Origin of the sequence: Acidovorax sp. FG27, assembly GCF_040365715.1 — a bacterium.
In the GTDB taxonomy this organism is placed as follows: Bacteria; Pseudomonadota; Gammaproteobacteria; order Burkholderiales; family Burkholderiaceae_C; genus Paracidovorax.
The window spans coordinates 108,434-165,586 of the sequence record NZ_BAABVY010000007.1; the positions used below are offsets into that span (position 1 = coordinate 108,434).

Genomic DNA, 57,153 nt, shown 5'->3' on the forward strand with positions numbered 1-57,153 from the left:
CTTGGGCGACTGCCAGGTGCGCTTGGCCTGTGCATCCAGCCAACCGTGCGAATGCGAATCCTCGGGGAGGTTGCTGACCCGTGCTGAGACGGCGGGCATGGCAGTAGGCATGGCAGTTCTCAGTAGTTTCCACGGGTGTCGCAACCGTTCCATTCTAGGACGGAGCGATTCAAGGCGGATTTTTCACGAGCAAGCACCATCCAGGCACCGCTTCGAATCCATCAACCCTCTAGTGGAGCCTCCCATGAAACCTTCGACACTCTCCCGCCACCTGGCCGTCATCGCAGGTCTTTTAGGCCTTTTCGGGTTCTCCATGTCCGTCCAGGCTGAAACCGTCGAGAAGCACAAGCTTTCCATTGCGTTTACCGGCGACATGCCTGGCACCGGCTACCAGGACGGCAAGATGATCGGCTACGACGGAGAGATCCTGCAGCGTGTGGCCGACGCTTTGAAACTGCAGGTCAAGCCGACGCTGATGGAATGGTCGGGCACGATCGCCTCCGTCCAGGCCAGGCGAGTGGACGTGATGGCCGGGACCATGGGGTGGACCGAGCAGCGCTCGAAGATCATGACGCTGAGCGACCCGATCCATTACTTCAAGAACGGCATCATGCAGTCGACCAAGACCCATTGGTCGTCGCTCAAGGACTTGGAAGGCAGGAGAGTCGGAACGATCACTGGCTTTTCCTTCATCCCCGAGTTGCGCAAGATCCCAGGCCTGCAGTTGAGCCAGTACGACACTTCAGATGCCGCCGTGCGCGACATGCTGGCCGGCCGAATCGACGCCGTGATTGGAGATCCGCCGGTGGTGCAATACGCCATCTCGCGCAATCCGCAGTGGAATCTCCGATTCGACGCATTCACCGACAACAACCCCGACTTTCCTCTGCTGACCGGCCTGGGCCAGGTGGTGTTCGGCCTGAACAAAGACAATCCCGAACTCGCCAAGGCGGTGAACGCCGAGATCGCCAAGCTGTGGCAGGGTTGCGAGCTGAAGAAGATCGGAGAGCGCTACGGGCTGGTGCAGGATGTCTGGTACGTCCCCGTGGGCAAGAATTCTCGCGCCGGCGTCGATCGACCCTCGGACTGGCAGCTGCCAAGCTGCAAGTGATGTGTCAACCCGCTTGAACGCACCACCATGAATACCGCCGTTGCGCCGCTGCTTCGCGTCGACGCCCTGACCAAGTCCTTTGCCGAAGTCCAGGTGCTCAAAGGCATCTCTTTCGATCTTCGCAAAGGCGAGACACTCGCCCTGCTGGGGTCAAGCGGCTCGGGCAAGTCCACCTGCCTGCGCTGCCTCAATTTCCTCGAGAAGCCCGGCGGTGGATCCGTGACGCTCGATGGAGAACGCATCGGGCAGAAGCACGACAGGCGCGGCGCCCTTCGCTGGATGAGCGATACCGAGTTGGCGCCGCAGCGCGCCGAGATGGCCATGGTGTTTCAGGGCTTCAATCTCTGGCCGCACCTGAGCGTGCGCGACAACGTGGCGCTCGGCCCAATCCAGGCGGGCCGGATGCCTCGTGCCGAGGCACACGCACTCGCCAAAGCCATGCTGGACAAGGTGCACCTGGGCCACAAGGCGGACGCATATCCCGAGCGCCTGTCTGGCGGACAGCAACAGCGCGTGGCTATCGCGCGTGCTTTGGCGCAGCGGCCCAAGGTGATTCTTTTCGACGAGCCCACCTCTGCGCTGGATCCGGAACTCGTCGGCGAAGTGCTGGGCGTCATCAAGGAGCTGGCCGAGGAAGGCCGCTCGATGATCCTCGTGACGCACGAGATCAGCTTTGCCCGTGAAGTCGCCGATCGCGTGATCTTCATGGACGGCGGGCACATCATCGAGCAGGGTCCCCCAGCGGAAGTCATTGGCAGATCCCAGGCTGCACGCACGCGGGCCTTCCTGCGGCAGACCGGCGGTGCGGGCGAGGGGCAGGCCTGACCATGACGACGTCTGTCCTCATCATCAAAACGCTGTCGGTAGGCGCATTCATGGCGGTTCAGGTCGCGCTGGGCGCATTTGCCATCGCATCGTCGATCGGGCTGGTGCTGGCCCTGGCACGCACCTTCGTGCGCATGCACGCGGTGCAAGTCGCCATCGCGGCCTGGAGCGAATGGATGCGGAACGTGCCCGCATTGGTGCATCTGTTCCTGCTGTACTTCGGCTTGGCGTCGGTTGGCGTCCCATTGCCGCCGGTGCTGGCCGCTTGCCTGGGACTGGGTTTGGTGGGCGCCGCCGTCCTGTGCGACGTATTCACTGCGGGCCTGCGATCCCTGCACGTCGGGCAGCGCGAGGCCGCGCTCTCGGTAGGTCTGACTCCGCTGCAAGTGCTGCGTCTGGTGCTGCTGCCGCAAGCGCTGCGGGTGACCCTGCCGTCACTGGGCAACTATGCCAGTCAGTTGATGAAGGACACCTCGATCGCCTCGGCCATCGCAGTGCCGGAGATCATGTTCTACGCCCGCAATCTGGTCACGTCCACCTTTGAGACGACCGCGATCTACATCGGTGCCATGCTGGTTTACGCCAGCATCGTGATGCCGATCACCTGGACATTTGCGCGCGTCGAGCGTCGCATGGAGGCGGCCCGATGATCGAGTTCTTCACGACGTATGCGGAATATTGGGCCGACTGGGCTCCGCGGCTGCGCGCGGCGGCGGTGGTGACAGCGACGTTATCTGTGGCGGGCTTCCTGCTCGCAGCCCTGCTGGGAGCTTTGCTGACAACCGCGTTGCGCATGGGCGATGCGTGGCTGAAGTCGGTCGCTCACGCTTATGTGCAGTTCATTCGCGCCGTACCGCTGCTCGCGCTGCTGTTGGCGATCTACTTCGTGCTGCCTGAAGCAGGGTTCGTCCTGTCAGGGTTCTGGGCCGGGGTGTTGGGGCTCGGCCTGCAAGGTTCCGCCTATATCGCCGAAATCTTGCGCGGCGGCCTGGGTTCGGTGCACAAAGGTCAGCGCGAGGCTGGATTGAGCGTCGGCATGACGCCTTGGCAGATATTCCGCCACATCACCGCGCCTCAAGCAATGCGCGTCATGCTGCCGCCTTTGCTCAACGGCTATGTGTCGCTGCTCAAGGACAGCTCCCTGTGCGCCTTGATCGCCACCGACGAGCTCATGCTCACCGCGCGTGCGATCAGCAGCGAATCGTTCCTGCCGATGCACATCTTCCTGCTCGTGGGCATTTTCTACTTTGCGATTGCCTTCCCGCTGTCGATGCTCTCGCGCTGGCTGGAGCAACGGCTCATGCGCGGTCGATGCGTCATGGGAAGCACCTGAAAGATCTCCGAATGACCATTCCCTTCTTCAGCGATGCCCGTATCGACGCGTTGGTGGACGTGCCTTCCTGCGCGGTGGCGCTGGACGCCGCCTTCACCGATCTGTCTGCTGGAAACGCCACCATTCAAGCCCGCCAGCGTGTCGACTGCGGTGGTGTCAAGCTCAGCACGATGGGTGCCGTGTGGGCGTCCAGGCAGATTGCCGGCGTCAAGGCTTACACCACCGTGGCTGGAAATTTCAGCTTTGTCGTCACGCTTTTCGATACCGCCACGAACCGACCCGCGGCCGTGCTGGAGGCGCAATCGCTGACGCGATTGCGCACGGCTGCACTGACTCGCCTGGTGACCCAACGAGCGCTGCGCAGCCATGCCCGCAAGCTGGCGCTTTTCGGTGCGGGCCAGCAAGGTCGTGCGCAAGTGCAGGCGCTGTGCGCGTTGCGAACATTCGACGAAGTGGCGGTTGTCGATCCGCAGGCAGACCCTGCATGGGCCCGACGACTTGCGACCCAGCACAGCTGCGAAGTGACCCTGTGCGATGCACCGGCCGCGCTGTCCGGTGCGGATCTGGTGGTCACCGCCACCCGCTCCAAGCAACCGTTGTTCGACGGCTCCTTGCTGAAGCGCGGTGCACTGGTCATCGCCATGGGGGCCAGCCTTCCAGATGGCCGCGAGCTCGATGACACCACGCTGCGGCGCGCCGCGCGCGTGCTGGTCGAGTGGAATCCCCAAAGCCTGGTGGAAGCCGGAGAAGCGGTGCTTGGAATCGCGTCCGGCGCTCTGGATCAAGACCGCATCGTGGATCTGCCGATGATCTATGCAGGAGCGTCTCCATGGCGAACCACGGACGACGAGATCATCGTCTTCAAGTCCGTCGGCATCGGCCTGGCCGACGTGGCCTGCGGATGGCTCGCGTTGCAGGCCAGCCACCGCGAGATGCCGTCTGGAGCCAGCGGCTCCACTGGCATGGAAGCGGCCTTGTCATGACAGTGCCGAGCAGTGAGCTGGCCTTTGCCAGCATGAGCAGGCTGCAAGCGCTGCTCAGCGCCGGCGAGATTTGCAGCCGCGAACTTGTCGAGTTACAGCTCTCCCGCATTGACAGGCTCGACTCGACGCTTCACGCCTATGTCGACGTGTACCGGGAACAAGCCCTCGCAGCCGCCGACGGCATGGATGCGCTTCGCCGTGCGGGCGCCGCCCTGGGGCCGCTGCATGGCATGACGGTCGCGGTGAAAGACCTGTTCGACATCGAAGGCCGGCCGACCACCGGCGGGTCCGTTGCACAACTGCCGCGCATTGCCGAGGCCACGTCCACAGCAGTGCGGCGGCTTCGGCAGGCTGGTGCCATCGTGCTGGGCAAGACCCACACCGTGGAGTTCGCGTTCGGCGGCTGGGGAACCAACGCCACCATGGGAACGCCCCGCAACCCCTGGGACATGCAAGTCCACCGTGTGCCTGGTGGCTCCAGCAGCGGCTCCGCGGTGGCCGTGGCTGCGGGCCTGGCCTGCGCCGCGATCGGCACCGACACGGGCGGCTCGGTGCGGATCCCCGCCGGTCTGTGTGGCGTGGTCGGACTCAAGACCACCCACGGCCTCATCAGCCGCCACGGCCTGATCGAGCTGTGCCCCACCCACGATACGGTGGGGCCGATCACCCGCGATGTCGCCGACTGCGCACTGTTGCTCGACGCGCTGGCCGGTCCCGATCCGCTTGACCCGGCCTCTGCGATGGCGCCGGTGCGCCGACTGGGGCCCTTGCCTGGTGGTTCTGTCGAGGGATTGCGAGCCTGGGTCTTGCCCCAGTCGGAGTACGGCAAGATCGATGCCGGGGTACTGACTGCCTATCACCGGGCGCTCGACGTGTTCCGTGCGCTGGGCGTGACCATGGTCGACAAGGACTTGCCGACCTCGCTGGCCGATGCGATGCAGATTTCAGGGCAACTGATGAGCGCTGAAGCCTACGCCCGCCTGGGCCCGCTGTTCGAACGAGACGAATTGCGCTTCGATCCTCACGTACGGCGCCGTATCTTGCTGGGGCGGGACGTGAGCGCGTCACGCTACCAGGCGCTTCTGGCGAGCCGCGCCCGCGCGCAGGCTTCGATGCAATCGGCCATGGCCGATGTAGACGTCTGCATCTTCCCCACCAACGCGGTGGGGGCGATTGCACTGGCCGACGTCGACGAGATGCAGACACCGCTGTCTCTGCTCGGGCGCTTCGTGAATCTGCTGAACCTATGCTCATTGGCGGTGCCGGCAGGCTTCGACGCCATGGGCATGCCCGCATCCGTGCAGATCATCGGCCCGAGCTTCGGCGAGGCCGTTGCAATGCAGATGGGCCACGCCTACCAGGACGCGACCCATTGGCACCTGGCGCACCCCGCAGGACTGGGTTGATACGGTGGAAGCGGGCATGCCGGTCGTCGCCATTGGCGAGTCGGGTCGATCGCGCCAAGGCGGTTGAGCATGTCCGTCGCGCCGCTGCGCGCCGCGTCAGAAGGACGCGTTCACCCCCACCCACAGCCGGCGGCCGTAGCTGGTCTTGTCGTAGGTGTCCGCATCCAGCCGCTTGTCGCCCAGGTTGTAGAGCGTGGCATTGAGCGTGATGGACGGGCTCCACTGGTAGTTCACGCCCAGGTCCACGAAGGTGTAGGCCGGCACGGTCCCGGCATTCACGGTCGAGGTGGTCTCCTTGCCGTAGTAGTGGGCCGCGCTCCACCAGTTCACGCGTTGCGAAGCCTTCCATTCGGCGCGCAGGTTGGCCGTGTGCCGGGGCGTCAGCGTCAGCGGGGCGCCCTGGTTGGCGCCGCTCTTTTGCTCCGAGTCCAGGTAGGTGTAGTTGGCCTTGAAGGCCAGCGCCCGCGTGGCCTGCCACTGGCCGTGCAGCTCCAGCCCGGCGATGCGCGCGCTGTCGATGTTCACGCGGTCCATGCGGATGAGCCCGTTCCAGCGCTCGCGGGTGGTGACCGTGGAGAGCTTGTTCTTGAAATCGTTGTAGAACACCGTGGCGCCGCCCGACAGGTTGCCGCGGTTGGACCAGAGCGCGCCGATCTCGTAGTTGGTGCTGGTCTCGGGCTTGAGATCCGGGTTGCCCAGCATGACGAACGTGTTGCGGCGCAGGTAGGCATAGCCCGGGACGACGGCGCGGATCTCCGGCGTCCTGAAGCCGCGCGAGACGCCGCCCTTGATCGTCCACTGGTCGCTCGCCTGCCAGTTGGCGTAGAGGCGCGGGCTGCTGTGGGTGCCATACTGGTCGTGGTGGTCCACGCGCAGGCCGCCCGTGAGGCGCAGCCTGTCGGTCAGCGACCATTCGTCCTCCACGAACACGGCCTTCTGCGTCACGTCGAAGGTGCGCCGCACGCGGTCGTTGAGACCCTCGTTCCAGTCCTCGAGCTGGGTGTGGTTCCACTGCACGCCGCCGGTCACGATGTGCGCGTCGCCCACGGGGGCGACCAGCTTGGCGTCGAACACGCGGTTGCTGACCTCCGGCTTGCGCTGGGCGAAGGCGTTCTGCGTGGCCGAGGTGCCGTCGCTCAGGCCCCAGCGCGAGCCCCGCTCCCAGGCCAGCGACACCTCGGACGTGGCCCAGCCCCAGCGGCCCTTGTGGGTGGCGGAGGCATGGTCGCGGTCGTTCTCCTGCTCGCGCGTGGCCCAGTTGGCGCTGGGGCCGCCGCCGTTCTCCAGGCGGGTGACACCGCCTTCCAGCAGGATGTCCTGCCGCGCCGAGGGCGTGACGGCGAGCCGCGCCGTCAGGTCGCGGTGGCGCGCGCGGGTGAAGCCTTCCGTGCGCTGCACGTCGTCGTCGGCCTGGCGGTTCAACTGCCGGCCCCAGAGCTGCAGGCCCAGCACGTCGGTCTTGAGCGGGCCGGCCACGTAGAACTGGCCCTGCGCGGCGTTGCCGAATTCGCTGTGCTGCTGCGCGGTGTAGTCGAGCCCCACCGAGCCGCCCCAGGCCTGGGGCACCTTGCGGGTGATGATGTTGATGACCCCGCCGATGGCGTCGGAGCCGTAGAGCGATGACATCGGGCCGCGCACCACCTCGATGCGCTCGATGGCCGCAGCCGGCGGGATGAAGCTCTGCTCGTAGCCCCGGTTGCCGTTCACGCGGGCGTCGCGCAGCCCCTGGCGCTTGCCGTCCACCAGGATCAGGGTGTAGTCGCCCGGCATGCCGCGAATGGAGATGTCGGTCTCGTTGCTGCTGCCGTTGACGACCACGCCCTCGACGTCGCGCAGCGCGTCGGTCAGATCGCGGAAGGAGCGCTGTCGCAGCGTATCGCCCTCGATCACGCTGATGGAGGCCGGCGCCTCCTCGACCGCCTGCTCGAAGCCGGTGGCCGTCACCACCACCGCGCCCAGCGTGGCCGGGCCGCGCTCCTGCGCCGCCGTCGGCGCCTGGCCCTGGGCCAGCCCTGCCATCGATGCCACCAACACCCCCCCGAACACCCGCTGCCCGGCCGATACCTTGCGCATGAAAAGTCCCCCCTCGTCATGGAAAATGCGAATCGTAATCATCAGCAAACACTGCTTTTGGACCGTTTGTGACAGCCGATCCCACCCCTTGCCCCGCTGGCGCGGCCTGCGCCGACAGGCCGGCCTCCGTTCGCCTCCACGTGCTGGTGGTGGACGACCATCCACGCATCCGGGAGCCCCTGGCCGCGTTCCTGCGCCGCGAGGGGCTGGAGGTGCACACCGCGGGCGACGCCCGCGCCTCGCTCGCCCTGCTGCAGTGGCACCGCTTCGACGCGGTGGTGCTGGACGTGATGCTCCCCGACGCGGACGGCAGCCTGCTGTGCCCACGACTGCAGGCCGAATACGGCGTGCCGGTGCTGCTGCTGACGGCGCGCTCGGCCATCGACGACCGGGTGCGGGGGCTGGAGCAGGGCGCGGACGACTACGTGACCAAGCCCTTCGATCCGCGCGAGCTGCTGGCGCGCATCCGCGCCGTGGTCCGCCGCCGCCAGCAGCCCGCCCGCGCCGTGCGGCCCGCCACGGGCGCGGCGGGCCGGCAGGCACCGCCCTGCTTCGCCTTCGCGGGCTGGCGCTTCGATGCGGCCCGCGGCTGCCTGCGCCCGCCGGCCGGCCCGCCCCGGCAGCTCGCCCATGCCGAGGCCCGGCTGCTGGAGGTGCTGCTGCACCACGCCAACACCGTGCTCAGCCGCGACCAGCTGCTGGACCTGACCCGCACGCAGGGCCGCCAGGGCGACGCGGCGTTCGACCGCACCATCGACCGGCAGATCAGCCGGCTGCGCGTGCGGCTGCGGGACGCCCAGGCCGAGGGCGGCCCGCTGCTGCGCACCGTGCGCGGCGGTGGCTACGCGCTGATGGCGCCGGTGGAGCGCGTCGACCCGGCAGGCGGCATGGAGCCGGCCGCGCACGAGGACGCCCCGGATGCCTGATGCGCCCACGCCGCGTGATGGCCCGGGCCTCGCCTGGCAGTTCGGCCTGCTGCTGCTCGGCGCGCTGGTGGCTTCGCACCTCATCTCCATGGCGCTGCTGCAGCGCACCGGCGCCTTGATCCACCCCGTTTCGCGCGAACAGGCCCTGGCCCTGCTGGTGGCCAGCCATGCGCTGGCGGCGGACCGGGCGCAGCAACTCGAACCACTGCAGCGGCAGCAGCCGGCCTCGCCGGCCTTGCCCGTCTGGCAGACCGACACGCCCGCCGTCGCGCCCTTCGCCATGCAGCCCGAAGAGCAGCGCCTGGCCGGCGAGCTGCGCCAGCGCCTGGCCCTGCCCCCCACGGCCGGCGTGTGGCTGCAACTGGAGCGCGCCTCCGGCGAAGACGCCCGCGCCGGGCTGTGGAGCCTGGCCGCCTGGAAGCCGCTGCACCTGCGCGCCAGCCTGGAGCTGCCGGCCACCGGCCCGGCCCCGGCAGGCTGGATGAATGCCGATCTGCGCCTGCAGGGCCGCTACGACTGGTCCTCCACCCTGCTCCACGCGCTGCCGGCCAGCGTGCTGCCGGTGCTGGCCGCCGGTTTGTGGCTGGCCTGGCGGCTGGTGCGGCCGCTGCGCGAGCTGATGGGGGCGGCGGCCCGCGTCGACTACGGACGGGCGCAGCCCCCGCTGCCGCTGCACGGCCCGCGCGAGGCGCGCGAGCTCACCCGCCAGTTCAACGCCATGCAGCAGCGCATCGCCCGCCACCGGGACGCCCGCACCCAGCTGCTGGCGGCCATCAGCCATGACCTGCGCACCCCCGTCACCGAGCTGCGCCTGCAATCCGAACTGGTGGACGACCCCGCATTGCGCGCGGGCCTGCTGGAGAGCGTCGCCGAGCTGGAAGCGCTGGTCTCGTCCACGCTGGACTTCGCCCGCGCCGACGCACGCGCCGAGCCGGCCGCGCCCACCGACATCGCGGCGCTGCTGCAGGCGCTGGCGCTGCGCTATCGGCGGCAGGGTCATGCGGTGGCGGTGCGCGCCTGCCCGCCCGGGCTGGCCTGGACCTGCCGGCCGCTCGCGCTGCGCCGTGCGCTGGTCAACCTGGTGGACAACGCACTGCGGCATGCCGGCACGCCGGTGGAGCTCGCCGCCCAGGTCGACCCGGCCCCCACCGCCAACGGCGAGGGCCGCGGCGGCACGCTGACGCTGGTGGTGGAAGACAGCGGCCCGGGCATACCGCCCGCAGCGCTCGAGCGGGTGCTGGAGCCCTTCGGGCAACTGGACGCGGCCCGGGGTCCCGGGCGCGGCGGCGTGGGCCTGGGGCTGGCGATCGCGCAGCAATGCCTGCATTCCCAGGGCGGCACGCTGGTGCTCGACAACCGGCCGGAGAGCGGCCTTCGCGCCACGCTGCGGCTTCCGCAGGGTGCGGCCCAAGCCGGGGGCTCGGCGCCTGAGCACTCGTAACCGTAAGAAACGGCCCACGGGGCGCGGTGGGCGGGGCCTACGGAGCCGCCCTCGGGGCCTACCGAGAATCCATAGCCACCCTGCCGCGTGCTCCCTCACCCCCGTGAAGCCCTGGCGCCGCGGCCCGTCGTACCGATTCAGGAGCCCCTTCATGCAGACTGCCACTTTCCTTCGAACCTCCTGCGCCGCGCTGGCCCTCGGGGCGCTTGCCGCGTGTTCATCCACGCCGCCGCCGGTGGACCAATTGGCCGTGAGCCGCTCCACCGTGAACCGCGTGGGCGCCGAAGCGAACGTTGTGGCCAACGCACCGGTCGAGCTGCAACGCGCCCGCGACAAGGTGGCCATGGCCGAAAAGGCCATGAACGACAAGAACTACGACATGGCCCGCCGCTTCGCCGCAGAAGCCGAGGCCGATGCCCGCGTGGCCGAGACCAAGGCCGATGCCGCCAACAACGCCAACACGCTGCAGCAGGTGCAGACCAGCATCCGCGGCCTCCAGACCGAGATCGACCGCCGCGCGCCCGTCGTGGCGCCGGTGCCGCCCGCTCCGGGCGCCATGGCCGCGCCTGGCGCCATGCCTGCTCCGGCAGCGCCGATGACGCCGCCCGCTCCCATGGCGGCCCCCATGGCGCCCGCCGCTCCGATGGCCCCCGTCCGCTGAGGCGTTTCGCCCCAGCCCGCCGCACGCCCTCGCTGCCTGCCCTCCACCCCCCATTCACGTAGAACACCATGCACCCTCAACTTCGCCGCACTCCCCTGCTTGCCGCCGTCCTGCTGGCCGCTGGCCTGATGGCCGGCTGCGCCACCCGCCAGCCGCTCAACTCGGTGGAAGAAGCCCGCACGGCCGTCACCCGCACCGCCAACAACGCCGACGTGGTGCGCCTGGCCCCGCTGGAACTGAAAGCCGCCACCGACACGCTGGCCCGCGCCGACCGCGTCTGGACCGACGACAATGATGCCGCCGAAGCCAACCACCTGGCCTACTTGGCGACGCAGCGCGCCGAGATCGCCAGCAACACGGCCCGCGCCCGCCAGCTCGAAGCCGACATCAAGAAAGCGGGCACCGACGCCGAACGCCTGCGTCTGACCCGCGAGGCCGACCGGGCCCGCATGCAGGCCGACGCCAACGCCCGCAGCGCCCAGGCCGCGCAGGCCCAGGCCATGAGCGCGGAGCAGCGCGCCGCCCAGAACGAAGCGCGCGTGCGCGCCCTGGAGGCCCAATTGCGTGACATCGAGGCGCAGCAGACCGAACGCGGCCTGCTGGTCACGCTGGGCGACGTGCTGTTCGCCTTCAACAAGGCCGAGCTGTCGCCCCAGGCCGGCCCGCGCCTGGACAAGCTGGCCAACTTCCTGCGCCAGTTCCCCGACCGCAAGCTCATCATCGAAGGCCACACCGACAGCGTGGGAGGCGATGCCTACAACCAGGAGCTGTCCGAGCGCCGCGCCCAGGCCGTGCAAAGCGCGCTGGTGCAGCGCGGCGTGGCGCCCGACCGCATCACCGCCCGCGGCTACGGCAAGACCTACCCGGTAGCCGAGAACGCATCGCCCGAGGGCCGTGCGATGAACCGCCGCGTGGAGATCGTCATCGCCGACGAGAAGGGCAACCTGCGCGGCCGTTGATCGCCTTCGTCCTCCCCAAAGCCCGTCCGGCCTCATGTCGGACGGGCTTTCTTTTGTTGACAACGGTTTACCACCGAACGCCGCTTTTTCCACCCCCGATGGCCACCTACTGATCTACTATCGCCGATAGTCTTCATCAAACTCAAGGGCACGCTATGACAATCAGTCTCTCGAAGGTGACGCGTCGTCATGCCGCTATCGGCATCCTGGCCATCTGCTCGTCATATGGGTTTCTGGCCTCGGCGCAAAGCCAAAACCCGGTAGTGGTCATGGACAGCATCGCTTCTTCTTTCAATGCCGCTTACCCAATCACCGATACCGAGTGGGGAGGGCCCGCATTTGCCAGCGGCCCTGTACCGACAAGGATCACGGAAATAACTTTCGGACTATCCGGCTCTAGTTCACCCGCCACTCTGCGCCTTTTCCCGTTGGACGACGCTACGGAGTTGCCCAGCGGCCCTGCTTTGGCGACTGCATCTCTGGCGGTCGTGCAAGATCCCAACAACAATACCAATTCAAGTGCCAACACTTACACGGCCGCACAGCTGGGACCGATTTCGACCGTCACCCTCCTGCCCAACAAAAAATATGCCCTCATTTTGTCCGCCGCGCCAGATGCCGTCTTCTTTGGGTTATGTGACAACAACGGCCCCGGCAATGCGTACACCTATGCGGGCGGATTTTCGGTTGCAGCCGCGGGTTACCTTCGAACAAGTAACAGCGGTGCCGACTGGCAGCCAGAGCCCCGCACCACGCCCATTCTTCGCCTGACCGTCGGCACACTGGACCAAGCTGTCACGCGCACGCCGATACCCACCCTTGGCATCTTTAGCCTGCTCACGCTCTCATCGGCAATGGCTTTATTGGGCATTCGCAGATCCCGACGCCCCACGTGATCTTCAATGACGATGGCTACCATCGTTCACATCCAACAGCCCACCTGGATTCGACGCCGACCTGGAGGGTGTGCCTATCATTGAACCTACTTTCTCAAAGCAGGCGCTCCCCATGCACTTCACAGGTTCAAACAGTCAACCCTCCGCACAAGACGTCCTGCGCTTCTGGTTCGACGAATCGACCCCGGCCCAGTGGTTCCAGAAAGACGACGCCTTCGACGCGGAGATACGCCGGCGCTTCAGCGCCCTGCTGCGTCGTGCCGCCCAGGGTGAGCTGGCCCATTGGCGCACCGGTGCGGAGGGCCGGCTGGCCGAGGTGATCGTGCTGGACCAGTTCTCGCGCAACGTGCTACGGGACGAGCCCGCCGCCTTCGCGCAGGACGGCATAGCGCTGGTGCTGGCGCAGGAAGCCATCGCCCAGGGGCTGGACGCCGCCCTGCCGCCGGAACGCCGGGCGTTTCTCTACATGCCTTTCATGCACAGCGAATCGGCGAAGGTGCAGGCGGAATCGGTGCGGCTCTTCACCGCCTTGGGCAATGCCAACAACCTGGACTTCGCCCAGCGGCACCAGGCGATCGTGGACCGTTTCGGCCGCTTTCCCCATCGCAACGCCGTGCTGGGGCGTCCCTCCACGGACGAGGAAACCGCATTCCTGCAGCAGCCCGGCAGCTCGTTCTGACGACGAGGCGGGAGGAACCGCCCTTTTTAGTGCCAAGACCGGGCCTGCCGCCCGTCCATCCAGCGCCTGCAGCTATTGATTCAATAGCAAAAGACGGCAACGGTGCAAGGGCCTTGCCCAGCAGGATCGGCGGAAACACTGTAAATTACCACAGTGCTTACCGAATCCAAACTCGCCATCCTGGCCGACGCCGCCAAATACGACGCCTCGTGCGCCTCCAGCGGCACGGCGGCCCGCAACTCCGTGGGAGGGCGGGGCATCGGCTCCACCGAGGGCGCGGGCATCTGCCACAGCTATGCGCCCGACGGGCGGTGCATCTCGCTGCTGAAGATCCTGCTCACCAACTACTGCCAGTACGACTGCCTCTACTGCGTGAACCGGGTCAGCAGCAACGTGCCCCGGGCGCGCTTTTCGGTGCAGGAGGTGGTGGACCTCACGCTCGACTTCTATCGCCGCAACTGCATCGAGGGGCTGTTCCTCTCCAGCGGCATCATCCAGACGCCCGACTACACGATGGAGCGGGTGGTGGAGGTGGCCCGCGTGCTGCGCGAGGAACACGACTTCCGTGGCTACATCCACCTGAAGACCATTCCCGACGCCTCGCCCGAGCTGCTGCTGCGCGCCGGCCGCTATGCCGACCGGCTGAGCATCAACATCGAGCTGCCCACCTCGGACGGGCTGGCGGCGCTGGCGCCCGAGAAGGACGGCGCGGCCATCCAGCGCTCGATGGGCCGGCTGGCCACGCACATCGACGACGCCCGCCAGGCCCGTGCCCAGCAGCAGCCGCGCGGCGGCGCGCCGCAGGTGGTCTCGATGCCGGGCCGCACCCGCCGCGCCGAGGCGCCCCGCTTCGCGCCCGGCGGTCAGAGCACGCAGATGATCGTGGGCGCGGACGCCGCCGACGACCGCACCATCCTCGCCACCAGCGCCCGGCTCTACGGCGGCTACGGCTTGAGGCGGGTGTACTACTCGGCCTTCAGCCCCATTCCCGACGCATCGCGCGCCCTGCCCCTGTCCGCGCCGCCGCTGGTGCGCGAGCACCGGCTCTACCAGGCCGATTGGCTGATGCGCTTCTATGGCTTCACGCACGACGAGATCGTGCCGCCCGCCGCGTCCGGCGGCGATGCCAGCGCGGGCGCCGGCATGCTGTCGCTGGAGATGGATCCGAAGCTGGCCTGGGCCGTCGCCCACCCCGAGCTCTTTCCGGTCGATCTGAACACCGCCCCGCGCGAGCGCCTGCTGCGCGTGCCCGGCCTGGGCGTGCGCACGGTGGACAAGCTGCTGTCCGCCCGCCGCGTGCGCCGCCTGCGCCATGCCGACCTGGGCCATCTGCACGTGCCGCTGGGCAAGGTGCTGCCCTTCGTCATGGTGACCGACCACCGGCCCGCCGACCGCCTGCGCGACCCGGCCCGGCTGCGCGCACATCTGGCGCCGCCGCCGGTGCAGGCCTCGCTTTTTGCCTGAGAAGGCGTAAAGGCATCCGCCATGCCGCACCGCGTCATGCTGGGCCACCCGGCCGACTGGACCGGCTTTCGGGAGGCCGCGCGCGGCTGCCTGCAGGCGGGCCTGGAACCGGGGGCCGTGCACTGGGAAGTGGCCGGCGCGGTGGAAGCCGATCTGTTCGGCGGGCAGACGGACGGCGCGGCCGATGCGGTGGATCCAGAGAGCTCGGCGCAGTCCCGCTCGCCCGCATCGGCCGGCGCCCCGCTGCGCGTTCCGCGGGCCTTCGTCACCCTGGGCGGCCAGGTGGCCCTGCACAGCGACACCGACCGCTACGCCCTGCTCTACCGCGCCCTGTGGCGGCTGGCGCACGACCCGGCGCTGCGGCACGACGCGCTCGACCCCGACCTGGCGCGCATGCAGCGCATGGCGGCGGCGGTGCGGCGCGACATGCACAAGATGCGCGCCTTCGTGCGCTTTCGGGGGGTGGACGACGGCGGGGCCGAGCCGCTGCACGTGGCCTGGTTCGAGCCCGACCACCACATCACGCAGGCCAATGCGGCTTTCTTCGTGCAGCGCTTCACGCAGATGCGCTGGGCCATCCTGACGCCGGAATGCAGCCTGCGCTGGGACGGTGGCACGCTGCAGGTGGGGCCCGGCGCCACCCGCGCCGATGCGCCGCCGCCCGACGCGGGCGAGGCGCTGTGGCTGACCTACTACCAGCACACCTTCAACCCCGCCCGCCTGAAGCTGGCGATGATGCGGCGCGAGATGCCGACGCGCTACTGGAAGAACCTGCCTGAGGCCGCGCTGATCGATTCGCTGGCCCGGGGCGCGCACGAGCGCAGCGTGCGCATGGTGGACGCCGCGGGCACGGTGCCCCAGCGGCGCATTCCGAAGGCACCCTGACGCCGCGAGGGGCGCCAGGGCCATCCGGACGGTGGCGCTTAGATCGCCATGCCGTCGGCGGTACGGATGGTCTCGCGTCCCGCCTTGTCCTTGAGGCGGCCCAGGTCGTTGTCCAGCGCGCGGGCCAGCTTGTCGATGGCGGCGGTGAAGGCTTCAGGCACCTTGCCGGCATCGGCATTCACCGCGATGGGCGGGCGGCCGGCGGCGCGCGCCTCGATGTTGCAGCGCTTGTCGGCACCATTGGAGCGGCCGGCGTCCAGGTCGGAGAAGTGGACCTCCACCCGTGTCAGGTGGTCGCGGAACCGGGCGAGACGGGAGGTGGCTTCGTCGTGGATCCAGCGGTTCATGGCCTCGCTGCCATCGATGTGGTCGTCGGTCTGTACCTGTACTTGCATGGGTGGCTCCTTGTGGTTGGAAACTCCACAGTGGGGCCGGCGGCGCGGGCTTCAATCGTGCCCGTCGCGGCTGTTGCGTTTGCTTGCGGTCCGTAGCCTTTCGCTGCACGGCCGGGCAAGGGGCGGTCGCTGTTCGGGTTGCTCAGGCGTCGACGGTGAAGGCGGTGGCGGGCACCGAGCCCGCCTGCGCCTCGGGGCCCAGGGCACGCACGTGGGCCAGGCGCGCCAGCAGGCGCTCGGCCGCCGCATCGCCCGGCACCCGGGCCAGCACCGCGTGCAGGTGGGATTCGGCGTCGTCCCAGAGGCCGGCATCCAGGCTCTGCAGGGCGGCCGCGCTCGACGCGCAGAGCGCCGCGTCGGCACAGGGCGTGGACACGCGCACGGCCTCGGCCCGCCCCCGCACGGTGATGTCGCCCAGCACCCGCAGGGGGATGTCGGGCGGCAGCTGCGCGGCCGTGGCGGCCGACAGCAGGATGCCGGTGTCGAACGCCTTGTTGGCGGCCTCCAGCCGGGCGGCCACGTTCACCGCGTCGCCCACGGCCGTGTAGGCGAAGCGCTGCTCCGACCCCACGTTGCCCACCACCGCCCGGCCCGTGTGCAGGCCGATGCTCAGCTGCACCGGCGGCAACCCCCGCGCCACCAGCCCGACCGCGAGCGCGGGCATGGCGTGCTGCAGCGCAATGGCCACGCGCACCGCCTGCTCGGCATGCCGGCCGTCCTGCAGCGGCGCACCCCAGAAGGCCATCATGGCGTCGCCGATGAACTTGTCCACGGTGCCGCCGGCCGCGTGCACGCGCGGCACCATGGCGTTGAAGCAGGCGGTGAGCACCTCCACCGTCTGCTCGGGGCTCAGTTGCTCGGACAGCGTGGTGAAGCCGGCCAGGTCGGTGAACATGAGCGTGATCTCCCGCGATTCGCCGCCCAGGCGCACCTGCCCGGGCTCTGCCGCGATCCGCGACGCCACGGCCGGCGGCACGTACTGCGCGAACCGCGCCCGCAGCAGCCGCGCGCGGCGGCGGGCCACGCCATAGGCCAGCAGCGCGGTGGCGCCCACGCTGGCCAGCACGCCCACCACCGGAAAGAGCGGCGGCCACCACAGGCCGCGCTGGAACAGCAGCCACGAGCCGCTGGCCATCGCGCCGGCCAGCAGCAGCGCGAGCGGGGCCGCGGAGGCGGGCCAGCGCCAGCCGGCCGCCAACAGCAGGGGCAGGCCGAGCATCAGCGCGAGCGGGGACCAGCCGGTGTCCACGCTGCGCAGCTGCGCGCCCGTGAGCTGGTTGTCGATCAGGGTGGCCTGCAGCTCCACCCCCGGAAAGAGGCGCTCGCCGCCCAGCACGGCGAAGGGCGCATTGAACAGGTCGGCCTGTGCGTGGCCCAGCTCGGCGGGCGCCTGGGCGGAGCGGCCGATGAGCACGATCTTGCCGCGGAAGAAACCCGGCGGCAGCACGCCGGGCAGCAGGGCCTCGTAGTACGACCGGGTCTCGAACGTGCCGCGCGGGCCCCGGTAGACCACGAACTCGGAGGGCGCGGCCAGCCGGTGCGCGCGCGCGGCCCGGGCGTCGGCCAGCGCGGCGAGCTTGCCGGCGAAGCTGTTGACATGGGCGTTGGCCCGGCGCACGACGAAGTCGTCAGCCGGCTGCACCAGCGACTCGCCCGGCACCGCGCCGGCGGCAAGGAACCGGCGCAGCGGCATCACCTCGGCCCACGACGCGGGGTCTTCCTGCGCGCCGTCCAACGGCTCCCGCGCCGAGGCCAGCACCACCGACGAGGCGGCGGCGATCGACCGGGCGAACGCCGCGTCCTCGACAGGATGGGACGGCTGGGCGAACAGCACGTCGAAGCCCACCGCCGCCGCGCCGTCGGCCTGCAGCCGGTCGAGCAGGCGCGCATGCAGGCTGCGCGGAAAGGGCCATGCGTGCTCCACGTGCCGGAACGTGGGCTCGTCGATCGCCAGAATCACGATCGGCACGGCGCTGCGGCCGGGAGCGGCCAGCGTGGAGAAGGCGTCGAACACCTTCATCTCGAGACCCGCCCAGGGCCGGGTCAGGCTGAGCGCCCATACCAGAGCCAGCGCCAGCCCGCCCGCCAGCACCGTGGCCGCCATCGATGGCGCCGCATGGCCGTGCCGGCGGGGCCACCACCGGCGCCATGGCGGACCGGGGAAGTGTGTCGTGCCGAGCATGGCCGGAGTATGGACCGGGGACGGCGGCGGTCGCGCTTCGCTTTGCAACCGACGCGTCGCATCGCCGCGCTCCTACAACGCCACACCGCGCCGCTGTTACAAACTACCGCATGCCTGCCGCCTTGCAGAACGCCTTGCCCTCATCCAAACAATCTACCGAAGGCTCGGGCGCGTGCGCCGGAGACCGTCCATGACCTCGGCCAAACGCCTGAAGATCGGCCTGTCCGCGTGCTTCTCGCATGCCGACCCGGCGCGCTCGCTCTTCACTAACAAGACCCTCCAGTACGTGGAGCAGACCATCGCTCACTGGATCATGTCGGCCGGCGCCATGGTGGTGATGGTGCCCTGCCCCACCGGCGAGACGGCGCGCGGCGACGTGACACTCGCGCATTACGCCGAATGGCTGGATGGCGTGGTCATGCACGGCGGCGCCGACGTGTGGCCGGGCAGCTACGGCGAGGTGCCGCTCAAGGACGCCTGGCTGGGCGACCGCATCCGCGACCTCTACGACCTGGCCGTGGTGGAGGCCTTCGAGCAGGCGGGCAAGCCCATCTTCGGCGTGTGCCGGGGCCTGCAGCTCATCAACGTGGCCTTCGGCGGCACGCTCTACCAGGACATCGAGACCCAGCACCCTGGCGCGCAGCAGCACCGCAACGCCGTGACCTACGACCAGCATTTCCACGAGATCGACCTGGTTCCCGGCACCCGGCTCTCGGCCATGTACCCGCGCCAGCAGCGGGTGGTGGTCAACAGCATCCACCACCAGGGCATCAAGAACCTGGCGCCGGGCTTCGACGTGGAAGCGTGGAGCCACCCCGATGGCGTGCCGGAGGCCATTCGCCGCCGGCCCAGCCGGGGCAAGGGCTACATCGCGGCGACCCAGTGGCACCCCGAATTCCGCGCCAAGGACGCGGTGGCGCTGGACGACACGCCCATCCTGCAGGATTTTCTGGATGCCTGTTCGTTCGCCAAGCTGCGGCCGGCACCGGGCCACAGCCCCTTCCAGATTCGGAATCGGGCATCTCGGCTGCTGCGGCAGGCCCTTTTGCTCAAGCGTTGAGATATAAGAACGACTGAGACATCGAAAAGCAGCCCGCGACGACGGGCCGGCAAGCGTTCTTGCCGCACACCAAAGGCCGAGGCTGGGTTTCCCACTGTTTTGCAAGCAATGCGCCGACCGCGCGTTGTAGACCAAAAATGGCAGTCAGCCAGTGCGCACAGCGCGGGTGACCCCAGGAAGACAGCCCGGCCGTGCCGTGGGCAACACCCCCCACGCATCGCGACACCCCGGCTTTTTCTCCCAGGCACCCTCTCCCTGCGTCCAGCGGCCCTGCCAGCGGCGGAAAGGCACGGGCTGCCAGGCCCGTGAGCGGAGGCAGGGCCCACCCCGTCCCGTTCGGCGCCTTCCGGTTTTCTTTCATCAGCCAGGAGACAGCGATGCGAGCCAGCCCGGATTCCCGTTCCCCCCAACCCTCGGCGCCTGCGCCGACCCCCTTCATCCCCTTCACACCCTCCCGCCTGCGACGCTGCGCGGCCGCGCTCACCCTCGGCGCGCTGGGCCTGGGCCTGGCGGCGCCGGCGGCCGCCATCACCGGGCAGCTGAACGCGCAGATCACGCTGACCTCGGGCTGCATCATCTTCGGCGGGCCGGGGACGGTGAGCGGCGCCAATTTCGGCACGCTCGACTTCGGCGTGCGGCCCTCCACCTTCATCGGCACCGCCACGGCCGTGGCGACCGGAGGCGAAGGCGGCGGCACGACCCAGGTGGTGTGCTCGCCGGAGGTGTCGGCCATCAACATCGCCGTCAGCCCCGGCAACCATGCCGGGCAGGGCACCTCGGGCGTGGGCCAGCGGGCCATGAGCAACGGCAGCGCCTTTCTGGCGTACGACGTGTACCAGGACCCGGCGCACACCACGCCGTATCCGCTGTCGTCCGCCGTGACCGGCATCGCCGTGCCGATCACCGGCTCGGCCTTCGTGCTGCCGATCTACGGCCTGGTCAACAAGACCACCCCCAACGCCCTGCCGGCCGGCACCTACACCGACCAGCTGCAGGTCACGCTCACCTTCTGACGCGGGGGGCGCCATGTCGAAGAGTCCTTCGCTGGGCGGGAATGCGCACGCCCCTGCTTTCGCCCACCCTCGTGATGTGCGCCGCGCAAGCCCGCCCCGCGCCTGGCTCGGCGCCGCGCTGCTGGCGGCCCATGCCCTGGCCGTGCCGGCCTCCATCCCCACCACGGCGCCCATGCTGGTGACGGCCTCGGTCGTGCGGGGCTGCATCGTCTCGGGCGCGCCGCAGCAGACCACGGGCGTGCCTTTCGGGCGCATCGACTTCGGCACCCATCCGGCGGTGGGCGCGGCCAGCGTGAACGCGCTGGCGGGAGGTGGCGGCCTGCAGGCGCGCATCGAATGCACGCCGGGCACCCAGGCACACATCAGCGCCAACGCCGGGCTGCATGCGCAGGGTGGGCAGCGGCGCATGTCCAACAACGCCGGGCAGTTCATCGCCTACTCGCTGGCGCTGGCCGGCGCGGCGGCGGCGCCGCTGCCGCCGGACACCGTCGTCGACCTGCCCCTGGGCGCCGCCGCCACGGCGCTGCCCCTGATGGGCACCGCGTCACTGCCCGGCAGCGGGCTGGCCGCGGGGCTGTACACCGACACGGTGCAGGTGACGCTGACATGGTGAGCCGCGCCACCCTTCTTGGCAGCTGGCTGCTGGCGGCCTGCGCCGGGCTGGGGGCCTGGGCGCCGCCAGCGCACGCCGCCGCACCGCTCATGATCTGGCCGGTCGACCCGATGATCGCTGGCGGCCAGCGCGCCGTGGCGCTGTGGATCGAGAACCGGGGCGAAGAACCGGTGAGCGTGCAGGTGCGGGTGATGGGCTGGACGCAGGACCAGGGCGACGATCGGTTCGACGCGCAGAAGGACGTCATCCCCAGCCCGCCCATCGCCGACATCGCCCCCGGCGCGCGCCAGCTGGTGCGGTTGATGGCCCTGGTGCCGGCCTCCCCGCTTTCGGAAGACGCCTACCGCGTGATCGTGGACGAGCTGCCCCGGCCCGTGGCTGCCGCCCCGCAGGCCGAAGGGCCGGCTGCGGCCGCCGCCACCCCCGCACCCGCACCCGCACCGGCGCTGGGCGTGCAGCTGCAGGTGCGCTATGCCATACCGCTTTTCGTCTACGGCGCCGGCGCGGCGGGCCCCCGCATGTCGGCCACCGCGCTGGCAGCGCTGAACGGCGTGCCGGCGCAGCCGCTGGATGCGGACCTGTCGTGGCGCATCGAGAGCGATGGCGGCTCGCACCGGCTGGTGCTGCGCAACGCCGGGCGTGCCCACGCACGGCTCACGGCCGTGAGCTGGCAGGCGGCCGATGCCGCGCGGGAAACCGCTATCAACCCCGGCCTGCTGGGCTACGTGCTGCCGGGCAGCGAGCGGCAGTGGGAGCTGCCCGCCCCGCCCGCCGGCCCCCTGCTGCTGAAAGCCACCGTCAACGGACGGCCGGCCCTCGTCCGCCATGCAGCGCCATGACCGCCCCCCTTCGCTGCTGCGCGCCGGCTGCTGGCTGGCGCTGCTGGGCTGCATGCCGCATGCGTTGGGCGCGGGCGCCCTGCCGGCGTCAGCCGTGCCGCCCTCGCCCGCCCAGGGCCCGGAGCACGGCGGGCAGGTCACGCTGTACCTGGAGGTCATCCTCAACGGCCAGCCCGCGGGCGAGTTGATCGAGGTGACGCGGCACGGCCCCGGTCAACACGCCGTCGACGCGGCCGTGCTGCGCCGGCTGCGCCTGCCCGCCGACCAGCCCGCCGGCACGCCGGTGGTGCTGGAGGCGCTGCCTGGCGTGTCCACGCGCTACGACGCTGCCGCGCAGCAGCTGGCCGTGCAGGTGCCGCCCGCCTGGCTGCCGGCGCAGCAGCTGCAGCCCGAGGCGCGCGAGCCGCTGCAACTGTCGGCCGGCAGCGGCTGGCTGCTGAACTACGACGTGTACGCGCAGCACTCGCGCACCGGCCGGTCGAGCGCGGCCACCGCCTCGGTCTGGTCGGAGCAGCGCTACTTCGGCCCGCCGGGCATCGTCTCGAACACCGGCATCCTGCGCCATGCGGACGGCGGCGCCGGGCCGCCCGGCTACCTGCGCTACGACACCCGCTGGACGCGCACCGACCCGGTGGCCGCCACCGAATGGACGGTGGGCGACATGGTGACCGGGGCGCTGCCCTGGTCCACATCGGTGCGGCTGGGCGGGGTGCAGTGGTCGCGCAACTTCTCCACCCGGCCCGACCTGGTGACCTACCCGCTGCCCGAGTTCGCCGGCCAGGCCGCCGTGCCTTCGGCCGTGGACGTGTTCGTCAACGGCTTTCGCGCCACGCGCCAGAACGTGCAGCCCGGGCCGTTCACGCTGGGCGGCCTACCCACCGTGTCGGGCAGCGGTGTGGCCTCGGTCGTCACCACCGACGCCCTGGGCCGGCGCGTGAGCACGGAGGTGCCCTTCTACGTCAGCAGCCAGCTGCTGCGGCCCGGCTGGACCGACTACTCGCTGTCGCTGGGCGCCCTGCGGCAGGACTTCGGCATGCGCAATCTGTCCTACGGGCAGGCGCTGGGCGCGGGCGTGTACCGGCGCGGCATCACCGACCGCTGGACGCTGGAGGGCCAGGCCCAGGCCGGCCGCGACCTGGCCGTGCTGGGCCTGGGCACGATGAACCGGCTGGGGCAATGGGGCGTGGCCTCGGCATCGGCCACGCGCGGGCAGGTGCGCGGGATGGGTGCGGGCTGGCAGTACGGCCTGGGCTACCAGTACGAATCGGCGGTGGGCGGCATTTCCGCGCAGCAGCTGGGGCGCACGGCCGATTACGGCGACGCCAGCACCGCCGCGCGCGACGGTTTCCGGCTGCAGCGGCGCAGCCGCCAGATCAACGCGCACCTGAACACCCGCATGGGCAGCTTCAACCTGGGCTGGGTGGATCTGCGCGGCGCGCTGAACGAGCGCAACCGGCTTGCCTACGCCAGTTTCAGCACCTCGCTGCAGCGCGACCTGTTCCTGTCGCTGACGGCCGGCCGCACGGTGGACACGGGCGACACGCAGTTGCGGATGCAGCTGACCTACCTGCTGGGCGAGGACACCTCGGCGCAGGTCGCCTTCTCGCACGCCGGCGGGCGCAGCCAGGCGCAGGCGAGCTACCAGCGCAGCGTTCCGACCGATGGCGGCTGGGGCTGGAACGCCAGCCAGTCCATCGACAGCGAGCGCGAGGGCCGCTACACGCAGGCCGCGGTGCAGCACCGCAGCCGGGCGGTGCTGGCGCAGGCCGGCGTGTTCGGCACGCCCGGCGCCCCTTCGCAGTGGGCGGGCGCGGCGGGCTCCCTGGGGTGGATGGACGGCTACGCCTTCGCGGCCAACCGCATCACCGACAGCTTCGCGCTGGTCTCCACCGAGGGCGTGGCCGGCGTGGAGGTGACCTACGACAACCAGCCCATGGGCCGCACCGACGAGCGCGGCTACCTGCTGGTGCCGGGCGTGACCTCGTACTACGCCGGCCGCTTCGCGCTCAACGCGCTGGAGATGCCGGCCGACATGCATGTGCCCGCCCTGGAAAAGAAGGTGGCGGTGCCGCGCGGCATGGGCGCCTTCGTGTCGCTGCCGGTGCTGAAGATGCGCACCGCCACCATCACCCTGCTGGGCACCGACGGCCGGCCGCTGCCGCCCGGCAGCGCCGTGCTGCACGAACAGGGGAACGTGCCCTCGGTGGTGGGCTGGGACGGCGTCGTCTACCTCACGCGGCTGCACCCGCGCAACACGCTGGTGGCGCAGCCGCCCGGCGGGGGGCCGCCCTGCCGGGCCGAGTTCGACGAAGCCGCCTACGCCGCAGTGCGCGACCTGCTCGTCACCTGCGCCACCGATGCGCAGGGCGCGGGCGGGGCCGCGGCCCCGGGGCAGCGCACATGAAGGCCGCCGCGCTGCTCGCCTGCACCGCCGCGCTGGTGGCCGGCCTGCCGGCCGCGCACGCCGCCTGCGTCACGGCGGAGAGCGGCGGCTCGCTGGGCACGGCATCGTCCTTCCGGGTGCGGCAGGGGCCGGCCGTGAGCACGTCGGCCCAGTTCACCCTGGGCTGCGGCGGAATCGTGCTGTCGGCGCTGGGCACGCCCACGGTGCGGGCCAAGATCACCTCGCCCACCACGGGCCTCACGCTGAAGAACGGCGCACGGCAGATCCCCTACCGCATCACCGACCTGGGCGGGGCCTCATACACGCAGGGGCTGCTCATCATCAACGCCTCGGGGGCGGCCGTGCTGGGCCTGCTGAGCAACAACACCGCCAGCCTGCCGCTGCGCATCGCCACCACCCTCGGCGCGAACGTGCCCGCCGGCACCTACACCGACACCATCACCGTGAACTGGGAATACGCCAACCTGTGCGAAGGCCTGCTGGGCCTGGGCAACATTTGCGTGGGCACGCCGCGCAACGGCAACGTGGACCGCACGCTGACCGTGCAGCTGGTGGTGACCAACGACTGCGCCATCACCGCGCCCGACCTGCATTTCGGTTCGGCGCCGCTGCCGGGGGCTTTCAGCTCCGTCACGCAGAACCTGACGCTGACCTGCACGCAGGGGCTGAACTACACGGTGGGCATCACGGCCGGTGCGGCGCCGCAGGGCGGCCGGCGCTACATGACCTCGGGGGGCAACCGGCTGGCCTACGACATCTTCCGGCCCGGCGGCGGCGTCTGGGGCACCGAGGGCGCGGCCCGCGTCGCGGGCACCGGCGTGGCCGACGGGCTCACGCCGCAGACGCTGCCCTACACCGCCACCATCTACCCCGACCAGCCGGCCGTGCCGCCCGGGCTCTACCAGGACAGCCTGCAGGTCGAGGTGCAGTTCTGACGCTCAGGCGCCGGCTCTTAGGCGCTGGCGCGGCAGACGCGCACCACGTCGGCGCCGTAGGCCTCCAGCTTCTTGGCCCCCATGCCGGTGATGCCCTGCAGGTCGTCCAGCGAGCCGGGGTCGCGCTCGGCGATGGCCGCCAGCGTGGCGTCGTGGAAGATCACGTAGGCCGGCAGGTTGTGCTCGCGCGCCACCTCGGCGCGCCAGGCCTTGAGGTTGATGAAGCGCGCCTGGCCGTCCGGCCCCAGGTTGGCGGCGGCCGCCGGCGGCGCGGTGCTGCGGCGGGTGCGCCTGGCCGGCGTGCTGGCGGTGGATTCGCGCAGCTGCACGGCCACCTGGCCTTTCAGCACGGGGCGCGAGCCTTCGGTCAGGCTCAGCGTGTCGAAGCTGTGGCCGCTTTCGAGCATCACCTTGTGCAGGCCGACCGCGCCGGTGGCCAGCAGCTGCCGCAGCACGCCGCGCAGCTGCGGCTCGGAGTATTCCTTGCCCACGCCGAAGGTGGAGAGCTTGTCGTGGCCGAACTGCCGGATCTTCTCCGTGTCCTTGCCGCGCACGATGTCCATGATGTGGCCGGTGCCGAAAGTAAGGCCGCTCGCTTCGTGCACGCGGTAGATGGTGGACAGCAGCTTGCGCGCCGCGTCCGTCCCGTCCCAGACGGCCGGCGGGTTCAGGCAGTTGTCGCAGTTGCCGCAGGGTGTGGAGGCCTCGCCGAAGTAGCCCAGCAGCCGCACGCGCCGGCAGTCGGTGGCCTCGGCCAGGCCCAGCAGCGCGTCGAGCTTGCCGCGCATCACCTGCTTGAATTCCTCGCCGGCGGGGCTCTCGTCGATCATGCGGCGCTGGTTCACCACGTCCTGCAGGCCGTAGGCCATCCAGGCGTCGGCGGGCAGGCCGTCGCGGCCGGCGCGGCCGGTCTCCTGGTAGTAGCCCTCGATGTTCTTGGGCATGTCCACGTGGGCAACGAAGCGCACGTCCGGCTTGTCGATGCCCATGCCGAAGGCGATGGTCGCCACCATGACGATGCCCTCCTCGCGCAGGAAGCGGTCCTGGTTCTCCTGGCGCACCTCGGGCGGCAGGCCGGCGTGGTAGGGCAGCGACTTCAAACCCGCATCGACCAGCGCGGCGGACATCTCCTCCACGCGCTTTCTCGACTGGCAATAGACCACGCCGGCATCCTCGGGGTGCTCGCGCTCGATGAAGCGCAGCAGCTGGGCCAGCGGCTCCTTCTTCTCTTCGATGCGGTAGCGGATGTTGGGCCGGTCGAAGCTGCTGACGAAATGCTGCGCGTCCTCCAGCTGCAGGCGCTCGACGATGTCGGCGCGCGTGAGTTCGTCGGCCGTGGCGGTGAGCGCGATGCGCGGCACGCCCGGGTAGCGCTCGTGCAGCACGGTCAGCGCGCGGTATTCGGGGCGGAAGTCGTGGCCCCACTGGCTCACGCAGTGCGCCTCGTCGATGGCGAACATCGAGAGCTGCCCGCGCTGGTGCAGGCCGTCGAGCAGCTCCAGGAAGCGCGGCGTGGTCAGCCGCTCGGGCGCTGCATACAGCATGGTGATGTCGCCGCGCGCCACGCGCTTTTCCAGCTCCTGCGTCTGCAGCCAGTCGAGCGTGGAGTTGAGGTAAGCGGCGTCCACGCCCGCCTCGTGCAGCGCGCCCACCTGGTCGTGCATGAGCGCGATCAGCGGCGACACCACGATGGCCACGCCCCGGCCCGCATCGCGCCGCACGATGGCCGGCACCTGGTAGCACAGCGACTTGCCGCCGCCCGTGGGCATCAGCACCAGCGCGTCGCCGCCGGTGATCACGTGTTCGACGATGGCCTCCTGCGGGCCGCGGAAATGCTCGTAGCCGAAGACGTCGTGCAGGACGAAATGCGCGGGGGACAAAGCTGGAATACTCTCTTTTTGATAGCTACCGGCGCTTTATGCATGAGCGCTGGGGGCGGATTTGGCTTGGAATCGTGGCACCCGCGAATGCCCGGAGGGCCGCAGGCACGCAAGGGCGCTATTGTGCGCGCCGCGCCCCCACCACAGCAGGCCGGCGGCGGCAGCCAACGATTCGCAACGGCAATGGATCGGTCCGATTATTCAATTGGACGCCTATGGCTGCTGCCTCCAAGATGGATGTCAGCCCCGGCACAGGGGCAGCGACTCCAGCGGTTCACGACAAACCAGGAGACAACGAACATGCAGCGATTCCTCCGCGCCACCCTGGTGGCCTGCGGCGTGCTGGCGGCCAGCCTGCCGGCACTGGCCCAGCAGCAGCCTTATCCCAACGCCCCCATCACCCTGGTCGTGCCGTTCGCGGCGGGCAGCGGCACCGATGCGGTGGCCCGCACCGTGGGCCAGAAGCTGGCGGACCGCTTGAAGCAGCCGGTGCTGGTGGACAACAAGCCCGGCGCCAACGGCCAGGTGGCCGCGCAGCTGGTGGCCAAGGCCAAGCCGGACGGCTACACGCTGTTCATGACGACCAACACCACGCACTCGGCCAACCCGGCGCTGTATGCCCATCTGAAGTACGACCCGATCAAGGACTTCACCCCCGTTGCGCGCACGGGAGAGCTGCCCTTCGCGCTGATCGTGCACCCCAGCGTGCCGGCCAGGACGATGGCCGAGTTCATCGACTATGCCCGCGCCCACCCGGGCAAGCTGAGCTACGCCACGCCCAACAGTACCTCCCTGGTGGCCATGGAAAGCATCAAGCGCATCGCCCAGGTGGACCTGCTCGGCGTGCCCTACAAGTCCAGCCCGCAGGCCTTGACCGACCTGCTGGGCGGCCAGGTACTGGCCTATGTGGTGGATCTGGGCTCGGGCAAGAGCATGCTCGCGGGCGACAAGGTGCGCACGCTGGGCATCACCACGGCCCAGCCCTCGCCGCTGCTGCCGGGGGTGCCCCCCATCGGGCAGACGGTCAAGGGGTTCGACCTCACCTCCTGGAACGGCATCTTCGGCCCCGCCGGCATGCCCCCGGCCGTGGTGGACCGCATCAACACCGAACTGCAGGCCGTGCTGGCCGACAAGGACACGCAGGACAAGCTGGCGCAGATCGGCTTCCAGGTCTGGCCCAGCAAGACGCCGGAAGAGTTCAGCCAGTACGTGGCGCAGCAGCTCACGCACTGGGGCACCCTCATCCGGCAGGCGGGCATCAAGCCGGAATAAAGGAGCATGCACCAGGGAACCTGGCGCCCGGGCCGCTCGCCAGGCGCTCCACGGTGGCACCACAGGACTCACGACATGACGGATGACGCATCCCCCACCCCTGGCGCAGCACGCACCGGCCCGCTGGCCGGGGTGCGCGTGCTCGACCTCACCTCGGTCATCATGGGCCCCTTCGCCACGCAGATCCTGGCGCAGCTGGGCGCCGAGGTCATCAAGGTGGAGGCACCCGATGGCGACAACATGCGCCACGTCGGCCCCATGCGCCACCCGGGCATGGGCCACATCTTCCTGCACGCGAATGCCGGCAAGCACAGCATCGCGCTGGACCTGAAGCACCCCGAAGGGCGCGAGGCCGCGCTGCGGCTGGCCGAGGACTGCGACGTGCTCGTCAGCAACGTGCGGCCGCGGGCGCTGGCCCGGCTGGGCCTGGACTACGACGCCGTGCGGGCCCGCAGCCCGCGCATCATCCACGTGAGCTGCTGCGGCTTCGACCAGGACGGGCCCGACGCCGCGCGGCCCGCCTACGACGACCTGATCCAGGGCGCCACCGGCATCCCCTGGCTGATGCAGCAATACGGCGCGCCCGAGCCCGGCTATGCGCCCACCACGCTATCGGACCGGGTGACCGGCCTGCACGCGGTGTATGCCGTCACCGCAGCGCTCTATGCCCGCGAGAAGACCGGCCAGGGCCAGGCCATCGTCGTGCCCATGTTCGAGGCCATGGCCCAGTTCGTCCTGGGCGACCACATGGCGGGCCTTACCTTCGAGCCGCCGCGGGGCGAGCCGGGCTACGCCCGCCTGCTCACCGCCCACCGCAAGCCCTACGCCACGGCCGACGGCATGCTGTGCGTGCTGATCTACAACGACAAGCACTGGCGCAGCTTCTTCGCCGCCATTGGCGAGACGGAAGGGCTGGCCCGCGACCCGCGCTTCGCGACGCACGGCGCGCGCGCCGCGCACATCGACGCCGTCTATGCCGAGGTGGCCCGCATCCTGCGCGGTCGCCCCACCGCCGAATGGCGGGCGCTGCTGGATGCCGCCGACGTGCCGAACATGCCCATGAACTCGCCGGCCGACCTGCTGACCAACCCCCAGTTGCGCGCCACCGGCTTCCTGCACGACACGGTGCACCCCACCGAAGGGCCCATGCACGCCATGGGCCACCCCACGCGCTGGTCGGCCACCCCACCCGCGCACGATCTGCCCGCGGCCCCGCGGCTGGGGCAGCACACACGCGCCCTGCTGGCGCAGGCCGGCTACACGCCGGCCCAGATCGACGCCCTGCTGGCGCAGGGTGCCTGCCGCACATCCGACGGAGAAACCGCATGACCCACCCCGCCTCCCGCTACCTGGTGCGCCAGGCCCAGGTGCCCGGCTACCAGCCCGCCAACCACCACCACACCGTGAACCAGCGCCTGATCGGCCCCGAGACCGTGGGCGCGCGGCAGATGGAGGTGCTGCTGGGCACCCTGCACCGGGGCGGCGGTGCGCTGCCGCATGCGCACCCGGGCATCGAGCAGGCCTGCTACCTGCTGGAAGGCACGGCCCGCGCCGAGGTGGGGGGCGAGGCCTTCGACATGGTGCCGGGCGACATGTGCTTCTTTCCGGCCGACCGCATGCACGTGTTCACCGTGACCAGCGACACGCCCGTGAAGCTGCTGGTGATCTACAGCCCGCCCTACGGCGAATCACCCGACAAGGTGATCCGCCCGGCCGCGAAGGGCATGTGATGGACTTCGCCCTTTCACCGGAACAGGAACAGATCCAGGGTGCCATCGAGCGTGTCTGCGCACCGTTCGACGCCGACTACTGGCTCGCGAAGGACCGGGACGGCGGCTTTCCGCACGACTTCCACCAGGCGCTGGCCGATGCCGGCTGGCTGGGCATCGCCATGCCCGAGGCCTACGGCGGCGCCGGCCTGGGCATCAGCGAGGCCGCGCTGATGATGCACACCATCTCGGCCACGGGCGCGGGCCTGTCGGGCGCCTCGGCCGTGCACATGAACATCTTCGGGCTGCACCCGGTGGTGGTCTTCGGCACCGAGGAACAGAAGGCGCGCTGGCTGCCGCCGCTGATCCAGGGCCGCGACAAGGCCTGCTTCGGCGTGACCGAGCCCAACACGGGCCTGAACACCCTCAAGCTCAAGACCCGCGCCGTGCGGCAGGGCGACCACTACCTGGTGCACGGCCAGAAGGTGTGGATCAGCACCGCGCAGGTGGCCAGCAAGATCCTGCTGCTGGCGCGCACCACGCCGCTGGAAGAGTGCCGCGGCACCGAGGGCCTGAGCCTCTTCTACACCGACCTGGACCGCAGCACGGTCGAGGTGCGCGAGATTGAGAAGCTCGGCCGCAAATGCGTGGACTCCAACCAGGTGTTCATCGACGGCCTGCGCATTCCCGTGGAGGACCGCGTGGGCGAGGAAGGCAAGGGCTTCCAGTACATCCTGCACGGACTCAATCCCGAGCGCATCCTGATCGCCAGCGAGGCCGTGGGCCTGGGCCGCGCGGCGCTGGCACGCGCGGCCGGCTATGCGCAGGAGCGCGAGGTGTTCGGCCGCCCGATCGGGCAGAACCAGGGCATACAGCACCCGCTGGCGCAGTCGTGGATGGAGCTGGAGGCCGCGCACCTGATGGTGCAGAAGGCCGCCTGGCTCTACGACCGGCACCAGCCTTGCGGCGCCGAGGCCAACGCCGCCAAGTACCTGGCGGCCGAGGCCTGCTACCACGCCTGCGAACGGGCCATCCTGACCCACGGCGGCATGGGCTACGCCAAGGAATACCACGTGGAGCGCTACCTGCGCGAGTCGTGGATCCCGCGCCTGGCGCCGGTGAGCCCGCAGCTCATCCTGTGTTTCATCGCGGAAAAGGTGCTCGGTCTACCCAAATCCTATTGACATCACACTGAACGGCTGCGCCGCTTCCGCGCACCGGATCGCCGGGACCGCAGCGGCTGGCATGATTCCTCGCATGAAACTGCACCTGCTGCGCTACTTCGCCGTGCTGGCCGAGGAGCTGCACTTCGGCCGCGCGGCGGAGCGGCTGGCCATCACCCAGCCGCCGCTCAGCTCGGGCATCAAGGCGCTGGAGGACGAGCTCGGCGTGAAGCTGTTCGAGCGCAACAGCAAGCACGTCGCGCTGACGGCGGCGGGCGCGGCCTACCTGGTCGAGGTGCGCGTGGTGCTGGACCGGGTGGACCGCGCGGGCGACACGGCGCGCGCCGTGGCGGCAGGACTGCGCGGCCGGCTCGACATCGGGTTCACGGGCTCGATGGTCTACCGCGACATGCCGGCCATCGTGCGCGCCTTCGGCGAGCGTGCGCCGGGCATCGAGGTCAACCTGCGCGAGATGTCCTCGGGCGAGCAGATCGACGCGCTGCTGCACCGCCAGCTGCACGCCGGTTTCATCAACGCCAGCGTGGTGCCCGAGCCGCTGCGCTGCCTGCCGCTGGCGCAGGACCATTTCGTGGCCTGCCTGCCGCGGGGCCATGCGCTGGCGGGCGCCGCGCAGGTGGACCTGCGCGCCCTGGCCGACGAGACCTTCGTGATGTTCGCGCGCGACGTGGCACCCGCCAACCACGACAACGTGGTCGCGCTCTTCCACCGCGCCGGCATCCATCCGCACACACGCCATGCCACGCGCCAGTGGCTCACCGTGGTGGCCCTGGTGGCCATGGGCATGGGCGTGGCGCTGGTGCCGGCCACCATGGCGCAGGCCGCCGTGCAGGGCGTGCGGTTCGTGCCCATCGCCCATCTGGAGCACCCCACCGTGGGCGTGCTGGCGTGGCACGCGGCAGCCCGGAACCCGGCGCTGCAGACCTTCCTGGACGTGGCGGCGGCCGCGCCAGGCCCGAGCCACCCGCCGTCGCCAGTCCATTGACAAGACGCCGAGACGCCGTTGCCCGCGGGCTCGGCAAGGGGTGCTGCCGCCCCCGGTGACTCGGGCGGCCTGGACGCTTCGCGGACGGCTCCTGCTATGTCTTGCAGCTATACCTGTATCCCCACCCGTCAGTTCATTCCGGAAATTCCGCCCCATAGACTTGACTGGCGCAAATACCGGCCCCACGGCCCGGCGCAAGGCACGGCGGCGTGCTGCCGCATGCCGCCAGAACAACGAAGGAGACACACCAATGAACACCACCACGTCCCTGCGCCGCCTGGCGCTGGCCCTGCTCGTTTCGGGCATCTCGCTGCAGGCGGCCGCCCAGGCCTACGCCGACCGCACCATCCGCGTCGGCCACCAGGCGCAATCCGACGCGCCCATCTCCCAGGCCGCGCGCAAGTTCGCCGAGCTGGTGGCTGCCAAAAGCGGCGGCCAGCTCAAGATCAAGGAGTACCCCGCCTCGCAGCTGGGCAACGAGGCGCAGCAGATGGGCGCGCTGCGCGGCGGCACGCAGGAGCTGTTCATTCCCACCACCACGTCGCTCGCCCCGGTGGTCAAGGAATTCGGCCTGCTGGACTTTCCCTTCCTCGTCTCCACGACGGCGCAGGCCGAGGCCCTGCTCGACGGCCCCGCTGGCGCGGCGCTGCTGGAGCGGCTGCCGCCCAAGGGCCTCATCGGCCTGGGCTACTGGGAGAACGGCTTTCGCAACGTCACCAACAGCGCACGCCCGATCCAGAAGCCGGAAGACTTCGCCGGGCTCAAGCTGCGCGTGATCCCCAACCCCGTGTTCATCGACGCCTTCAAGGCGCTGGGCGCCAACCCGACGCCGCTGGCCTTCGGCGAGCTGTACGGCGCGCTCGAATCGCGCGCGGTGGACGGCCAGGAGAACCCCTACGTGCTGATCGACACGTCGAAGTTCTACGAGGTGCAGAAGTTCGCGAGCAACACCAACCACGTCTACAGCCCGCTGATCGTGCTGGCCGGCAAGCCGTTCTGGGACAAGCTCTCCGAGAGCGAGCGCCAGATCCTGCAGTCGGCCTTCAAGGAAGCGCAGGCCTATCAGCGCACGCTGAGCCGCCAGGCCACCACGACGGCCATTGCGGAGGTAAAGGCCAAGGGCATGAAGATCAATGACGTCAGCCCCGCAGAGCTGCAGCGCATGGAGGCGGTGGTGCGCCCCGTGACCGAGAAATTCGCCGCTACCTACGACCCGGCGATCACCAAGCCGTTCTTCGCCGAGTTGCAGAAGATCAGGCAGAAGTAACGGCGGCCGCCATGGCCGGCCCGGGCGTGCATGACGGCATGCCCGGGCCGCGCCGTGCGCGCGTCGGCCCGGGGCACCGGCAGCCGGGGCCCCGGAACCACACCCAACCACCTTCGCAGAGGACCAACGCATGCGAAAAATCATCGATCTCTATTGCGGCATCTTCGAATTCCTGATCGCGCTCATGCTGGCGCTGATGGTGATCCTGGTGTTCGGCAACGTGGTGCTGCGCTACGGCTTCAACTCGGGCATCGCGGTGTCGGAAGAGGTGTCGCGCTGGCTCTTCATCTGGATCACCTTCCTGGGCGCCGTGGTGGCCCTGCGAGAACGGGCGCACTTGGGAGTGGACATGGTGGTGTCGCGGCTGCCGGTCGCCGGCAAGAAGCTGTGCCTGGCGGCCAGCTACCTCTGCATGCTCTACATCCTCTGGCTGCTGTACGACGGCAGTGTGGACCAGATGCGCATCAATGCGGACACCGAGGCGCCCGTGACCGGCGCACCCATGTCCATCGTGTACGCGCCGGGCGCGGTCTTCGCCGTCTGCGCGGCGCTCATCCTGCTCACCGACTTGGCACGCTTGCTGGCGGGGCGCCTGTCGGTGGACGAACTGGTGAGCATCCAGGAATCCGAGGAAGCCGCCGCGCTGGCCGAGGCGCTCGGCCCCCACGGCGCTTCCAGCCCCTCCGCAGCCGCCGGCAGCTCCCAACCCTCCACCCGCTCCTGACCGATCATGACCATCGCGGTATTCCTCGCTGCACTGCTGCTGGCCATGGCCATCGGCATGCCCATTTCCTTCGCGCTGCTGGCCAGCGGCGTGGCCCTCATGTGGCAGCTGGACCTGTTCAACGCGCAGATCCTCATCCAGAACCTGATCGGCGGCGCCGACAGCTTCCCGCTGCTGGCCGTGCCCTTCTTCATGCTGGCCGGCGAGATCATGAACGTGGGCGGGCTGTCCCGGCGCATCGTCAACCTGGCGCTCGCGCTGGTGGGCCACGTGCGCGGCGGCCTGGGCTACGTCACCATCATGGCCGGTTGCCTGCTGTCGGCGCTGTCCGGATCGGCCGTGGCCGACGCGGCGGCGCTCACCGCGCTGCTGTTGCCCATGATGGCGCAGGCCGGCCACGACAAGGCCCGGGCCGGCGGCCTGATCGCCGCCACCGGCGTCATCGGCCCGGTGATCCCGCCCAGCATCGGGCTGGTCATCTTCGGCGTGGCGGGCAACGTTTCCATCTCCAAGCTGTTCATGGCGGCCATCGTGCCGGGCCTGCTGATCGGCGGCGCGCTGTGGGTGACCTGGGCCTGGCTGGTGCGGCGCGAACAGATCGCGCCGCCGCCGCGCAAGTCCGTGCGGGAGATCCTGGCCGCCGCACGCGAAGCCAGCTGGGCGCTGCTGCTGCCGGTGATCATCCTCGTCGGCCTGCGCATGGGCGTGTTCACGCCGACCGAAGCCGCCGTGGTGGCGGCCGTGTATGCCTTCGTGGTGGCGACCTTCGTGTACCGCGAGCTCACCCTGCGCCAGCTCTACCGCGTCTTCGTGGGGGCCGCCAAGACCAGCGCCATCGTGATGTTCCTGATCGCCGCCGCCATGGTGAGCGCCTGGCTCATCACCGTGGCCGACCTGCCCTCCAAGGTGGTGGGCCTGCTGGAGCCCTTCATGGGCAACAAGATCCTGCTGATGGTCGCCATCATGGTGCTGGTGATGGTGGTGGGCACGGCGATGGACATGACGCCCACCATCCTGATCCTGACGCCCATCCTGATGCCGGTGGTGAACGCGGCGGGCATCGACCCGGTGTATTTCGGCGTGATGTTCATCATCAACAACTCCATCGGCCTCATCACGCCGCCGGTGGGCGTTGTGCTCAACGTGGTGGCGGGCGTGGGCAAGATGCGCATGGACGACGTGACGCGCGGTGTGATGCCCTTCATGCTGGCCGAGTTCGCGGTCATGTTCCTGATGATCTTCTTCCCCATCCTGGTCACCGGGCCGGCGCGCTGGTTCCATGGGTGAACGTTGACGGCAGGCAGGCCCACGAGCCTGCCGCTTTCGGCGGGAGCGCCATGGCGCCCCCGGTTCACGGCCTGAAGACTCGCAAAAGACTTCGGGCCGTTTTCCCTGGCGGGCATTCAGGCTGGAGCGGGCCCTGCCCGGGGCAAAAAAAGCCGGACCGCCACGGTCCGGCCCTCGAAAGGCCACGGCGTCACCGACCGAGCGGCTCGCGATGCTCGTCGCAGCACACCGCCCGCCAGCGATGCCGAGCCGAGGTCTGGCCGATGCCGGGATTGAAGGTGTTGGTCGGGTCCAGGCTGCGGTAGAAGCCTTCGAGCGCCGGGCCGGCGCGGTAGAGGTGGCCGACGTTGTGCTCGGCCGGGTACCTGGCGCCCCGCGCATCCAGCAGCGCCAGCACGCGTTCCTTGAACTGTACGCAGTCCACGCCCTTCTTCACCAGGTATTCCTGGTGCATGACATGGCAGAAGAAGTGGCCACAGTACATGGGCTGCTCGACCTGCGCGGCTAGCTCCGGCGGCAGGGTCTCGAACCAGTCCAGCGCGTTGCGCGGCAGGGCGACGTCCAGCGCCACCACGTCTTCCACCGTGTCGGCATGCACCGCCCGGTAGCGGTTGGTGGCGTTGCCGACGGCGAAGCGGTTCAGGAACGCGGCGCCCGCCTCCTCGTCGTCGCATTCGAAGCAACCAGCCTCGGGGTGCTCGGCCAGGAACGACTGCAGGTAGGTGCGCGTCTCCTCGATGCCCGCATCGCTCACTTTCAGCAGCAGGTGGTGGGCATAGCGGTCGCGGAAGTCGTTCATGCGGGCTGGCAGGTGCTCGGGCATCGCGTTGGCGAGCCGCTGCAGCAGGCGGTCGGCCAGGTTCCGCCCCAGCCCGCAGCGCTCGGCCAGCGCGTCGAAGCGGCTCTTGAGCGCAAAGGCCAGCGGCACGCGGGCGGCGCCCAGCTTGCGGATGTAGACGAACAGGTCCTTGCCGTAGGTGCGGCTCAGGTCGTAGGCCGAGCGGTGCATGTATTCGGCCGCCACGGGCAGGGAGGCGAAGCGGGCCAGCATGTGGCGGCGCAGGTCCGCGAGGTCTGGCGGCTGGTTGGTGCCGATGTAGAACACGCGGGTGTCGGTGTCCGCCGCGAAGGTGTCCAGCCGCAGCGCGAAGACGGCGATCTTGCCGGCGGAACCGGAGGCTTCGTAGAGGCGGCGCGGGTCCGCGTTGTAACGGGCCGGCTCGCTGGAGCCGATGTCGCGCACGTGCTGCGCGTATTCGCGGTCTGAGGCCATGCGTCCGGGCTCCGCCGGCAGATCGTCGCGTGCGAAGCGGCCGCCCTCCAGGTTGGCGAGGATCTGCTCCGGGTCGTCGCCGAGCGCGATACCCAGGTGGTTGACGAGCCGCAGCTGGCCGTCCTCGTCGATGCGGGCATGCAGCGAGAACTGCGTGAACGCGGGGCCGCGCCGGATGAGCGAGCCGCCGGAGTTGTTGCAGATACCGCCGGTCACCGAGGCGCCGATGCAGCTCGAGCCGATGACGGAATGCGGTTCGCGGCCCAGCGGCGCGAGCGTGCGTTCGAGCTGTTCGAGCGTGACGCCGGGCTGCGCCAGCACCTGCTCGCCGCGCTGCAACAGATGGAGCCGCGTGAGCCGCAGCATGTTGATGAGCACCACCGGGCGGTCGTAGCCGCCCTCCATCGGCGTGGAGCCGCCGGTGAGTCCCGTGTTGGCCGCCTGGCAGAGGATGACGGTGCCCGCCGCATGGCAGGCCTCGAGCGTGCGCCACAGCTGCGTCAGGCTGCCGGGGCGCACCACGGCCAGGACGTCGCCGCCGCCGTAGCGAAAGCCGCTGCGGTAGCGGCGCGTGGCCGTGTCGGTCGTGAGTACGTGGCGGCTACCGACGATTCCCTTGAGCCGGGCCAGCAGGTCGGAAGGCGCGAGGGCCGCGGCCGGAGGCATGCCCGTCACGCGCGCCCGGGCTGGCCGTCCGTCAGCCGCCAGAGGCCCAGCGGGTTGGCCTGCTGCAAGGCCTCAGGCAGCAGGGCGTCGGGCAGGTCCTGGTAGCACACGGGCCGCAGGAATCGGTCGATGGCGGAGGCGCCCACCGAGGTGAACATCGCGTTCGATGTGGACGGGAACGGGCCGCCGTGCACCATGGCATGGCAGACCTCCACGCCGGTCGGGAAGCCATTGGCCAGCAGCCGCCCGGCCTTGCGCTCCAGCACCGGCAGCAGCCGGCGGGCGAGCGGATGGTCCGCCGCCTCCAGGTGCAGGGTGGCGGTGAGCTGGCCTTCCAGCCGCTCGGCCAGGGCGATCAGCTCGTCCATGTCCTTCGCGCGCACCACCAGCGACGCGGGGCCGAAGACTTCGCACGACAGCGCATGCTGCTCCATCCAGGTCCGTGCGTCGGTGGTGAAAAGCGCGGCCTGCGCGGCGTTGTGCAGGTTGCCCGCGGCCTGGCCCTCGGCGACGCGCTGCACGCCCGGCGTGGCGGCCATGGCCTCCACGCCGCTGCGATAGGCGCCGTGGATGCCGGCCGTGAGCATGGTCTGCGCGCCCTTGCGCGCCAGCGCCTCGCCCGCGGCCTGCACGAAGCGGTCCAGGTCGGGGCCGTCGATGCCCAGCACCAGGCCGGGGTTGGTGCAGAACTGGCCCGCGCCCGTGGCGAGCGATTCGGCGAAGCCCTGGGCCATGGCCTCGGCCCGCTGCGCCAGGGCGGCGGGCAGCAGGAAGACGGGGTTGATGGCGCTCATCTCGGCATAGACGGGAATCGGCTCGGGCCGGCGGTTGGCAATGGCCACCAGTGCCAGGCCGCCCTGGCGCGATCCGGTGAAGCCCACGGCCTGGATGGCGGGGTGGGCGACCAGGGCCTCGCCGATGCTGCGGCCCGCGCCGATCAAGAGCGAGAACACGCCTTCGGGCAGGCCCTGCTCGCGCACCGCCTGCTGGATGGCGCGGCCCACGAGTTCGGAAGTGCCCAGGTGAGCGCCGTGTGCCTTCACCACCACCGGCGCGCCGGCGGCGAGGGCCGAGGCGGTGTCACCGCCGGCCACCGAGAAGGCGAGCGGAAAGTTGCTGGCGCCGAACACCGCCACGGGGCCGAGCGGCACCTTGGCCAGCCGCAGGTCGGCGCGCGGCAGGGGCTGGCGCTGCGGCTGGGCCGGGTCGATGGTGGCGTGCAGGAAGTGGCCGTCGCGCACCACGCTGGCGAACAGGCGCAGCTGGCCCACGGTGCGGCCGCGCTCGCCCGTCAGGCGGGCCAGCGGCAGGCCGGTTTCGGCATGGGCGCGCTCCAGCAGCGCATCGCCCAGCGCCATGATCTGGTCGGCGATGGCCTCCAGGAAGGCGGCGCGGCGCGCGAGCGGCAGGGCGCGGTATTCGTCGAAGGCCGCCGCGGCCAGGCGGGCGGCGCGGTCCACGTCGGCGGGGGTGCCGAAGCCGAAATGCGGCTCGGCGATCTCGGCGTTCGTGGCGGGGTTGAAGGCGCGCTGGCCTCCGTCGGTGCCGGCGACCGCATCGGCGCCGATCAGCATCTGGCCTGTGAGAGGGGTGATCAAGGTCATGGCGGGTTCGTGGTGGAACAAGGACAACGGAAAAGGCACTGGGCAGGCCGGCGTGCATCGCCGGCCGCCCGGTGGCGAGCGCGTGGGCAGCGCCACATGTCCGCTTCGGGCGGCTGCGCGTCATCGATAGGGCTTGCCTCGCGCGGATCGACGTGCCGCCCGGGCCCTCGGGCCGTGCCAGGCGGCATCGTCTGTGCGGCAACGGGTCTTACGGTACGTTCCGCATGTCAACCGAGCTTCATGTTCAGCTTTGCGATGAGGCTCTTGAAGTAGGTGCTGTCGCTGCTCCACTGTGCCCCGAAGACGCGGTCATCGGCATATGCATAGCCCAGATTGAGCTTCTGAAGCGTTGCCAGGAAGGCGGGATCCTGCGCGGTCTTCGCCGCCATGTCCCGCAGCGTCTGCAGGACTTCGGGAGGGGTGTCCTTGGGCGCGGCCAGGCCCCGCCAAACGCCCAGCACCAGATCGACGCCCCGCTCCCGGAATGTCGGCACCTCGGCGAACTCGGGAATGCGTTTTTCCGCCATGACGGCGAGCAACCGCAGCTTGCCCGCTGCCACGTAGGTTCCCACTTCGGCCGGACTGACCGCCACTGCGTCGATATGCCCGCCCATGAGCGCCAGGACGGCAGGGGCTGCTCCCTGGTAAGGCACTTGATTGAAGCGTACCTGTGCCTTGTCCTCGAGTGCAGAGGCCGTGAGATTCCAGATCGAGCCCGGGCCGGCGTTTCCAACACGCATTTCCCCGGGCGATTTCTTCGCGGCAGCGAGAAATTCCTCGATGGTCTTCCATGGCGAATCTGCGCGGACGGTAATGGCGGAGGGGTCGTAGTTCAGCCGTGCGATCGGCACCAGGCGGTCATGCGTGAACCGGGCGATCCCCAGACTGTTCAGGAAGGTCAGCTCGACTGTCACCAGCGCGATCTTGTAGCCATCGGGCCGCGCGTTGATGACTTCCATCGTGCCGATGGACGTGCTCGCCCCTGGCTTGTTCACCGCAATGATGCTCTGGCGGAAATACTTGCGCGATACGTCGGCGAAGGATCGAGCCACGGCGTCTGTGCCACCGCCCGCAGCGTAGGGCACGATGAGTTCGACACTCCGGTCGGGGTAGTCCCGATCGGAAGCGCGCGCAGACGAGCCGATGGAGAGCATGCTCGCGTAAGCGCCAATGTAGGCAAAGGCGCGGCGACGGGTCAGAGGTGCGGGGATGGGCTGCATGTCATTCGATCTATGAGCGGCGTGGCGAAACCCACTGGTCAGGTTCACCATGGCCTGTCTGGAAATTGGAGATGTCTTGCGGAAGGTTTCGCCAGCGCCCGCTGACGGATGACCGAGAGGCGCGGCGCTTCGAAGGCCTCTTCGAAGCACGGCCGGGCGCTGCGGCCTACATCGCCGCTTCGACCAGGCGCGCGTAATCGTCTGCGCTGGCTTCGCGCGGATTCGTCTTGTGGCTGTGGTCGGCCAGCGCGCCGGTGACGATGCGGGGCATCAGGTCGGCCGTGACGCCCATCTCGCCCAGGCCGGCGGGCAGCTGGAGCTTGCGGGACATGTCCTGGATCGCGTCCTCCACCGCCATGTGCGCCGGCAGGCCCATGGCCTGCGCCAGGCGATCGATCTTCTCGTCGCGCGCCACGGTGTCGGATTCGCGGTTGAAGCGGATCACCGCAGGCAGCAGCACGGCGTTGAGCGTGCCGTGGTGCAGGCGCGGGTTGATGCCGCCCAGCGAATGGCTCAGGCTGTGCACGCAGCCAAGGCCCTTCTGGAAGGCCAGCGCACCCTGCAGCGATGCGCTCATCATGTTGCTGCGGGCCTCGATGTCGCTGGGCTCGTGGAAGGCGGTTTCGATGTTCTTCCAGGCGCGGCGCAGGCCGTCCAGGGCGATGCCTTCTGCCGGCGGGTTGAAGCTGGGCGCGAGGAAGGTCTCGATGCAGTGCGCCACCGCGTCCATGCCGGTGGCGGCCGTCAGGCCCGGCGGCAGGCCCACGGTCAGGGCCGGGTCGCAGAGCGCGACCTTGGGGATGACGTGGGGCGAGATGATGCCCACCTTGCGGCCGTCGTCCAGGATGATGATGGCGCCGCGCCCGACCTCGCTGCCCGTGCCCGCGGTGGTGGGAATGGCCACCACCGGCACCGTGGCCGCGGTGATGCGGGCCAGACCCCCTTCGATCAGCGCGAACTGGCGCAGCGGCCCCGGGTGGCACGCCGACACCGCCACCGCCTTGGCCAAGTCGATGGACGAGCCGCCGCCCACGGCGACGATGCCGTCGCAGCCCGCCTCGTGGAAGCTCGCCACGCCTTCACGCGCCGCGGCCTCGGTCGGGTTCGAGGGCGTGCCGTCGAACACGTGGAAATGCGGCAGGTCGTTCGCGGCGAGGATGCGCTCGATCAGCCCGGCCGCGACCACGCCCTTGTCGGTGATGAAGAGGGGCTTCTTGAAGCCCAGTGTCTGGCATACCGAGGCCAGTTCGGCCGCGCTGCCCGGGCCGAAGCGGATTTCCGTCACATAGTTGATCGTCGCCATCGCTCATCTCCTGATATCAAGATTTCTCATATTCACCGGTTGGCGAAAGAAGTCTATGAGAGACCGATCGCCGAATAAACTAACCGTTATCGATACAGCTATAACTCCAAGGCAATGCAAAGCCCCTACAACCTCAACTCCGTGATGTCGCGCCTGCATGCCCGGCAGCTGCGCCTGCTGATCGCGGTGGCCGAACACGGCTCGCTGCTGGCGGCGGCGGACCGGGTGGGGCTGACGCAGCCCGGCGCCAGCAAGGCGCTCAAGGAGCTGGAATCCACCCTGAATGCGCCCCTTTTCATGCGCACCAACCGGGGGTTGGTGCCCACCGAGGCCGGCACCTGCGCCGTGCGGTTCGCGCGGCTGATCCAGTCCGACATCAGCCACCTGCAGCAGGAGCTGAGCGCCATCGCCAGCGGTGCGGGCGGCCGCATCGCGGTGGGCACCATCATGGGCGCCGTGCCGCTGCTCACCCGGGCGCTGACGCGGCTGATGGACCAGCAGCCGGACATCTCGGTCGAAATCGTCGAGGACACCAGCGCCAGCCTGCTCGCGCTCATCGACCAGGGTCGGCTGGACGCGGCGATCTGCCGCTTATCGGTCAGCCCCAAGCCGCACCTGTACGACACCGTGGTCGTCAAGGACGAATCCCTGGCCGTGGTCGCGCACCGGGCGCATCCGGCGGCGGGCCTGCCGGCGATCACGCTGCAGGACCTGTCGGCCAGCCGCTGGGTGGTGTACCGGGCGCACATGCCGATGCGCCGTACGCTGGAACGCGAATTCTTCGAAGAGAACCTGTTCTTCCCGACGCACCTGATCGAGACCACCTCCGCGCTGGCCACGCTGTCGCTGCTGAGCCACAACGCCAACCTGGTGGCCCTGGTATCGGACGACGTGGCCGACTACGTGTGCGAGCACGGGCTGGTCGCCCGGCTGCCGCTGCAACTGAAGTCGCGCAGCGAGCCCTACGAGATCATCGCGCGGCGCAATGCGCACCGCCATCCGGCGCTGGAGCTGCTGATCGATGCGCTGCTGAGATTGCGGCCGCCCGCCGAAGAGGCCCCTGCGCCCGCATGAGCGGCAGCCGTTCTTACAATTCGCCCATGCACCCGATCACCTACACCCGCGCCCAACAGCTCCCCGACATCCTGGCCGAACGCATCGCCATCCTCGACGGCGCCATGGGCACCATGATCCAGCGCTTCAAGCTGGGCGAGGCCCAGTACCGGGGCGAGGGCTACAGCGGCCCGGACGGCGCGGGCGAGCGGTTCAAGGACTTTCCGCGCGACGTGAAGGGCAACAACGAACTGCTCTCGCTCACCCGGCCGGACGTGATCCGCGACATCCACGAACGCTACCTGGCGGCCGGTGCCGACCTGATCGAGACCAACACCTTCGGCGCGACCACCATCGCGCAGGAGGACTACCACATGGCCGACCTGGCGCGCGAGATGAACCTCGCCTCGGCCAAGCTGGCCCGCGCCGCCTGCGACAAATACTCCACGCCGGACAAGCCCCGCTTCGTGGCCGGTGCCCTGGGCCCCACGCCCAAGACGGCCAGCATCAGCCCCGACGTGAACGACCCCGGCGCGCGCAACGTCGATTTCGAGCAGCTGCGCGCGGCCTACTACGAGCAGACCGAGGCGCTGGTCGAAGGCGGCGCAGACGTGCTGCTGGTTGAGACCATCTTCGACACGCTGAACGCCAAGGCCGCGCTCTTCGCCATCGACGAATTCTTCGAGAAAAGCGGCGAGCGCTTGCCGCTCATCATCAGCGGCACCGTCACCGACGCCTCGGGCCGCATCCTGTCGGGCCAAACCGTGACGGCCTTCTGGCACAGCGTGCGGCACTCGCAGCCGCTGGCCATCGGCCTCAATTGCGCGCTGGGCGCCACGCTGATGCGCCCCTACATCCAGGAGCTGAACCGGGTGGCGCAAGACACCTTCATCAGCTGCTACCCCAACGCCGGCCTGCCCAACCCGATGAGCGACACCGGCTTCGACGAGACGCCCGAAGTGACCAGCCGGCTGGTGCACGAGTTCGCCGCCGAGGGCCTGGTGAACATCGTGGGCGGCTGCTGCGGCACCACGCCGGACCACATCGCCGCCATCGGCCAGGCCGTGGCGCCCGTGCCCACGCGCCGGCTGTTCTACCCCGAAGCGGCCTGACTCGGCTGCCGGCGGCTGCGCGCCCCGCGGCCGCAGCGTCGGACAAAGGCGCCGGCCCCGAACGGCGCCGCTCCTACCGCCCGCCGAAGCCGGCGGGATTACGATCCGCCGTCTTTCACTTCGGCGGCCTCCCGTGCGATCCTTGCGCGTTCAACTGATCCTGTTCTGGGGCTTTCTGCTGGCCGCGTGCGCCCTGGTCGCCGCCGTCATCGTGGTGCTCTACCAGACCGGCTCGGGCGCGCAGGTGGCGGCCAGCCAGTCCCACGCCACGCGGGCCTGCGAGGACATCGCCACGCGCTATGCCAAGTCGGTGCCGGCCGCGGTGGCCGATGCGCCGCAGGCCGATCTGCTGCGCGTGCTGTTGCACGTGGTGCTGCTGGAAGTGCCTCAGGTGGAAGGCGGCGTGTGGCGCGCCGGCAGCGGCATGCTGGCCTATGCCTACCCCACGTATGAAGGCAGCAGCGCCAAGGTGGACGTGCCGGCGGCCGAAGAGCCGCTGATCGTGCAGACGGCGCGCGAGTCCGCGGGCGCCGGCCGCCCCGCCGTGAACCTGGTGCGCGGCAGCCGCGAGGTGCTGATCGTCGCCGCCTGCCCGCTCGCCGCGCACCCCGGCGCCGCCGTGTGGACCATGACCCGTGCCCATTCCGGCGCCATCGCCGCGCAAAAGAGCCTGCGCGTCGGCATCGCGGTGCTGGCGCTGCTGGTGGTGGCCTCGGGCGGCTGGCTGGGCTGGATGCTGCTGCGCGGCCTGCGGCAGGTGCGCCGGCTGGAGAGCGCCTTCGCCGACGCCCAGGAAGACACCGTGCCTCGGCTTGAGCGCACCGGCATCCGCGAGCTGGACCGCATCGTCGACGGCTTCAACGGCTTCGGCGCGCGCCTGCAGGATGCCCGCGCCCGCCTGAAGGAAGCCACGGCGCAGCGCCACCGCGACCTGCGCCTGACCTCGCTGGGCCGCATGACGGCCTCGGTCGCGCACGAGATCCGCAACCCCATCGCCGCCATGCGGCTGAAGGCCGAGAACGCGCTGGCGGCGCCGCCCACCCGCCATGCCGATGCCCTGGGCGCCATCGTCACGCAGATCGACCGGCTGGAAGGGCTGGTGCAGAGCCTGCTGGCGCTGGTGCAGCCGCTGAACCTGCAGCCCCGTGGCGTGCCGCTGGGCGACTGGCTGCGCGAGCGGCTGGAAGCGGCACGCCCCGCCGCCGGGGCGCGCGGCGTGCGGCTGGCGCTGCGGGGCGACGTATCGGCCGAGGCCGTCTTCGACCCCCTGCATGCGGCCCGCGCAATCGACAGCCTGCTGGACAACGCCGTGCGCCATGCGGCGGACGGGGGCGAGGTCGTGCTGTCGGCCACCGTGGATGCCGCCCGCCGCCGCTGCACGCTGGCGGTGGAGGACGACGGCCCCGGCGTGCCAGAGGCGCTGCGCCCGCAACTGTTCGAGCCCTTCGCCACCGGCCGCGCCGACGGCAACGGCCTGGGCCTGGCGCTGGCGCGCGAGGTGGCGCTGGCCCATGGCGGCGATCTGCACTACGCACCCCGCCATGCCGACGGCAGCGGCGGCGGTGCCCGTTTCATCCTGGAGCTGCCATGGCGTGCCTCTTAGTCGTCGACGACGACGCGGCCTTCCGCGATTCGCTGGTCGAAACCCTGCAGAGCCTAGGCCACGAGGTGCACGCCGCCAGCAGCGGCGCCGAGGCGCTGCGCCGGGTGGAAAGCCAACGCTACGGCGCCATCTTTCTGGATCACCGCATGCCCGGCATGGACGGGCTGCAGACGCTGGAGGCGCTGGCCGCCCGCGTGGCCCGGCTGCCGCCGGTGCTGGTGCTGACGGCCTATGCCAGCGGCTCGGGCACCATCGAAGCCATGCGCCTGGGCGCCTTCGACCACCTGACCAAGCCGGTGAGCCGGGCGACGGTGGTGCAGGTGCTGGAGCGTGCGCTGCGCTCGCATGCGGAGGCCCAGGGGTTCGCCGCGCCCGCCCCCGCAGCGGCTGCTGCGGCCGACGCGGCCGATGACGGCGAGCTGGTGGGCATCAGCGAGGCGATGCGCGAGGTGCACAAGCGCATCGGCCTGGCCGCCGCCAGCGATGCGCCCGTGCTGATCGAAGGCGAGACCGGCACCGGCAAGGAGCTGGTGGCCCGCGCACTGCACCGCCATTCCCCGCGCGCCGGCGGGCCCTTCGTGGCGCTGAACTGCGCCGCCATTCCGAAGGAACTGCTGGAGAGCGAACTGTTCGGCCACGTGAAGGGCGCATTCACCGGAGCGGCGGCCGACCGGCCAGGGTGCTTCCGGGCGGCGGACGGCGGCGTGCTGCTGCTCGACGAGATCGGCGACATGGCGCTGGACGTGCAGGCCAAGCTGCTGCGGGCGCTGCAGGAAGGCGAGGTCACCCCGCTGGGCAGCCACCGTCCGGTGAAGGTGCGGGTGCGCGTGCTGGCGGCCACCCACCGCGACCTGGCCGCCGCCGTGCGCGACGGGCGCTTCCGCGAGGACCTGCGGTTTCGGCTGGACGTGCTGCACATCGTGCTGCCGCCGCTGCGCGAACGGCTGGCCGACATCGTGCCGCTGGCAGAGCACTTCCTGCGCCGCGCCGCCGCGCCCCAGCCGCCCAAGCGCCTGTCGGCCGACGCGGCCCGCGCGCTGCTGGACCACACCTGGCCCGGCAACGTGCGCGAGCTGCGCAACGCCATGGAGCGCTGCCATGCCCTGCAGCGAGGGCCGGTGGTGGCCGCCGCCGATCTGGACCTGCGGCACGCCCCCGCGTTCGCCGACCCGGCAGACGGCGGGACCGGCGCCCTGCCCGCGGGCTGGCTGGACGGGTCCCTGCCCGAGGCCGTCGCGCGACTGGAGCGGCTGATGCTGGAGCACGCGCTGAAGCAAGCCGGGGGCAACCGCTCGCTGGCCGCGCGGCAGCTCGGTATTCATCGGCAGCTGCTCTACAGCAAGTTGACGCAATACGGGCTGGGCTGAGAAGAAAGAGAAAAAGAAGGAGTGGGCATGCTGGCAAACCCCCTTCCCGCTGCGCCATGCGTCGCTTTCGCGGTCACCGCCGAAGGCGTCCGGAAACCAGACAGACTGTCGCCGTTTCATTCGCAACGCCAGCGCACTGGATTGCGCAAGTGCTTGATTCATAAGGGATTCAAACCTGGCATGGGACTTGAGATGTCTTCTGCGTCACAACCCTTTGACGGATGATCACCATGAAGAAGACTCTTCACCCCCAGGCTCGTGCCGCAGCGCTCGGCGCCGCCTTGCTGGCCAGCGCAGCAGCCCAGGCCCAACCCACCATGCCGCCCGCGCCCGCCGTGGTCGTGCAGCCCGCGCCGATGGACCAGGCCACCGTGAGCGGCACCGTGCAGCGCTGGCTGGTCAACCCCAACGGCGAGGCCGACGGCCTGCTGTTGCAGGACGGCACGCAGATCGCCTTCCCGCCCCATCTGTCGGCCACGCTCACGTCGTGGCTGCGGCCGGGCGACAGCGTCCAGGCCACCGGCTGGAACCGCAAGGACATCGGTGTGCTGCGCGCCACCACCCTGCAGTCGCAAGGCCGCGTGGTGCAGGACACGCCGCCCGCTCCCGGCCAGCGCCCCCTGCCCGCCGCGCGCGAGGCCCTGACCGCGCTGCAGGCCGACGGCCGCGTGGCCCACGTGCTGTTCAACAGCCGGGGCGACGCGCATGGGCTGCTGCTGGAAGACGGCACCGTGGTGCGCTTTCCGCCGCACATGGGCAGCGCCGTGATGCCCTTGCTCAAGCCGGGCGCCGCCGTCTCGGTACGCGGCTGGGGCACGCGCAACGCGCTGGGCACCGGCATCGAGGCCGCGCAGCTGGGCGCCAATCCGAACAGCCTGCAGGACATGCTGGGCGGCCCCGCAGCAGGCCCAGCCGGCGCGCCACCGCGCCGTCCCTGAGCGGCTGGCGCAACGCACGACTGCCACGGCACCACCTCTTCTAGCACCCCATTTCACACGAACCACCATGAGCCAACCCCAGGAAAAAACACCCGAAGTCTGGTCCCTCGAAGGCCGCTTCCAGCACCTGCTACACAGCCCCCGCGGCGAAGTCGAGGGCGCGATGATCGACGTCGAAGGCATTCCCGTGCAGTTCGTCTTCGACAAGCACGCCCACGACTGCGGCACCCGGGCCTTCCAGGCGCTCGCCGCCGGCCAGGCGGTGGTGGCCGAGGGCACCCTGGTGCCCCCGCCACCGAAGGGCGAGGCGCCCCACGAGGTCTTCGCCTTCGAGCGGCTCGTCTCCATCGACGGCACCGCGTTCACGCCCGATGCAGCGGAGCGCGAAGTGCAGGGAACGGTGGCCCGCATCCACCACGCCCGCCACGGCGAGCCCAATGGCGTGGTGCTGGACACGGGCGACTTCATCCACACCCGCCCCGACGGCTTTGCGCAACTGGGCGCCGGCCTGGAACTGGGCGCTCGCGTGTCTGCCAGCGGGCCGGCGCGCCCCCTGCAGGGCGGCGCGACGGGCCATGTGATCGAAGCGCGCACCGTCAACGGCCAGCCGCTGAGCAGCAAGCCGGCACGATAGTTCCACAGGAGTCGCCATGGCCACCACCACCGCTGCCCGCCCCGCTTCCGGCACCTCCAGCGATGCGACCCTTCCGGCCGCCGGAGCCTCGCTGACCGCCCTCGCCTGGATGGCGTTCTTCATGGCGGACGTGCGCGACGGCCTGGGGCCGTTCCTGGCCACGCACCTGCAGACCCAGCGCATCGACCAGACGATGATCGGGCTGGTGCTGTCAGCGGGCGGGCTGGCCGCGATGGCGGCCACGCCCATCGCCGGCGCTTTCGCCGACCGTTCGCGCGCCAAGCGGGCGCTGGTGGCGGTGGCGGCGCTGGTGGTGCTGGGCGCCAGCGGGCTGGCGTTTTCCACCCGCTCGCCGGGGGTGCTGATCCTGTCGCAGGTGCTGACCGGCATCGCCGGGGCGGTGCTGGCGGCGGCGCTGGCCGCGCTGACCCTGGGCCTGGCCCGCAGCGGCGGCCTGCGCCACCAGACGGGTCGCAACGAGGCCTTCAGCCACGCCGGCAACATCGTCTCCGCGCTGGGCGCGGCGGCGTTCGCGCACTGGCTGGGCGCCCCCTGGATGCTGGTCGTCATGACCGCCATGGCCCTGGGGGCATGGGCCTGCCTGCTGCGCATCCGGCCGGGGGACATCGACCACGTGGCCGCGCGCGGGGGCGGGGCCGAGTCGGGTTCGGCCGCCTCCAACGATCCGCGCTCCGTGGCGCCCGAAGGGCTGCGCGCCTTCCTCGGCCACCGCGCGCTCTGGTGCTTCGGGCTGACCTGCGCCCTCTTCCACCTGGGCAACGCCGCCATGCTGCCGCTTTTGAACCAGCGCCTGGCGGCCACCGTGCCCGACTCGTCGCCGCTGCTGTGGACGGGCATCGCCATCGTCGTCGCGCAACTCACCATGGTGCCGGTGGCGCTCTGGGTGTCGCGCAGCCGCAGGTGGGACCTGCAGGTCTTCGTCTACATCGCCATCCTGGCGCTGCCGGTGCGCGGCCTGATCGCCTGGGCGATTCCTGACTCGTGGGCCAACATTCCGGTGCAGGTGCTGGACGGCATCGCCGCCGGCGCCATGGGCGTGGTCACGCCACTGATGGTCGAGCGCTACGTGCGCGGCAGCGGCCGCTACAACACCGCCCTGGGCCTGGTCATGACCCTGCAAGGCATGGGCGCGGCCCTGAGCCCGGCCGTCGCCAACACGGTGGTGGGCTCCGGCGGCCACTTCGGCCTGGCCTTCGGCGTGCTGGCCGGCTGCGCCCTGCTGGCGCTGCCCGTCTTCTGGCTGGCGCAGCGGTCCGCCGGCCAGCCCCACGGCACCCCGGCCGGCCAGACCGCGCCCGCCGCCCTGGCCTGAGAAGGTTCTAAAGAACCCGTCATGCCCGGGCGCGCCGGATTCATTCACGCCGCCTGACCCCGGCGGCTGGCGCCACGGCGCACAAGCAGGCACCATGCGGGCGGAGGAGCCGCCCATGCCCGACCTATCCACCCACTTCCCGTCCGCCACCGCTGCCGCCGCCGTTGCGCTCTGGCTTTGCGGCTGCGCCGCCTCCGGCCCCGCCCCCACCGACCCACCGCAGGCCACCAGCCCCAGTCCCAGCCCCAGCCCCATCGCGCAGGGCGATGCATCGCGGGCGCGCTACCCTGCCGACCTGGAGGCCTGCCGGAGCGCCGCCAGCCAGGCCGGCGTGGTGCAGGACACGCTGGACGGCATGGTCGAAGGCGCGCTGGTGGCCGCCGCGCTGGTGTGGGGCCTGGGCCGCAGCAGCGATGCGGTGCAGGACTGGGCCATCGGCGGGGCCTTGCTCGGGGGCGGGCAGCAGGCGCTGCGATCCGAGGAACGCCGCCGCCGCTGGATCGTGGCCTGCATGGCCGAGCGCGGCCATGGCCAGGGCGCGCAGGCGCTGGCGCTGCAGCCGCCCGCGCCGCTGCCCCCGCCGCGACCATTCGCCCCGCCACGCGCCACGGGCGTGGACACCTTCAACGCCGAGCGCCTGGCACGCGAGCAGTCGTGCAGCGCCCAGCCCCTGGCCACCCTGGCTGCCAAGGGCCCGGGCTTCGAAACCTACAGCGTGCCCTGTGCCAACGGCGATGCGCTGGCGGTGCGGTGTGAATTCGGCAACTGCCGGGTGCTGCGCTGAGGAATGGGCGGCTCCCGAGCGGGGCTCGCCACACCGCTTGAGTCTCGTCCCCAGCGCGAGGACGGCGCCTCCCCGCAAAGATCTTCAGGAGGGCACGAACACCCGGCCGGATTGACGCTCCTTACCCTCGGCCTGGCACTGCGTTCCGGCGATGCCAGGCCAGCATCCCCACCAGCAGGGTGAGCAACAGCACACCGGCCTCGGTCAAACCAGGCACCGCGGCCAGGACCGGCGCTGCCGCCACCGCCAGCACGTAGCTTCGGCTGTCCTGGCCGGCGGTGCCGGTGGTGCTGTCGGTCGCGGTCACCGTGAAGGCAAAGTCACCCACCGCCGTGGGCGTGCCGCTGAGCGTGCCGGTGGCGCCGTCGAGGCTGATGCCGGCCGGCAGGGCACCCGCGCTCACCGCATAGGTGTAGGGGGCGACGCCGCCGCTGGCCGGGTTGATCGTGGCGCTGTAGGCCCGGCCGCTGGTGGCGCCGGGCAGCGCGGTGGCCGGCAGCGCCAGCGTCGGCGCGGCCACGGTCAGCGTGTAGCCACGGCTTCCGGAGGTCGGCACGCCGGTGTCCGTAGCGGTGACCGTGAAGTTAAAGGTGCCGCTGGCGGTGGGTGTGCCGGCCAATACGCCGGAACTGGCCAGGGTCAGCCCGGCAGGCACCGCGCCGGCAGTGACCATGAAGGTGTAAGGCGAGGTGCCGCCGCTGGCGGTCAGCGTCTGGCTGTAGGCACTGCCAGAGGTCGCCGCTGGCAACGACGCCGGAGCGATGGTGACCACTGCGTCATCGTTGAGGATCGTGCCGGTGCCGGTGGCACGGGCGATGCTCGCATTGCTGGAGCTGGACAGCGTCACGCTGAAGGTCTCGTCCGGCTCGACGGCGGTGTCGCCATTGACCGTCACCGCAATGCTCCGCGTTGTGACACCGGGCGCGAAGGTCAGCGTGCCGGCGCTCGCGACATAGTCGCTGCCGGCGGTGGCGGTGCCGTCGGCGGTCGCGTAATTGACGGTGATGGTCTGCCCGCTGGCCGCGCTCAAGGTGACCGTGAACGTCGCCGAGGTGGTGCCGGTATTGCCTTCGGTGAGGCTGACATCGGCGATCGAGAGCGCCGGCACCGCGTCGTCGTTGACGATCGTGCCCAGGCCCTGCCCGTCGGCGACGGTGGCGCCGCTGACATTGGTGACGTTGACGAAGAAGCTCTCGTTGGGTTCGTTGAGCGTGTCGCCCATCACCTGCACGGTGAAGGTGGCGCTGCTGCTGCCGGCCGGAATGGTCAGCGCGTTCACGCTGGAGGCCACATAGTCGGTGCCCGCGGTCGCGGTGCCGTTGGCGGTGGCGATGTCGAAGCTGACACCGCCGCTGCCGGCCGGCTGGCTGAGCGAGACGGTGAAGGTGAATGCGGTGTTGCCGGCATTGCCTTCGTTCTGCGACACGTCGTTGATCGACAGCGCCGGCTGGTCGTCGTTGAGGATGGTGCCGGTGGCGCTGGAGGGCGAGCCCACGATGTAGCCGCTGCCCGCATTGAGACTGATCACCACGGTTTCGTCCGGCTCCACGGTGGCGTCAAGCGTGGGATCGACAGTGATGGTGCCGCTGGTCTGGCCGGCGGCAATCACCAGCGGCGAGCTGACCGCGGCGTAGTCGGTGCCCGAGGTGGCGGTGCCGCCCATGCTGAAGCCGATCGAAACCGCCGAGGTCGGGGCCTGGCTCAACGTGACCGTATAAATCAGATTGACGCCGCCGTCTTCGGTCACGCTGGCCGGCGCCACGCTGATGCTTGCCACGGGGAAGTCGTCGTTGACGATGGTGGCGGTCGCGCTGGACGGGTTGCCGATCGAATAATCAGTGCCGCTGGCCACCTGGAAGATCAACGTCTCGTCAGGCTCCACCGTGGTGTCGGCGACCGGGGTGATGCTGAAGCTGGCAGACGTCGCGTTGGCCGGCACCACGATGCTGCTGACCGCGCCGGTGTAGTCGGTCCCGCTGGTGGCCGTGCCGCTGCGGGTCAGGTTCACCGTGGTCGCCGAAGTGCTGGTCTGGCTCAGCGTCACCGTGTAGACGAAGGCGGTGCCGCTGTCCTCGTTGGCGCTGGATGGCGAGACCGCGATGCTGGCGGTGCGCGCGGGGTTGATGGTGATGTTGAAGACGATGAAGTTGTTGAATTCGTCTTGAATGGCGAACGAGTCGGACGTCGCGCCATCGCCGTTGTTGGTGTAGGTAATCTGCTCCGTGCTGTCGTTGTTCTGACCAGGGGCGTCCAGAGTGCCGTGGGACGGCGATATCGCCTGCTGGACGCCGACGTTGGAAGGACCATCGCACTCGCCGACTTCAAAAACGGCGATACCGCCTGAGTTAATCGTCCTGGCCTGAGGGGTCGGACAGGCGGGGTCCCCCGGTCCGGCGGCCAGGGCGAACTGTGCAGTCCCCAGCCACAGCAGTGTCATCAGCCAGCGCAGGACCGCGCGCATGCCGCGCGAGGCGGTGCATCTCATGGAGGACATAGTTCGGATTCCAGTCAAGCGCGCTGCAACGGGCGCAGGCAGTTCTCTGGTGCCTTTGGAAAAAAAAGGGGGGGCAGAGAACAGGTCGCGCGGGGCCTTTTCCCAGCGCCGCCCTGGCATTGCACCACACAGTTAACAATGTGGAAACAATTATTACGTTGTCCCGTCGCCGGGGGAGTGCCTGCCGGCGCTTGTCCTGCCGGCAGGGCCCCAGCAACCCGGCCAGCCTCCGGGACGCCGCCTCGCCGGGTGGCGCCACACCGCACTCTCCCGCAGAATCGGGCGCACATGCCCTTGCCACCCCACCACCCCAACCCCCTCCCCACCCCTGACGAACCGGCCGCACCTTCGGCCGCCGCGCGCACTGCTTCCGCCGCCGAGGCCGAAGCCGCCGCCGAGCTGCAGCGCAGCGCCGCCCAGCGCGCCTCGCTCTCGCCCTTCGGGCCGCTGTCGGTGCCGGTCTTTCGCATGCTGTGGCTCACCTGGCTCACGGCCAACACCTGCATGTGGATGAACGACGTGGCCGCCGCCTGGCTGATGACCACGCTCACCACCTCGCCGGTGCTGGTGGCGCTGGTGCAGACGGCCTCCACGCTGCCGGTGTTCCTGCTGGGGCTGCCCAGCGGGGCGCTGGCGGACATCCTGGACCGGCGGCGCTACTTCATCGCCACCCAGTTCTGGGTGGCCGCCGTGGCGCTGGTGCTGTGCCTGGCCATTCTGGCGGGCGGCATGACGGCGCACCTGCTGCTGGTGCTCACCTTCGCCAACGGCATTGGCCTGGCGATGCGCTGGCCGGTGTTCGCGGCCATCGTGCCCGAGCTGGTCAGCCGCGAGCAGCTGCCCGCGGCGCTGGCGCTCAACGGCGTGGCGATGAACGCGTCGCGCATCATCGGCCCGCTGCTGGCGGGCGCCATCATCGCCAGCGCGGGCAGCGCCTGGGTGTTCGTGCTGAACGCGCTGCTGTCGGTGATCGCGGGCTTCGTCATCATGCGCTGGAAGCGTGCGCACCCGCCCAACCCGCTGGGGCGCGAGCGGCTCTCCAGCGCCATGCGCGTGGGCGTGCAGTTCGTGCGCGAATCGCCCCGCATGCGGGCCGTGCTCTGGCGCATCACGGTGTTCTTCCTGCATGCGACTGCGCTGCTGGCGCTGCTGCCGCTGGTGGCGCGCGACCTGGAGGGCGGCGGCGCCGGCACCTTCACGCTGCTGCTGGCCTCGATGGGCGTGGGCGCCATCGTGGCGGCCCTGTTCCTGCCCCGGCTGCGCCAGGCGATGGCGCGCGAGACGCTGGTCGGCCGGGGCGCGCTGCTGCAGGCCGCCGCCACCGCCGTGGTGGCCGTGGCGCCCAACGTGTACGTGGCCGTGCCGGCCATGGTGGTGGGCGGCGCGGCCTGGATCACCACGGCCAATTCGCTCACCGTGTCGGCCCAGATGGCGCTGCCCAACTGGGTGCGGGCGCGCGGGATGTCGATCTACCAGATGGCGCTGATGGGCGCGACGGCGGCGGGCGCGGCGCTCTGGGGCCAGGTGGCGTCGATCACCAGCGTGCACGCCAGCCTGCTGATCGCGGCGGCGACAGGCGCGGTGGGCATGCTGGTGGTGCAGCGCGCCGCGGTGGACCGCAGCCTGGAGGAAGACCTGAGCCCCTCCACGGCCTTCAAGACGCCGCAGGCACCGACCACGCCGCAGGCGGGCCTGCGGCTGGTGGTGTCGATCGAATACTTCATCGACCCGGCGCGGGCGGCGGAATTCCGGGCGGTGATGCAGGAAAGCCGCCGCGCCCGCCTGCGGCAGGGCGCCTTGAGCTGGGAACTGCAGCACGACATCAGCGACCCGCGCCGCTACGTGGAGCGCGTGGTGGACGAGTCGTGGACCGAGCACCTGCGCCGCTTCGGCCGGGCCACGGCGTCGGACGTGTCGCTGCGCGACCGCAAGTTCGCCTTCCACACCGGGGAGAACCCGCCGGTGGTGTCGCGCTACGTGGTCGAGGGCGAATGACGATTGCTATTATTTTTGTAGCTGCAGGCGCTTGATCTGCGGGCGCCGGTGGCCTTTTTCCCCTTGACTTTTCGCCGCAGGCCGCTTCATCAGCACCCTCTGGAGCCCGGCCGCGCCCGTCTGCCGACAGGCGCTCACACCGCGAAGCTGCGCCGCAGCACGCCGTGCAGCACGGTGCGCAGCAGCGGCTCCACGGCCTGCGCCCTCTCGTGGGCGGCCGAGGGCGATGCCGGTGGCGGCCCGGGCGGCTCGCCCGCCTGCAGGGCCCGCGCCAGCGCCTCCCAGTGCGCGGCCACGGTTCCGGTGATCTCGGCCCGCCAGCGTGCGGCCAGGTCGGGCGCGTCGTCCTGCGGCACGCGGGCCTGGTGGGCGATGACGAGGTAGTGCGTGCAGGCCGCCTCCACGGCCTGGCGCAGCGCCTCGTCGGCGGTGTGCTTCTTGCGCAGCGCCCCCAGAGCCCAGGCGGTGGTGCCCGCCAGCAGCGCGCCCAGGGCCGTGCCCGCGCCCATCGTGATGCCACCGGATCCGATGTCGATCAGCGCCCCGGCCTTGGCGCCGGCCGCAGCGCCGGCTGCCGCACCCGCCGAGGTGCCCACGGCCAGCGCCACGCGGTCCCGGCGGTCGGCTAAGGGCGCCGCCACGTCGGGCGAAGGCTGGCCGGGGGTGGCGGCGGGCGGCAGGCCGTGCAGTTCGCGCAGCGTGGCGTCGAGCGCCATGAGCTGCTGCCCATACCGCGTGGCGGCCTCTTCGCCGGCGCCGAGATCGGAGCTTGAGGCGGCGCAGGCCGCCACATGCCGCGCCACGGTCCGCAGCGCGTGGTCGAAGCGGTCGGTGTTGTGGGTCTGCCAGGCCTGGCGCACACGCTCCAGCGCGGCGCGGCGCCCGGGCGGCAGCATGGGCGCCAGGCGCTCGAACAGCACCGGCTCCAGCACCCAGCTCTCGCCCCATTGCGCCCAGGGCAGCGGCACCCGGGGCACGCCTTGCCAGGCCGGCGGCACTGGCGCGTCGCCCAGCACGATGACGGCATCCACGGCCTCAGCCGGCGCGGCCGCGCTGCCCCGGCCGGCCGGCGGGGGCTCGGCAAAGCGCAGGGTGTCGGGGGCGCCGCCCTGCGCATGCCGGGCGGCCAGCGCCCGCGCCGCCTCTGCCTCCGCGGGGCTGGCGCCCAGCAGGCCGATCAGCCAGTCGACCGGCAGCGCCACGCGCAGCGTGTCGAAGCTGCCCTCGGTCGTGTCGAGGCGCAGGTCGCGCACCAGGGCGCGCTCGCGCCAGCGCGCCCAACCGGCCAGCGCCAGCCGGGGCAGCACCACCATGAGCAGCAGCAGGCCGACATACATCCAGACCCAGCGGCTGCCTTCCGCGCCCGTGCCGGCGAAGTCCCGCGTGGCGGCGATCTCCTGCGGCGAAAACGGTGCCAGCCCGAACAGCGCGGTCAGCGGCCAGAACAGCACGGTGGTGACGGCGTGCACCTGGGGCACGTCGAGAAAAGTGCTTTCCCAGCCGAACTGGTAGCGCACCACCAGCCCGCGCAGCAGCAGCGACAGCGCGATGCCCGCGCCCCAGGCCGCCGCGCACAGGTGCAGCACGCGCGCCAGCCGCTGGCCGAAGAGGGCGGCCGTGGCGGTGAACCAGCGGCGCTGGAAGTCCGCCGCCACGCGGGCGGCCAGGCGCGTGGGCCGCGTGCCCGGCGCAGCCTGCCCGCTCGCCCGCACGGAGCGGGCCCAGCCGCGCAGCGCCATGGGCAGCTCGGGGGACGGGGTGGACTGGGCGGATCGGGCCGGTGGCGGCGCGCCGGCCCGGCGGCGCAGGGCGCGCCACGCCAGCACCGCGTAGAGCGCCAGGTTCCAGGCCAGCACCAAGAGCAGCGGGGGCGACAGCAGGTCCACCCGGTGGGCGTTGGCGATGCGGTCGATCGCCAGGCCCGCCAGCAGCGCGGCCACGGGCAGGAGCCGCCCCAGCCAGCGCAGGCGCACGCTGGGGTGGGCGAGCGCTGCGATGGCGGGGTCGCGGCTGCCGGCCCGCTCCACCAGGGCCTGCGCGCGGGCCTGCACCACGTCGGCCACCTGCAGCCGATCCACGCCGCGCTGGCGGGCGGCCGCCACGGCCTGGCGCAGGGCCTCGTCCACCTCGGGCGGGCTGACGGCGCCGGCCTGTTCGATGGACTGCGCGAGCAGCACGGCGCGCAGTTGGGGTTCGGTCACGGGCAGGCTGTGGGGCACGATGCTCACTTTTCAATAGCTGCTGGCGCTTTATTCATGGGCGCCAGCGGCTGATTCGACCTTGAAAGACTGCGGTTGTTGCGCGGGCGGTGCGCCTATCGCGGCCAGAGCACCCAGAGCCGCAGGTTCTGCTTGAGCCGCCCGGCGATGTCGCCGGCCTCCGGCCC

The 57,153-nt window shown here is 70.4% G+C and carries 49 protein-coding genes (2 of these 49 only partly in view); 37 read left to right on the forward strand and 12 right to left on the reverse strand.

Going from position 1 to position 57,153, the window contains the following annotated elements; genetic code table 11:
- A protein-coding gene (locus ABWV53_RS04870; RefSeq protein WP_353363500.1) for a helix-turn-helix domain-containing protein crosses the window boundary here: on the reverse strand, positions 1-111 show its 5' end (the start). 1,002 nt of this gene lie to the left of the window's left edge; the window shows 111 of its 1,113 coding nt (coding positions 1-111); it begins with the start codon at positions 109-111; the stop codon falls past the left edge of the window.
- Positions 112-244: 133 nt separating this feature from the next.
- Here ABWV53_RS04870 and ABWV53_RS04875 point away from each other — a divergent pair, with 133 nt between their 5' ends.
- The 6 genes from ABWV53_RS04875 to ABWV53_RS04900 are packed head-to-tail and all read left to right on the forward strand — an operon-like array spanning position 245 to position 5,658.
- Positions 245-1,111: an ABC transporter substrate-binding protein gene (locus ABWV53_RS04875; protein WP_353363502.1), complete on the forward strand. Its 867-nt coding sequence runs from the start codon at positions 245-247 to the stop codon at positions 1,109-1,111.
- A gap of 27 nt (positions 1,112-1,138) precedes the next feature.
- Positions 1,139-1,936: an amino acid ABC transporter ATP-binding protein gene (locus ABWV53_RS04880; RefSeq protein ID WP_353363504.1), complete on the forward strand. Its 798-nt coding sequence runs from the start codon at positions 1,139-1,141 to the stop codon at positions 1,934-1,936.
- A gap of 2 nt (positions 1,937-1,938) precedes the next feature.
- A complete protein-coding gene (locus ABWV53_RS04885; protein ID WP_353363506.1) occupies positions 1,939-2,586 on the forward strand; it encodes an amino acid ABC transporter permease in 648 nt (215 codons plus the stop codon).
- On the forward strand, positions 2,583-3,269 hold the full coding sequence (locus tag ABWV53_RS04890) for an amino acid ABC transporter permease (RefSeq protein ID WP_353363508.1): 687 nt from the start codon (positions 2,583-2,585) through the stop codon (positions 3,267-3,269). The genes ABWV53_RS04885 and ABWV53_RS04890 overlap by 4 nt, the downstream gene beginning before the upstream one ends.
- A gap of 11 nt (positions 3,270-3,280) precedes the next feature.
- Positions 3,281-4,252 carry an ornithine cyclodeaminase family protein gene (locus tag ABWV53_RS04895; RefSeq protein ID WP_353363510.1) on the forward strand — a complete coding sequence of 324 codons (972 nt, stop codon included), beginning with the start codon at positions 3,281-3,283 and terminating at the stop codon, positions 4,250-4,252.
- Entirely contained in the window at positions 4,249-5,658 is a 1,410-nt protein-coding gene (locus ABWV53_RS04900) for an amidase (protein ID WP_353363512.1), read from the forward strand. Before ABWV53_RS04895 ends, ABWV53_RS04900 begins: the two co-directional genes overlap by 4 nt.
- Before the next feature lie 96 nt (positions 5,659-5,754).
- Here the strand turns inward: ABWV53_RS04900 and ABWV53_RS04905 are convergent, their stop codons facing one another.
- Entirely contained in the window at positions 5,755-7,731 is a 1,977-nt protein-coding gene (locus tag ABWV53_RS04905; protein WP_353363514.1) for a TonB-dependent receptor domain-containing protein, read from the reverse strand.
- Between the two features lie 68 nt (positions 7,732-7,799).
- Between ABWV53_RS04905 and ABWV53_RS04910 the strand changes: the two genes are divergently transcribed.
- The 8 genes from ABWV53_RS04910 to ABWV53_RS04945 all read left to right on the forward strand — a co-directional run bounded on the left by ABWV53_RS04910 (position 7,800) and on the right by ABWV53_RS04945 (position 15,642).
- Entirely contained in the window at positions 7,800-8,657 is an 858-nt protein-coding gene (locus ABWV53_RS04910) for a response regulator transcription factor (protein WP_353363516.1), read from the forward strand.
- Positions 8,650-10,098 carry an ATP-binding protein gene (locus ABWV53_RS04915; RefSeq protein ID WP_353363518.1) on the forward strand — a complete coding sequence of 483 codons (1,449 nt, stop codon included), beginning with the start codon at positions 8,650-8,652 and terminating at the stop codon, positions 10,096-10,098. The genes ABWV53_RS04910 and ABWV53_RS04915 overlap by 8 nt, the downstream gene beginning before the upstream one ends.
- A 151-nt stretch (positions 10,099-10,249) precedes the next feature.
- Positions 10,250-10,759: a DUF4398 domain-containing protein gene (locus tag ABWV53_RS04920; RefSeq protein WP_353363520.1), complete on the forward strand. Its 510-nt coding sequence runs from the start codon at positions 10,250-10,252 to the stop codon at positions 10,757-10,759.
- Between the two features lie 68 nt (positions 10,760-10,827).
- Positions 10,828-11,718, forward strand: a complete 891-nt coding sequence (locus tag ABWV53_RS04925; protein ID WP_353363522.1) for an OmpA family protein — start codon at positions 10,828-10,830, stop codon at positions 11,716-11,718.
- 155 nt (positions 11,719-11,873) lie between these two features.
- Entirely contained in the window at positions 11,874-12,614 is a 741-nt protein-coding gene (locus tag ABWV53_RS04930) for an IPTL-CTERM sorting domain-containing protein (protein WP_353363524.1), read from the forward strand.
- Between the two features lie 112 nt (positions 12,615-12,726).
- Positions 12,727-13,293 (forward strand): DUF924 family protein, encoded by a 567-nt coding sequence (locus ABWV53_RS04935; RefSeq protein ID WP_353363526.1) that lies wholly within the window; start codon positions 12,727-12,729, stop codon positions 13,291-13,293.
- Positions 13,294-13,446: 153 nt separating this feature from the next.
- Positions 13,447-14,757 carry a putative DNA modification/repair radical SAM protein gene (locus ABWV53_RS04940; protein WP_353363528.1) on the forward strand — a complete coding sequence of 437 codons (1,311 nt, stop codon included), beginning with the start codon at positions 13,447-13,449 and terminating at the stop codon, positions 14,755-14,757.
- A 21-nt stretch (positions 14,758-14,778) separates the two neighbouring features.
- Positions 14,779-15,642: a TIGR03915 family putative DNA repair protein gene (locus ABWV53_RS04945; RefSeq protein ID WP_353363530.1), complete on the forward strand. Its 864-nt coding sequence runs from the start codon at positions 14,779-14,781 to the stop codon at positions 15,640-15,642.
- Between the two features lie 38 nt (positions 15,643-15,680).
- On the opposite strand, the gene ABWV53_RS04950 is transcribed toward ABWV53_RS04945, so the two are convergent.
- Positions 15,681-16,037 carry an HPF/RaiA family ribosome-associated protein gene (locus ABWV53_RS04950; RefSeq protein ID WP_353363532.1) on the reverse strand — a complete coding sequence of 119 codons (357 nt, stop codon included), beginning with the start codon at positions 16,035-16,037 and terminating at the stop codon, positions 15,681-15,683.
- A 142-nt stretch (positions 16,038-16,179) separates the two neighbouring features.
- On the reverse strand, positions 16,180-18,219 hold the full coding sequence (locus tag ABWV53_RS04955) for a CHASE2 domain-containing protein (RefSeq protein ID WP_353363534.1): 2,040 nt from the start codon (positions 18,217-18,219) through the stop codon (positions 16,180-16,182).
- 190 nt (positions 18,220-18,409) lie between these two features.
- On the opposite strand from ABWV53_RS04955, the gene ABWV53_RS04960 reads away from it, so the two are divergent.
- From ABWV53_RS04960 to ABWV53_RS04985, 6 genes are all read left to right on the forward strand, one after another.
- Positions 18,410-19,279, forward strand: coding sequence for a gamma-glutamyl-gamma-aminobutyrate hydrolase family protein (locus ABWV53_RS04960; RefSeq protein ID WP_353363536.1), 870 nt, complete (start codon positions 18,410-18,412; stop codon positions 19,277-19,279).
- Between the two features lie 377 nt (positions 19,280-19,656).
- Complete coding sequence (locus ABWV53_RS04965) at positions 19,657-20,292, forward strand: Csu type fimbrial protein (RefSeq protein ID WP_353363538.1); 636 nt, start codon at positions 19,657-19,659, stop codon at positions 20,290-20,292.
- Between the two features lie 13 nt (positions 20,293-20,305).
- The gene (locus ABWV53_RS04970; RefSeq protein ID WP_353363540.1) at positions 20,306-20,905 is read left to right on the forward strand and encodes a spore coat protein U domain-containing protein; all 600 of its coding nucleotides are present in this window, start codon (positions 20,306-20,308) and stop codon (positions 20,903-20,905) included.
- Positions 20,899-21,744, forward strand: a complete 846-nt coding sequence (locus ABWV53_RS04975; RefSeq protein WP_353363542.1) for a fimbrial biogenesis chaperone — start codon at positions 20,899-20,901, stop codon at positions 21,742-21,744. Before ABWV53_RS04970 ends, ABWV53_RS04975 begins: the two co-directional genes overlap by 7 nt.
- A complete protein-coding gene (locus tag ABWV53_RS04980; protein WP_353363544.1) occupies positions 21,731-24,148 on the forward strand; it encodes a fimbria/pilus outer membrane usher protein in 2,418 nt (805 codons plus the stop codon). Before ABWV53_RS04975 ends, ABWV53_RS04980 begins: the two co-directional genes overlap by 14 nt.
- The gene (locus ABWV53_RS04985; RefSeq protein WP_353363546.1) at positions 24,145-25,083 is read left to right on the forward strand and encodes a Csu type fimbrial protein; all 939 of its coding nucleotides are present in this window, start codon (positions 24,145-24,147) and stop codon (positions 25,081-25,083) included. Before ABWV53_RS04980 ends, ABWV53_RS04985 begins: the two co-directional genes overlap by 4 nt.
- A gap of 17 nt (positions 25,084-25,100) precedes the next feature.
- Here the strand turns inward: ABWV53_RS04985 and recQ are convergent, their stop codons facing one another.
- Entirely contained in the window at positions 25,101-26,963 is a 1,863-nt protein-coding gene (gene recQ / locus ABWV53_RS04990; RefSeq protein WP_353363548.1) for a DNA helicase RecQ, read from the reverse strand.
- Between the two features lie 300 nt (positions 26,964-27,263).
- Here recQ and ABWV53_RS04995 point away from each other — a divergent pair, with 300 nt between their 5' ends.
- The 8 genes from ABWV53_RS04995 to ABWV53_RS05030 all read left to right on the forward strand — a co-directional run bounded on the left by ABWV53_RS04995 (position 27,264) and on the right by ABWV53_RS05030 (position 35,388).
- Positions 27,264-28,235: a Bug family tripartite tricarboxylate transporter substrate binding protein gene (locus tag ABWV53_RS04995; RefSeq protein WP_353363550.1), complete on the forward strand. Its 972-nt coding sequence runs from the start codon at positions 27,264-27,266 to the stop codon at positions 28,233-28,235.
- Between the two features lie 75 nt (positions 28,236-28,310).
- Positions 28,311-29,564, forward strand: coding sequence for a CaiB/BaiF CoA transferase family protein (locus ABWV53_RS05000; RefSeq protein WP_353363552.1), 1,254 nt, complete (start codon positions 28,311-28,313; stop codon positions 29,562-29,564).
- A complete protein-coding gene (locus tag ABWV53_RS05005) occupies positions 29,561-29,965 on the forward strand; it encodes a cupin domain-containing protein (protein ID WP_353363554.1) in 405 nt (134 codons plus the stop codon). The genes ABWV53_RS05000 and ABWV53_RS05005 overlap by 4 nt, the downstream gene beginning before the upstream one ends.
- Complete coding sequence (locus ABWV53_RS05010) at positions 29,965-31,128, forward strand: acyl-CoA dehydrogenase family protein (RefSeq protein WP_353363556.1); 1,164 nt, start codon at positions 29,965-29,967, stop codon at positions 31,126-31,128. The genes ABWV53_RS05005 and ABWV53_RS05010 overlap by 1 nt, the downstream gene beginning before the upstream one ends.
- A gap of 73 nt (positions 31,129-31,201) precedes the next feature.
- Positions 31,202-32,110, forward strand: coding sequence for a LysR family transcriptional regulator (locus ABWV53_RS05015; protein WP_353363558.1), 909 nt, complete (start codon positions 31,202-31,204; stop codon positions 32,108-32,110).
- A gap of 250 nt (positions 32,111-32,360) precedes the next feature.
- Complete coding sequence (locus ABWV53_RS05020) at positions 32,361-33,377, forward strand: TRAP transporter substrate-binding protein (RefSeq protein WP_353363560.1); 1,017 nt, start codon at positions 32,361-32,363, stop codon at positions 33,375-33,377.
- A 130-nt stretch (positions 33,378-33,507) separates the two neighbouring features.
- Positions 33,508-34,101, forward strand: coding sequence for a TRAP transporter small permease (locus ABWV53_RS05025; protein WP_353363562.1), 594 nt, complete (start codon positions 33,508-33,510; stop codon positions 34,099-34,101).
- A gap of 6 nt (positions 34,102-34,107) precedes the next feature.
- A complete protein-coding gene (locus tag ABWV53_RS05030) occupies positions 34,108-35,388 on the forward strand; it encodes a TRAP transporter large permease (protein ID WP_353363564.1) in 1,281 nt (426 codons plus the stop codon).
- A gap of 190 nt (positions 35,389-35,578) precedes the next feature.
- On the opposite strand, the gene dld is transcribed toward ABWV53_RS05030, so the two are convergent.
- The 4 genes from dld to gbd all read right to left on the reverse strand — a co-directional run bounded on the left by dld (position 35,579) and on the right by gbd (position 41,454).
- Positions 35,579-37,327, reverse strand: coding sequence for a D-lactate dehydrogenase (dld, locus tag ABWV53_RS05035; RefSeq protein ID WP_353363566.1), 1,749 nt, complete (start codon positions 37,325-37,327; stop codon positions 35,579-35,581).
- 5 nt (positions 37,328-37,332) lie between these two features.
- The gene (locus ABWV53_RS05040) at positions 37,333-38,931 is read right to left on the reverse strand and encodes an aldehyde dehydrogenase (NADP(+)) (RefSeq protein ID WP_353363568.1); all 1,599 of its coding nucleotides are present in this window, start codon (positions 38,929-38,931) and stop codon (positions 37,333-37,335) included.
- Positions 38,932-39,158: 227 nt separating this feature from the next.
- Positions 39,159-40,202: a tripartite tricarboxylate transporter substrate binding protein gene (locus ABWV53_RS05045; RefSeq protein WP_353363570.1), complete on the reverse strand. Its 1,044-nt coding sequence runs from the start codon at positions 40,200-40,202 to the stop codon at positions 39,159-39,161.
- 115 nt (positions 40,203-40,317) lie between these two features.
- Positions 40,318-41,454, reverse strand: coding sequence for a 4-hydroxybutyrate dehydrogenase (gene gbd, locus ABWV53_RS05050; RefSeq protein ID WP_353363572.1), 1,137 nt, complete (start codon positions 41,452-41,454; stop codon positions 40,318-40,320).
- Positions 41,455-41,568: 114 nt separating this feature from the next.
- On the opposite strand from gbd, the gene ABWV53_RS05055 reads away from it, so the two are divergent.
- The 8 genes from ABWV53_RS05055 (at position 41,569) to ABWV53_RS05090 (ending at position 50,278) form a co-directional block, all read left to right on the forward strand.
- A complete protein-coding gene (locus ABWV53_RS05055) occupies positions 41,569-42,528 on the forward strand; it encodes a LysR family transcriptional regulator (protein ID WP_353363574.1) in 960 nt (319 codons plus the stop codon).
- Between the two features lie 26 nt (positions 42,529-42,554).
- Positions 42,555-43,619 carry a homocysteine S-methyltransferase family protein gene (locus tag ABWV53_RS05060; RefSeq protein ID WP_353363576.1) on the forward strand — a complete coding sequence of 355 codons (1,065 nt, stop codon included), beginning with the start codon at positions 42,555-42,557 and terminating at the stop codon, positions 43,617-43,619.
- 133 nt (positions 43,620-43,752) lie between these two features.
- Positions 43,753-45,222 carry a sensor histidine kinase gene (locus ABWV53_RS05065; protein WP_353363578.1) on the forward strand — a complete coding sequence of 490 codons (1,470 nt, stop codon included), beginning with the start codon at positions 43,753-43,755 and terminating at the stop codon, positions 45,220-45,222.
- A complete protein-coding gene (locus ABWV53_RS05070) occupies positions 45,207-46,589 on the forward strand; it encodes a sigma-54-dependent transcriptional regulator (RefSeq protein ID WP_353363580.1) in 1,383 nt (460 codons plus the stop codon). Before ABWV53_RS05065 ends, ABWV53_RS05070 begins: the two co-directional genes overlap by 16 nt.
- A 230-nt stretch (positions 46,590-46,819) precedes the next feature.
- The gene (locus ABWV53_RS05075) at positions 46,820-47,527 is read left to right on the forward strand and encodes a hypothetical protein (protein ID WP_353363582.1); all 708 of its coding nucleotides are present in this window, start codon (positions 46,820-46,822) and stop codon (positions 47,525-47,527) included.
- Between the two features lie 67 nt (positions 47,528-47,594).
- Positions 47,595-48,161, forward strand: coding sequence for a hypothetical protein (locus ABWV53_RS05080; protein WP_353363584.1), 567 nt, complete (start codon positions 47,595-47,597; stop codon positions 48,159-48,161).
- 16 nt (positions 48,162-48,177) lie between these two features.
- Positions 48,178-49,494 (forward strand): MFS transporter, encoded by a 1,317-nt coding sequence (locus ABWV53_RS05085; protein ID WP_353363586.1) that lies wholly within the window; start codon positions 48,178-48,180, stop codon positions 49,492-49,494.
- 115 nt (positions 49,495-49,609) lie between these two features.
- Entirely contained in the window at positions 49,610-50,278 is a 669-nt protein-coding gene (locus ABWV53_RS05090) for a glycine zipper family protein (protein WP_353363588.1), read from the forward strand.
- 121 nt (positions 50,279-50,399) lie between these two features.
- Here the strand turns inward: ABWV53_RS05090 and ABWV53_RS05095 are convergent, their stop codons facing one another.
- Positions 50,400-52,772, reverse strand: coding sequence for a Calx-beta domain-containing protein (locus ABWV53_RS05095; RefSeq protein ID WP_353363590.1), 2,373 nt, complete (start codon positions 52,770-52,772; stop codon positions 50,400-50,402).
- A 288-nt stretch (positions 52,773-53,060) separates the two neighbouring features.
- On the opposite strand from ABWV53_RS05095, the gene ABWV53_RS05100 reads away from it, so the two are divergent.
- Complete coding sequence (locus ABWV53_RS05100) at positions 53,061-54,767, forward strand: MFS transporter (protein ID WP_353363592.1); 1,707 nt, start codon at positions 53,061-53,063, stop codon at positions 54,765-54,767.
- A 134-nt stretch (positions 54,768-54,901) separates the two neighbouring features.
- Here the strand turns inward: ABWV53_RS05100 and ABWV53_RS05105 are convergent, their stop codons facing one another.
- Together ABWV53_RS05105 and mltA are read right to left on the reverse strand one after the other, a co-directional pair.
- A complete protein-coding gene (locus ABWV53_RS05105; protein ID WP_353363594.1) occupies positions 54,902-56,995 on the reverse strand; it encodes a DUF2868 domain-containing protein in 2,094 nt (697 codons plus the stop codon).
- 86 nt (positions 56,996-57,081) lie between these two features.
- On the reverse strand, positions 57,082-57,153 hold the 3' portion of the coding sequence (gene mltA / locus ABWV53_RS05110) for a murein transglycosylase A (RefSeq protein ID WP_353363596.1). It continues 1,155 nt past the right edge of the window; the window shows 72 of its 1,227 coding nt (coding positions 1,156-1,227); its start codon lies beyond the right edge, outside the window; it ends in the stop codon at positions 57,082-57,084.

Coding starts and splice junctions, on each gene's coding strand:
- ABWV53_RS04875 (WP_353363502.1), top strand. CDS start 245: ATGAAACCTTCGACACTCTCCCGCCACCTGGCCGTCATCGCAGGTCTT.
- ABWV53_RS04880 (WP_353363504.1), top strand. CDS start 1,139: ATGAATACCGCCGTTGCGCCGCTGCTTCGCGTCGACGCCCTGACCAAG.
- ABWV53_RS04885 (WP_353363506.1), top strand. CDS start 1,939: ATGACGACGTCTGTCCTCATCATCAAAACGCTGTCGGTAGGCGCATTC.
- ABWV53_RS04890 (WP_353363508.1), top strand. CDS start 2,583: ATGATCGAGTTCTTCACGACGTATGCGGAATATTGGGCCGACTGGGCT.
- ABWV53_RS04895 (WP_353363510.1), top strand. CDS start 3,281: ATGACCATTCCCTTCTTCAGCGATGCCCGTATCGACGCGTTGGTGGAC.
- ABWV53_RS04900 (WP_353363512.1), top strand. CDS start 4,249: ATGACAGTGCCGAGCAGTGAGCTGGCCTTTGCCAGCATGAGCAGGCTG.
- ABWV53_RS04905 (WP_353363514.1), bottom strand. CDS start 7,731: ATGCGCAAGGTATCGGCCGGGCAGCGGGTGTTCGGGGGGGTGTTGGTG.
- ABWV53_RS04915 (WP_353363518.1), top strand. CDS start 8,650: ATGCCTGATGCGCCCACGCCGCGTGATGGCCCGGGCCTCGCCTGGCAG.
- ABWV53_RS04920 (WP_353363520.1), top strand. CDS start 10,250: ATGCAGACTGCCACTTTCCTTCGAACCTCCTGCGCCGCGCTGGCCCTC.
- ABWV53_RS04925 (WP_353363522.1), top strand. CDS start 10,828: ATGCACCCTCAACTTCGCCGCACTCCCCTGCTTGCCGCCGTCCTGCTG.
- ABWV53_RS04930 (WP_353363524.1), top strand. CDS start 11,874: ATGACAATCAGTCTCTCGAAGGTGACGCGTCGTCATGCCGCTATCGGC.
- ABWV53_RS04935 (WP_353363526.1), top strand. CDS start 12,727: ATGCACTTCACAGGTTCAAACAGTCAACCCTCCGCACAAGACGTCCTG.
- ABWV53_RS04945 (WP_353363530.1), top strand. CDS start 14,779: ATGCCGCACCGCGTCATGCTGGGCCACCCGGCCGACTGGACCGGCTTT.
- ABWV53_RS04950 (WP_353363532.1), bottom strand. CDS start 16,037: ATGCAAGTACAGGTACAGACCGACGACCACATCGATGGCAGCGAGGCC.
- ABWV53_RS04955 (WP_353363534.1), bottom strand. CDS start 18,219: ATGCTCGGCACGACACACTTCCCCGGTCCGCCATGGCGCCGGTGGTGG.
- ABWV53_RS04960 (WP_353363536.1), top strand. CDS start 18,410: ATGACCTCGGCCAAACGCCTGAAGATCGGCCTGTCCGCGTGCTTCTCG.
- ABWV53_RS04965 (WP_353363538.1), top strand. CDS start 19,657: ATGCGAGCCAGCCCGGATTCCCGTTCCCCCCAACCCTCGGCGCCTGCG.
- ABWV53_RS04970 (WP_353363540.1), top strand. CDS start 20,306: ATGTCGAAGAGTCCTTCGCTGGGCGGGAATGCGCACGCCCCTGCTTTC.
- ABWV53_RS04975 (WP_353363542.1), top strand. CDS start 20,899: ATGGTGAGCCGCGCCACCCTTCTTGGCAGCTGGCTGCTGGCGGCCTGC.
- ABWV53_RS04980 (WP_353363544.1), top strand. CDS start 21,731: ATGCAGCGCCATGACCGCCCCCCTTCGCTGCTGCGCGCCGGCTGCTGG.
- ABWV53_RS04985 (WP_353363546.1), top strand. CDS start 24,145: ATGAAGGCCGCCGCGCTGCTCGCCTGCACCGCCGCGCTGGTGGCCGGC.
- ABWV53_RS04995 (WP_353363550.1), top strand. CDS start 27,264: ATGCAGCGATTCCTCCGCGCCACCCTGGTGGCCTGCGGCGTGCTGGCG.
- ABWV53_RS05000 (WP_353363552.1), top strand. CDS start 28,311: ATGACGGATGACGCATCCCCCACCCCTGGCGCAGCACGCACCGGCCCG.
- ABWV53_RS05005 (WP_353363554.1), top strand. CDS start 29,561: ATGACCCACCCCGCCTCCCGCTACCTGGTGCGCCAGGCCCAGGTGCCC.
- ABWV53_RS05010 (WP_353363556.1), top strand. CDS start 29,965: ATGGACTTCGCCCTTTCACCGGAACAGGAACAGATCCAGGGTGCCATC.
- ABWV53_RS05015 (WP_353363558.1), top strand. CDS start 31,202: ATGAAACTGCACCTGCTGCGCTACTTCGCCGTGCTGGCCGAGGAGCTG.
- ABWV53_RS05020 (WP_353363560.1), top strand. CDS start 32,361: ATGAACACCACCACGTCCCTGCGCCGCCTGGCGCTGGCCCTGCTCGTT.
- ABWV53_RS05025 (WP_353363562.1), top strand. CDS start 33,508: ATGCGAAAAATCATCGATCTCTATTGCGGCATCTTCGAATTCCTGATC.
- ABWV53_RS05030 (WP_353363564.1), top strand. CDS start 34,108: ATGACCATCGCGGTATTCCTCGCTGCACTGCTGCTGGCCATGGCCATC.
- dld (WP_353363566.1), bottom strand. CDS start 37,327: ATGCCTCCGGCCGCGGCCCTCGCGCCTTCCGACCTGCTGGCCCGGCTC.
- ABWV53_RS05040 (WP_353363568.1), bottom strand. CDS start 38,931: ATGACCTTGATCACCCCTCTCACAGGCCAGATGCTGATCGGCGCCGAT.
- ABWV53_RS05045 (WP_353363570.1), bottom strand. CDS start 40,202: ATGGTGAACCTGACCAGTGGGTTTCGCCACGCCGCTCATAGATCGAAT.
- gbd (WP_353363572.1), bottom strand. CDS start 41,454: ATGGCGACGATCAACTATGTGACGGAAATCCGCTTCGGCCCGGGCAGC.
- ABWV53_RS05055 (WP_353363574.1), top strand. CDS start 41,569: ATGCAAAGCCCCTACAACCTCAACTCCGTGATGTCGCGCCTGCATGCC.
- ABWV53_RS05060 (WP_353363576.1), top strand. CDS start 42,555: ATGCACCCGATCACCTACACCCGCGCCCAACAGCTCCCCGACATCCTG.
- ABWV53_RS05070 (WP_353363580.1), top strand. CDS start 45,207: ATGGCGTGCCTCTTAGTCGTCGACGACGACGCGGCCTTCCGCGATTCG.
- ABWV53_RS05075 (WP_353363582.1), top strand. CDS start 46,820: ATGAAGAAGACTCTTCACCCCCAGGCTCGTGCCGCAGCGCTCGGCGCC.
- ABWV53_RS05080 (WP_353363584.1), top strand. CDS start 47,595: ATGAGCCAACCCCAGGAAAAAACACCCGAAGTCTGGTCCCTCGAAGGC.
- ABWV53_RS05085 (WP_353363586.1), top strand. CDS start 48,178: ATGGCCACCACCACCGCTGCCCGCCCCGCTTCCGGCACCTCCAGCGAT.
- ABWV53_RS05090 (WP_353363588.1), top strand. CDS start 49,610: ATGCCCGACCTATCCACCCACTTCCCGTCCGCCACCGCTGCCGCCGCC.
- ABWV53_RS05095 (WP_353363590.1), bottom strand. CDS start 52,772: ATGTCCTCCATGAGATGCACCGCCTCGCGCGGCATGCGCGCGGTCCTG.
- ABWV53_RS05100 (WP_353363592.1), top strand. CDS start 53,061: ATGCCCTTGCCACCCCACCACCCCAACCCCCTCCCCACCCCTGACGAA.